Source organism: Rhizobium sp. BK456, from assembly GCF_014194045.1.
In the GTDB taxonomy this organism is placed as follows: Bacteria; Pseudomonadota; Alphaproteobacteria; order Rhizobiales; family Rhizobiaceae; genus Rhizobium; species Rhizobium redzepovicii.
The window spans coordinates 1-55971 of sequence record NZ_JACIAO010000007.1; the positions used below are offsets into that span (position 1 = coordinate 1).

58 protein-coding genes (1 of these 58 only partly in view) are annotated in these 55971 nt (G+C 62.0%); 19 read left to right on the forward strand and 39 right to left on the reverse strand.

Annotated features, from left to right (window positions below):
* From FHX03_RS19680 to FHX03_RS19695, 4 genes are all read right to left on the reverse strand, one after another.
* Positions 1–401 (reverse strand): porin (locus FHX03_RS19680; protein ID WP_183855063.1); only part of this gene is annotated, 401 nt, incomplete at its 3' end.
* A 670-nt stretch (positions 402–1071) separates the two neighbouring features.
* Positions 1072–1560 carry an Lrp/AsnC family transcriptional regulator gene (locus FHX03_RS19685; protein ID WP_003540387.1) on the reverse strand — a complete coding sequence of 163 codons (489 nt, stop codon included), beginning with the start codon at positions 1558–1560 and terminating at the stop codon, positions 1072–1074.
* A 69-nt stretch (positions 1561–1629) separates the two neighbouring features.
* The gene (locus FHX03_RS19690; protein ID WP_097625764.1) at positions 1630–2262 is read right to left on the reverse strand and encodes a uracil-DNA glycosylase family protein; all 633 of its coding nucleotides are present in this window, start codon (positions 2260–2262) and stop codon (positions 1630–1632) included.
* A 4-nt stretch (positions 2263–2266) separates the two neighbouring features.
* Positions 2267–2824, reverse strand: coding sequence for a thermonuclease family protein (locus FHX03_RS19695; protein ID WP_097625765.1), 558 nt, complete (start codon positions 2822–2824; stop codon positions 2267–2269).
* A gap of 106 nt (positions 2825–2930) precedes the next feature.
* Here FHX03_RS19695 and FHX03_RS19700 point away from each other — a divergent pair, with 106 nt between their 5' ends.
* Positions 2931–4466: a sensor histidine kinase gene (locus FHX03_RS19700; RefSeq protein WP_097625766.1), complete on the forward strand. Its 1536-nt coding sequence runs from the start codon at positions 2931–2933 to the stop codon at positions 4464–4466.
* 48 nt (positions 4467–4514) lie between these two features.
* Here FHX03_RS19700 and FHX03_RS19705 read toward each other — a convergent pair whose 3' ends face one another.
* Positions 4515–4904, reverse strand: a complete 390-nt coding sequence (locus FHX03_RS19705; protein WP_097626049.1) for a diacylglycerol kinase — start codon at positions 4902–4904, stop codon at positions 4515–4517.
* 233 nt (positions 4905–5137) lie between these two features.
* On the reverse strand, positions 5138–6154 hold the full coding sequence (cobT, locus tag FHX03_RS19710; RefSeq protein WP_097625767.1) for a nicotinate-nucleotide--dimethylbenzimidazole phosphoribosyltransferase: 1017 nt from the start codon (positions 6152–6154) through the stop codon (positions 5138–5140).
* Positions 6155–6342: 188 nt separating this feature from the next.
* Between cobT and FHX03_RS19715 the strand changes: the two genes are divergently transcribed.
* The 5 genes from FHX03_RS19715 (at position 6343) to FHX03_RS19735 (ending at position 9724) form a co-directional block, all read left to right on the forward strand.
* A complete protein-coding gene (locus tag FHX03_RS19715; protein ID WP_183855065.1) occupies positions 6343–7125 on the forward strand; it encodes an adenosylcobinamide-GDP ribazoletransferase in 783 nt (260 codons plus the stop codon).
* An 18-nt stretch (positions 7126–7143) separates the two neighbouring features.
* Positions 7144–7362 (forward strand): DUF1289 domain-containing protein, encoded by a 219-nt coding sequence (locus FHX03_RS19720; RefSeq protein ID WP_097626050.1) that lies wholly within the window; start codon positions 7144–7146, stop codon positions 7360–7362.
* Positions 7359–8060 carry a TIGR02281 family clan AA aspartic protease gene (locus FHX03_RS19725; RefSeq protein WP_097625769.1) on the forward strand — a complete coding sequence of 234 codons (702 nt, stop codon included), beginning with the start codon at positions 7359–7361 and terminating at the stop codon, positions 8058–8060. The genes FHX03_RS19720 and FHX03_RS19725 overlap by 4 nt, the downstream gene beginning before the upstream one ends.
* 185 nt (positions 8061–8245) lie before the next feature.
* Positions 8246–8683 (forward strand): EamA family transporter, encoded by a 438-nt coding sequence (locus FHX03_RS19730; RefSeq protein WP_097625770.1) that lies wholly within the window; start codon positions 8246–8248, stop codon positions 8681–8683.
* Positions 8684–8800: 117 nt separating this feature from the next.
* Complete coding sequence (locus tag FHX03_RS19735) at positions 8801–9724, forward strand: LysR family transcriptional regulator (protein ID WP_097625771.1); 924 nt, start codon at positions 8801–8803, stop codon at positions 9722–9724.
* Here FHX03_RS19735 and FHX03_RS19740 read toward each other — a convergent pair.
* The 12 genes from FHX03_RS19740 to FHX03_RS19795 all read right to left on the reverse strand — a co-directional run bounded on the left by FHX03_RS19740 (position 9687) and on the right by FHX03_RS19795 (position 24794).
* The gene (locus FHX03_RS19740) at positions 9687–10424 is read right to left on the reverse strand and encodes an SDR family oxidoreductase (RefSeq protein ID WP_097625772.1); all 738 of its coding nucleotides are present in this window, start codon (positions 10422–10424) and stop codon (positions 9687–9689) included. The genes FHX03_RS19735 and FHX03_RS19740 overlap by 38 nt on opposite strands.
* 110 nt (positions 10425–10534) lie before the next feature.
* Positions 10535–11296, reverse strand: coding sequence for an ABC transporter permease (locus FHX03_RS19745; RefSeq protein ID WP_012557935.1), 762 nt, complete (start codon positions 11294–11296; stop codon positions 10535–10537).
* Positions 11293–12219 carry an ABC transporter ATP-binding protein gene (locus FHX03_RS19750; protein ID WP_097625773.1) on the reverse strand — a complete coding sequence of 309 codons (927 nt, stop codon included), beginning with the start codon at positions 12217–12219 and terminating at the stop codon, positions 11293–11295. Before FHX03_RS19750 ends, FHX03_RS19745 begins: the two co-directional genes overlap by 4 nt.
* Positions 12220–12678: 459 nt before the next feature.
* Positions 12679–14292: a glycoside hydrolase family 43 protein gene (locus FHX03_RS19755; RefSeq protein ID WP_097625775.1), complete on the reverse strand. Its 1614-nt coding sequence runs from the start codon at positions 14290–14292 to the stop codon at positions 12679–12681.
* Between the two features lie 200 nt (positions 14293–14492).
* Positions 14493–15524 carry an L-glyceraldehyde 3-phosphate reductase gene (mgrA, locus tag FHX03_RS19760; RefSeq protein WP_183855067.1) on the reverse strand — a complete coding sequence of 344 codons (1032 nt, stop codon included), beginning with the start codon at positions 15522–15524 and terminating at the stop codon, positions 14493–14495.
* A 209-nt stretch (positions 15525–15733) separates the two neighbouring features.
* Positions 15734–16867, reverse strand: a complete 1134-nt coding sequence (locus FHX03_RS19765) for a Gfo/Idh/MocA family protein (protein ID WP_183855068.1) — start codon at positions 16865–16867, stop codon at positions 15734–15736.
* 8 nt (positions 16868–16875) lie between these two features.
* Positions 16876–17637 (reverse strand): sugar phosphate isomerase/epimerase family protein, encoded by a 762-nt coding sequence (locus FHX03_RS19770; protein WP_183855070.1) that lies wholly within the window; start codon positions 17635–17637, stop codon positions 16876–16878.
* A gap of 39 nt (positions 17638–17676) precedes the next feature.
* Positions 17677–20136, reverse strand: a complete 2460-nt coding sequence (locus tag FHX03_RS19775) for a beta-mannosidase (RefSeq protein WP_183855072.1) — start codon at positions 20134–20136, stop codon at positions 17677–17679.
* A gap of 295 nt (positions 20137–20431) precedes the next feature.
* Positions 20432–21538, reverse strand: coding sequence for an ABC transporter ATP-binding protein (locus FHX03_RS19780; RefSeq protein ID WP_097625780.1), 1107 nt, complete (start codon positions 21536–21538; stop codon positions 20432–20434).
* 4 nt (positions 21539–21542) lie between these two features.
* Positions 21543–22487 carry a carbohydrate ABC transporter permease gene (locus FHX03_RS19785; RefSeq protein WP_003594053.1) on the reverse strand — a complete coding sequence of 315 codons (945 nt, stop codon included), beginning with the start codon at positions 22485–22487 and terminating at the stop codon, positions 21543–21545.
* The gene (locus FHX03_RS19790; protein ID WP_097625781.1) at positions 22480–23385 is read right to left on the reverse strand and encodes a carbohydrate ABC transporter permease; all 906 of its coding nucleotides are present in this window, start codon (positions 23383–23385) and stop codon (positions 22480–22482) included. The genes FHX03_RS19785 and FHX03_RS19790 overlap by 8 nt, the downstream gene beginning before the upstream one ends.
* A 173-nt stretch (positions 23386–23558) precedes the next feature.
* Positions 23559–24794: an ABC transporter substrate-binding protein gene (locus FHX03_RS19795; RefSeq protein ID WP_097625782.1), complete on the reverse strand. Its 1236-nt coding sequence runs from the start codon at positions 24792–24794 to the stop codon at positions 23559–23561.
* 455 nt (positions 24795–25249) lie between these two features.
* Between FHX03_RS19795 and FHX03_RS19800 the strand changes: the two genes are divergently transcribed.
* The 5 genes from FHX03_RS19800 (at position 25250) to FHX03_RS19820 (ending at position 29497) form a co-directional block, all read left to right on the forward strand.
* Positions 25250–26290 carry a LacI family transcriptional regulator gene (locus FHX03_RS19800; RefSeq protein ID WP_183855074.1) on the forward strand — a complete coding sequence of 347 codons (1041 nt, stop codon included), beginning with the start codon at positions 25250–25252 and terminating at the stop codon, positions 26288–26290.
* A 147-nt stretch (positions 26291–26437) separates the two neighbouring features.
* Positions 26438–27061, forward strand: coding sequence for an RNA ligase family protein (locus FHX03_RS19805; protein ID WP_183855371.1), 624 nt, complete (start codon positions 26438–26440; stop codon positions 27059–27061).
* Between the two features lie 174 nt (positions 27062–27235).
* The gene (locus FHX03_RS19810; RefSeq protein ID WP_183855076.1) at positions 27236–27850 is read left to right on the forward strand and encodes a C39 family peptidase; all 615 of its coding nucleotides are present in this window, start codon (positions 27236–27238) and stop codon (positions 27848–27850) included.
* 33 nt (positions 27851–27883) lie between these two features.
* Complete coding sequence (locus FHX03_RS19815; protein ID WP_183855078.1) at positions 27884–28960, forward strand: D-alanine--D-alanine ligase family protein; 1077 nt, start codon at positions 27884–27886, stop codon at positions 28958–28960.
* Positions 28961–28963: 3 nt separating this feature from the next.
* A complete protein-coding gene (locus tag FHX03_RS19820) occupies positions 28964–29497 on the forward strand; it encodes an AAA family ATPase (RefSeq protein ID WP_183855080.1) in 534 nt (177 codons plus the stop codon).
* A 17-nt stretch (positions 29498–29514) separates the two neighbouring features.
* Here FHX03_RS19820 and FHX03_RS19825 read toward each other — a convergent pair whose 3' ends face one another.
* The 3 genes from FHX03_RS19825 to FHX03_RS19835 form a co-directional block, all read right to left on the reverse strand.
* Positions 29515–30132: a class I SAM-dependent methyltransferase gene (locus tag FHX03_RS19825; protein ID WP_183779361.1), complete on the reverse strand. Its 618-nt coding sequence runs from the start codon at positions 30130–30132 to the stop codon at positions 29515–29517.
* A 93-nt stretch (positions 30133–30225) separates the two neighbouring features.
* Positions 30226–30717, reverse strand: coding sequence for a GNAT family N-acetyltransferase (locus tag FHX03_RS19830; RefSeq protein ID WP_183779363.1), 492 nt, complete (start codon positions 30715–30717; stop codon positions 30226–30228).
* Between the two features lie 22 nt (positions 30718–30739).
* Positions 30740–31234 carry a GNAT family N-acetyltransferase gene (locus tag FHX03_RS19835; protein WP_183779365.1) on the reverse strand — a complete coding sequence of 165 codons (495 nt, stop codon included), beginning with the start codon at positions 31232–31234 and terminating at the stop codon, positions 30740–30742.
* Between the two features lie 236 nt (positions 31235–31470).
* On the opposite strand from FHX03_RS19835, the gene FHX03_RS19840 reads away from it, so the two are divergent.
* Positions 31471–31848 carry a VOC family protein gene (locus FHX03_RS19840; protein ID WP_183779367.1) on the forward strand — a complete coding sequence of 126 codons (378 nt, stop codon included), beginning with the start codon at positions 31471–31473 and terminating at the stop codon, positions 31846–31848.
* Between the two features lie 169 nt (positions 31849–32017).
* Here FHX03_RS19840 and gndA read toward each other — a convergent pair whose 3' ends face one another.
* The gene (gene gndA, locus FHX03_RS19845) at positions 32018–33469 is read right to left on the reverse strand and encodes an NADP-dependent phosphogluconate dehydrogenase (protein WP_179610373.1); all 1452 of its coding nucleotides are present in this window, start codon (positions 33467–33469) and stop codon (positions 32018–32020) included.
* A gap of 204 nt (positions 33470–33673) precedes the next feature.
* On the opposite strand from gndA, the gene FHX03_RS19850 reads away from it, so the two are divergent.
* From FHX03_RS19850 to FHX03_RS19860, 3 genes are all read left to right on the forward strand, one after another.
* On the forward strand, positions 33674–34465 hold the full coding sequence (locus tag FHX03_RS19850; RefSeq protein ID WP_183779369.1) for a helix-turn-helix domain-containing protein: 792 nt from the start codon (positions 33674–33676) through the stop codon (positions 34463–34465).
* Between the two features lie 70 nt (positions 34466–34535).
* A complete protein-coding gene (locus FHX03_RS19855) occupies positions 34536–34934 on the forward strand; it encodes a polyketide cyclase (RefSeq protein WP_097625791.1) in 399 nt (132 codons plus the stop codon).
* Entirely contained in the window at positions 34935–35294 is a 360-nt protein-coding gene (locus FHX03_RS19860; protein ID WP_003594033.1) for a VOC family protein, read from the forward strand. It begins immediately after the preceding gene.
* A gap of 31 nt (positions 35295–35325) precedes the next feature.
* Here FHX03_RS19860 and FHX03_RS19865 read toward each other — a convergent pair whose 3' ends face one another.
* The 7 genes from FHX03_RS19865 to FHX03_RS19895 all read right to left on the reverse strand — a co-directional run bounded on the left by FHX03_RS19865 (position 35326) and on the right by FHX03_RS19895 (position 41838).
* On the reverse strand, positions 35326–36042 hold the full coding sequence (locus FHX03_RS19865) for a PAS domain-containing protein (RefSeq protein ID WP_183855082.1): 717 nt from the start codon (positions 36040–36042) through the stop codon (positions 35326–35328).
* 287 nt (positions 36043–36329) lie between these two features.
* Positions 36330–37265, reverse strand: coding sequence for a lipid A biosynthesis lauroyl acyltransferase (locus tag FHX03_RS19870; RefSeq protein WP_097625792.1), 936 nt, complete (start codon positions 37263–37265; stop codon positions 36330–36332).
* 7 nt (positions 37266–37272) lie between these two features.
* On the reverse strand, positions 37273–38301 hold the full coding sequence (locus tag FHX03_RS19875) for a zinc-binding dehydrogenase (protein WP_097625793.1): 1029 nt from the start codon (positions 38299–38301) through the stop codon (positions 37273–37275).
* A 158-nt stretch (positions 38302–38459) separates the two neighbouring features.
* Positions 38460–39746 carry a beta-ketoacyl-ACP synthase gene (locus FHX03_RS19880; protein ID WP_012557954.1) on the reverse strand — a complete coding sequence of 429 codons (1287 nt, stop codon included), beginning with the start codon at positions 39744–39746 and terminating at the stop codon, positions 38460–38462.
* Positions 39747–39758: 12 nt separating this feature from the next.
* On the reverse strand, positions 39759–40964 hold the full coding sequence (locus tag FHX03_RS19885) for a beta-ketoacyl-ACP synthase (protein ID WP_183779374.1): 1206 nt from the start codon (positions 40962–40964) through the stop codon (positions 39759–39761).
* Complete coding sequence (locus tag FHX03_RS19890) at positions 40961–41443, reverse strand: 3-hydroxyacyl-ACP dehydratase FabZ family protein (RefSeq protein ID WP_097625795.1); 483 nt, start codon at positions 41441–41443, stop codon at positions 40961–40963. Before FHX03_RS19890 ends, FHX03_RS19885 begins: the two co-directional genes overlap by 4 nt.
* Before the next feature lie 116 nt (positions 41444–41559).
* Positions 41560–41838, reverse strand: coding sequence for an acyl carrier protein (locus FHX03_RS19895; protein WP_003540486.1), 279 nt, complete (start codon positions 41836–41838; stop codon positions 41560–41562).
* 426 nt (positions 41839–42264) lie between these two features.
* Between FHX03_RS19895 and FHX03_RS19900 the strand changes: the two genes are divergently transcribed.
* Positions 42265–42987: a Crp/Fnr family transcriptional regulator gene (locus FHX03_RS19900; protein WP_183779376.1), complete on the forward strand. Its 723-nt coding sequence runs from the start codon at positions 42265–42267 to the stop codon at positions 42985–42987.
* Here the strand turns inward: FHX03_RS19900 and FHX03_RS19905 are convergent.
* The 8 genes from FHX03_RS19905 to FHX03_RS19940 form a co-directional block, all read right to left on the reverse strand.
* A complete protein-coding gene (locus FHX03_RS19905; RefSeq protein ID WP_097625797.1) occupies positions 42977–43405 on the reverse strand; it encodes a L,D-transpeptidase in 429 nt (142 codons plus the stop codon). The two genes, FHX03_RS19900 and FHX03_RS19905, sit on opposite strands and share 11 nt — an antisense overlap.
* Positions 43406–43535: 130 nt before the next feature.
* A complete protein-coding gene (locus tag FHX03_RS19910; RefSeq protein WP_183855084.1) occupies positions 43536–43736 on the reverse strand; it encodes a hypothetical protein in 201 nt (66 codons plus the stop codon).
* 93 nt (positions 43737–43829) lie between these two features.
* Positions 43830–44810, reverse strand: coding sequence for an adenosylcobinamide-phosphate synthase CbiB (cbiB, locus tag FHX03_RS19915; protein WP_183779378.1), 981 nt, complete (start codon positions 44808–44810; stop codon positions 43830–43832).
* Complete coding sequence (gene cobD, locus FHX03_RS19920) at positions 44807–45850, reverse strand: threonine-phosphate decarboxylase CobD (protein ID WP_183855086.1); 1044 nt, start codon at positions 45848–45850, stop codon at positions 44807–44809. The genes cbiB and cobD overlap by 4 nt, the downstream gene beginning before the upstream one ends.
* On the reverse strand, positions 45847–47154 hold the full coding sequence (locus tag FHX03_RS19925) for a cobyrinate a,c-diamide synthase (protein WP_183855088.1): 1308 nt from the start codon (positions 47152–47154) through the stop codon (positions 45847–45849). Before FHX03_RS19925 ends, cobD begins: the two co-directional genes overlap by 4 nt.
* Positions 47151–47990, reverse strand: a complete 840-nt coding sequence (gene cobA, locus FHX03_RS19930; protein ID WP_183855090.1) for a uroporphyrinogen-III C-methyltransferase — start codon at positions 47988–47990, stop codon at positions 47151–47153. Before cobA ends, FHX03_RS19925 begins: the two co-directional genes overlap by 4 nt.
* 190 nt (positions 47991–48180) lie before the next feature.
* Positions 48181–49131, reverse strand: a complete 951-nt coding sequence (locus FHX03_RS19935; protein ID WP_183855092.1) for a nucleoside hydrolase — start codon at positions 49129–49131, stop codon at positions 48181–48183.
* A 69-nt stretch (positions 49132–49200) separates the two neighbouring features.
* Positions 49201–49620, reverse strand: coding sequence for a cobalamin biosynthesis protein (locus FHX03_RS19940; RefSeq protein ID WP_183779388.1), 420 nt, complete (start codon positions 49618–49620; stop codon positions 49201–49203).
* 147 nt (positions 49621–49767) lie between these two features.
* Between FHX03_RS19940 and FHX03_RS19945 the strand changes: the two genes are divergently transcribed.
* The 3 genes from FHX03_RS19945 (at position 49768) to FHX03_RS19955 (ending at position 51823) form a co-directional block, all read left to right on the forward strand.
* Entirely contained in the window at positions 49768–50553 is a 786-nt protein-coding gene (locus FHX03_RS19945) for a TSUP family transporter (protein WP_097625804.1), read from the forward strand.
* A gap of 110 nt (positions 50554–50663) precedes the next feature.
* Positions 50664–51029, forward strand: coding sequence for a nuclear transport factor 2 family protein (locus FHX03_RS19950; protein WP_246699269.1), 366 nt, complete (start codon positions 50664–50666; stop codon positions 51027–51029).
* Entirely contained in the window at positions 51029–51823 is a 795-nt protein-coding gene (locus tag FHX03_RS19955; RefSeq protein WP_097625806.1) for a helix-turn-helix domain-containing protein, read from the forward strand. Before FHX03_RS19950 ends, FHX03_RS19955 begins: the two co-directional genes overlap by 1 nt.
* A gap of 3 nt (positions 51824–51826) precedes the next feature.
* Here FHX03_RS19955 and cobO read toward each other — a convergent pair whose 3' ends face one another.
* Together cobO and cobN are read right to left on the reverse strand one after the other, a co-directional pair.
* Complete coding sequence (gene cobO, locus FHX03_RS19960) at positions 51827–52462, reverse strand: cob(I)yrinic acid a,c-diamide adenosyltransferase (RefSeq protein WP_183779394.1); 636 nt, start codon at positions 52460–52462, stop codon at positions 51827–51829.
* Positions 52459–55971, reverse strand: partial view of a cobaltochelatase subunit CobN gene (cobN, locus tag FHX03_RS19965; RefSeq protein WP_183855093.1) — the 3' portion only. 402 nt of this gene lie beyond the right edge of the window; only the last 3513 of its 3915 coding nucleotides appear in the window; its start codon lies beyond the right edge, outside the window — the gene reads right to left on this strand; it ends in the stop codon at positions 52459–52461. Before cobN ends, cobO begins: the two co-directional genes overlap by 4 nt.

Sequence of the window (55971 nt, forward strand, 5' to 3'; positions counted from 1 at the left end):
CCCGCGACGTCGAGGTAAGCGGAGTCGAGGATGGCGTCCTGATCCGAGGCGTTGTCAGCATTGAACTGCATGACGATGACGCCGGTCAGCGGACCATACTCGGTGTCGCTCTTGGCCGTGAACTGAACCTGACCGCGGGTCTTGGCATCCCAATCCGAATCGTTGCTGACCGAGCCATTGAGCGGCTGATCACCAACGTCGACCTGGAAACGGATGTAGCCTTCGATCTTGAGGCAGGTTTCGGTGCCCGGGATGTAGAAATAGCCGGTGCCGTAAGCGTCGCAGACGCGAACATATTCAACCGGTTCCGGCTCAGCAGCAACGATAGCGTCAGCTGCAAGAACCGGCGTCGATGCAGCAAACGCTGCTGCTGATGCAAGCAAAACCATTCTGATGTTCATTTACCAATCCATTCCTTTGTCGATCGGGGCTGGCTTCCAATCGGGTAGTCGATTTGAAGCCGGCCCAGTTTGAACAGCCATCTCGGCGTGCGGATCGATCGAACCGCCAAACCGTCATCACATACCAAGCTTTATCAAGCAATTCTTGATACACGCCGGATGGCTGCCGCAAAGCAACTTTCCCCAACAGCGTGATTTTTATACAACAATTTCAATTATATAGAGAGAAAAACACACCAAGCGGCTCCGCGACGGAAATCCTCCATCGCAAGCCGCAAATGCTATACCCCATTTGTCAAATCTTCACCGTTCGACCCCCGTCGAACATTATTGGTGAAGTGCATAAACTCTACCGCCGGCTAATCAACACATACAAGGCAGCGGTTTGGAACATGGTGTCCTGAATTCGATACCAATGAGACGAAATAATGACATAGCGCTCGTTGGCTGTGTTCAACATAGCGCCGTATTCCTTACCAGGCTATGTATTTTTTCGGAATCTTGGTGGGATTCGAGCGTTTTTTCGCTATTTCCTGGGCTTTTTTGCAGTCAGGATGACATTCCGCTGCTACCCTTGCCGGATCCGTGAAATCAGAATGTGGCGGAATCGACCGAGACAGCACACTCTTCGCGTCTCTGGACCGTGCGGCTGCAAGGCCGCACGGCGATTTCAATCCTCGTTGGATTTGGCATTGTCGAGAATCATGTAGTCGAGCGGCAGTTGCGTCGAATACTTGATCTGCTCCATCGCAAAGGCGGAGGAGACGTCGCGAATCTCGATCTTGGCGATCATCCGCTTATAAAAGGCATCATAAGCGGCAATATCGGGCACGACGACTCGCAAGAGATAGTCGACATCTCCGCTCATCCGATAGAATTCCACCACTTCGGGGAATTCGGCGACCACTTCGGAAAAGCGCCGCAGCCACTCGATCGAATGGGTGGCCGTGCGAATCGACACGAACACGGTGACCTTGGTGTTGACCTTCTCCGGATCGAGGATGGCGACCCGGCGCTTGATGACGCCGTCTTCTTCCATTTTCTGGATGCGCCGCCAGCATGGCGTCGTCGAAAGCCCGACTTTTTTGGCGAGATCGGCCACGGCAAGGGTCGAATCTTCTTGCAGCAGACGCAGTATTTTTCGGTCGAGGCGGTCCATTCGCGCAACAGTCCTTTCGAATTATTTTCTTTGTATAACGCGATTCCGCACGACGAAAAGAATTTTGTTTCAGGAAAGCAGCATTTTCGTTCGATCCTGCAGGACTGGGAGCAATTCCTTCTCGAACCATGGATTGCGCTTCAGCCACCCGCTGTTGCGCCAACTCGGATGCGGCAGCGGCAGCACCGCCGGTGACCGGTTAGACAGAAGAGCGTCCCGCCATGCCCGCACCGTTTCGGTCATATTGCCCCGCCTTTCGCCCTCCATGTGCCAGGCCTGCGCATATTGGCCGATGACCAGCACCAGTTCGATCTGCGGCATGGCCGCAATCACCTTTTCCCGCCACAACGGCGCGCATTCGCGACGCGGCGGCAGATCTGCACCCTTGTCGTCATAGCCGGGAAAGCAGAAACCCATCGGCACGATGGCGAATCGATCGCGGTCGTAAAAGCTTGCCCTGTCAACGCCGAGCCATGTCCGCAGCCGGTCGCCCGAAGCATCGTCGAACGGCAGGCCGCTCTCATGCACTCGGAGCCCGGGCGCCTGCCCGGCGATCAGGATGCGTGCGTTCGACGAAATCACAGCCACAGGCCGTGGCTCGTGCGGCAGCCGATATGCAAGGCCTTTTGCCGGCGCGTCACGACAGATGCGGCAGGAGGCGATCTCCAGCCGCAGCATCTCCAGCCTGGCTTCGTCGCTCATCGCTTCACTCCCATCCGACGATCCGCCTGATGAAGCGTAGCGGGCCGTGGAAATCGGAACTCTGGCGCGCATGGTCGCGCACATCGCGCGGCCGCTCGAAAGTTCCGGCCCAGAGGCCCGCCTTGGCAGCCCTCGCCTCGGCCTCCTCCCTGCCATAACCGCCATAGGCGATGGCCATGCCCCGGCGCACCATAGCCGCGTTGATGTCGCCGCCCGTCCCGCTCCGGCAGATGACGAGCAGCCTGTCGTAGCGGTCGCGCCGGCTCCCCTGGCAAAGCGTTCCCGATGCCACGACCATGCCTTGCAGCGCCTCGCGCGCCGCCCGCCCGCAGGCCCAGGCATGTCCCGCCCGCTCGCAGCTTTGGTTGAGCTCCGGTGCATCGATGCCTTCAAGGCGCAAACGTACATCTCCCAAGCTTAGACTGTCGCCATCGGCAGCATGGAAAGCGCCCGCATGCTCAATTTTTGCTGCATCGTTGAACTTGGCAGCGATCAGCGCCAGGAGCGCCAGCAGAGCAAAAGCGGTCACGCCGTCGCGAATCAGGCGCAGGCTCCGTGTCACGCTTTCGCCTCCTTAAAAAACAAATCCTTGGCAAAGATGGCAAACATCTTCTTAAGAATTGCCGGTTAAGCTCTTATCCACCCTGGGATGAAGTTTCAACGTGCACATGAGTACCGGCGTCAGCACATCGACCGACAAGATTATCGTCGACAGGTCGCGCAGCCACCGCAACAAGGCCGTTTCCAAGGCCGTGCGGCAAACGCGCGAACGTCTTCAGTCCGGCCATGCGTCCAATTCTTCCTTCGATCGTGACGTGCTCAAGATGTATGTAGCGTCGATGCTGCAGGGCGCGACGATCATGCCGCTCTTCATCGTCCTCATCACCGCGCTTGGCGTCTATATCACTGAAGATACGCAGTTGCTCTTCTGGGCGCTGCTGACGCTCACCTGTCAAACCGGCAATATCCTGCTTGCCCGGCGCGCGCGCCGGCAGGAAATCACCCCGGAGAGCGCCCGCAAATGGCGCCGCCTGCTGCTGCTCGGCCAGTTCCTGCTCGGCTGCTGCTGGGCGGTCTTCGCGCTGCAGGGCTGCGACACCTGCGAGCCGTCCAGCTTCATCCTTTATAAGGGCGCGACGCTGCTGATCGCGCTCTCCGTCACGGCGATGTCCAATTTCATGCTGACGCCCGCCGTGCTTGTCGCCTTCTCGCCGGCGATCCTGGCGCTTGCCGCCAAGAGCGGCCTGTCGCGCGATCTCCTCGAAATCAGCCTGACGGGGCTCTTCACCAGTACCCTCGTCTTCTTCAACTATATCAGCGATCGGCTGTTCAAGTCGAACCTCAGGATCCTTTCCTACCAGTCGGAGAAGGACGACCTGATCGCCGAACTTGAAGTGGCGAAATCGATGTCGGACGAGGCGCGTCGCCGCGCCGAAGAGGCAAACCTCGCCAAGTCCCGCTTCCTTGCCTCCATGTCGCACGAGCTCAGGACCCCGCTCAACGCCATCCTCGGCTTCTCCGAGGTGATGTCGGCGGAAGTCATGGGGCCGCTCGCCAATCCGACCTACAAGGAATATGCCGGCGATATCCACCGCTCCGGCCAGCATCTACTCGATCTCATCAACGAGATCCTCGACCTCTCCCGCATCGAGGCCGGCAAATACGAGCTCAGCGAGGAGGCGATCTCGCTTCTCGATATCACCGAAGATTGCATCGGCATGGTCCAGCTGCGGGCCCGCGCCAAGAACATCGCCATTTCGGATCAATTCGAACGTCAGTTGCCGGCCATCTGGGCGGATGAAAAGTCTATGCGCCAGGTGGTGCTCAACCTTCTCTCTAATGCGGTCAAGTTCACGCCGCAGGGCGGCGAAATTCACGTCAAGGTCGGCTGGACCGCCGGCGGCGGACAGTACATCTCCATCAAGGACAACGGCCCCGGTATTCCGGAAGAGGAAATTCCCGTCGTCCTGTCGGCCTTCGGCCAAGGCTCGATCGCCATCAAGAGCGCCGAACAGGGCACCGGCCTCGGCCTGCCGATCGTCCAGGCGATCCTTGCCAAGCATGACGGACAATTCCTGCTGAAGTCGAAGCTGCGCGAAGGCACCGAGGTCATCGCCATCCTGCCGGCCAAGCGCGTGCTGCAGAGCCTGCCGGCCGTGGAAGAGGCTCAGGCGGTCGCGCGCAAGCGCAAGAGTTTTGCCTGATTCAGCTAAAGCATGATGCCGAAAAGTGTGAGCGGTTTTCGGACGACATCATGCGGATCCAAAGAAGATATGTTTGCCGAGGACGAAGCCGAGATAGAGGCAGCAGGCGGCAATCATGCAGCTCACCGCGAAGGAGCCGAGATCCTTGGCATGTTTGCCGACGATCGAAATCTCCGGCGAAATCCGGTCGATCACCTCCTCGACAGCGGTATTCATTGCCTCCATCGAAAACAGCCCGAGAAACAGAACCACCGCTACGACGATCTCGCCGGCGGTCGCCCCGACCAGCGCCAGCGCCGCGATCGAAACGACGAAGAAACCGAGTTCCTGGCGGAAGGCTGCTTCTCTCAGAACGCGCAGGAAGCCTGCCCAGGAATAGCTGGCGGCGGCGGTGAAATGCCGAAATCCGGTCTCTTTCGTCACCGCACGCTTCGTCAAGGCGCCCCTCTCCTCTTGCAGACCGGGAAAGGCTTTGCCGCCCCGCTTGATGACCGAATACGCAGATACCGAATCCATCTGGGCGGCGCAAGCGAAGCCGCGTGCGGATAAAGCATGTCGCGCAAAAGCGTGCAGCGGTTTTGCGGCAACGACATGCGTAAAAACAAAGAGCTAAAGCAGGTCGCATGCATCGAGTTTGACGCGACGCGCTTTAGGCGGCGCCGACCGCGGCGTCAGTCTTTGTTGGTCACGCCGGCCTGGGCAAAGGTCGCCATGCCGGAATGGCAGGCAGCGGCTGCTTTGACGATGCCGGCGGCGAGTGCCGCCCCGGTACCTTCGCCGAGCCGCATGCCAAGCGCCAGAAGCGGCGTCTTGCCGAGCATCTCGATCGCGCGCAGATGTCCGGGCTCGGCGGAGACGTGGCCGATCAGGCAATGGTCGAGCGCAGATGGATTGGCGGCTTTGAGGATCGCCGCAGCGGCGGTTGCGACGTAACCGTCGATCAGCACCGGGATGCGCTCCATGCGGGCGGCAAGGATGGCGCCGGCCATCGCCGCAATCTCACGGCCGCCGAGCCGGCGCATGATTTCCAGGGGATCGTCGAGATGATCGCCGTGGAGTTCCACGGCCTTTTCCACCGCCGCGACCTTGCGCTCCAGCATCTCGCCTTGCGAACCGGTGCCGGGTCCGACCCAGTCCCGTGCCGAACCGCCATAGAGCGCATAGTTGATCGCCGCGGCAATCGTCGTATTGCCGATGCCCATTTCGCCGATGCAGAGCAGGTCGGTGCCGCCGGCGATTGCCTCCATGCCGAAGGCCATAGTCGCGGCGCAATCGCGCTCGGAAAGAGCTGCCTCCTCGGTGATGTCGCCGGTGGGATAATCGAGCGCCAGATCGAAAACCTTCAGCCCGAGATCGTAAGCGACGCAGATCTGATTGATCGCAGCGCCGCCGGCTGCAAAGTTCTCGACCATCTGCTGTGTCACGGCCGGCGGAAAGGGTGTGATTCCCTGCCTGGTGACGCCGTGATTGCCGGCGAAGATCGCCACCAGCGGCCGGTTGACGGCAGGGGGGCGGCCAGTCCAGGCGGCAAGCCAGAATGCGATTTCTTCAAGCCGTCCGAGCGCGCCCGGAGGCTTGGTCAGTTGCGCGTCGCGTTCGCGTGCGGCCACCAGCGCACGGGCATCCGGCCCCGGCAGGTCGCGGAGCAGGGTACGGAAATCGTCGAACGGCAGGCCTGAAACGCTCATCTGTGCGGCTTTCCTATGAATCCGGGTATTCTTGTTTTCACGCAAACCACTTGTTTGCGTCGGGCAAATCAGCTTCTTTGCGGGTCGCAACCCTCTTAAAGCGGCCAGCCGGGGCGAACAACAGCAAAAGCGCCGCCGCGACCATAAGCCGGGGCCAAAAGCCGAAACCTTGGACAGAACGAAGCAGAATGAAGATCAAGGACCATGCGGTCGATACCGCCCGCGCCGTCGCCTTCCTCAGCCGCATTCCCGTGCCGCCATCGCTGTTCAAAACCTACGACGGCAGGCTCGGCCGGCTGGTGCGCGCCTTTCCCTTCGCCGGCATCGTCATCGGCCTTGTTCCCGCACTCGCCCTGCTCCTCCTTCTGGGGCTGCGCGCCGATCCGCTGATGGCTGCCCTGATCGCGCTGTCCACCCAGGTTGTCGTCACCGGCGCACTGCACGAGGACGGCCTGGCCGATACTGCCGACGGCATCGGCGGTGGCAAGAGCCGCGAGCAAAGCCTCGAGATCATGAAGGACAGCCGGATCGGCAGCTACGGCGCGATCGCGCTGGTCCTCTCCTTCGCGATCCGCGCGGCAGCACTTGCCGCCATCGCCCGCCACGCCTCGCCGCTCACTTCAGCCCTTGCCATTCCCGCCGTCGCAGCACTCAGCCGCGGCGCCATCGCCTGGCACTGGCAGCGGCTGCCGCCGGCTAAGGCCGATGGCGTCGCCGCCTCTACCGGCCAGCCGGATGAGGCGGCAATGCAGTTTGCCCTCGCCTCGGCCGGCCTTGTCGCAGCGCTTCTGATCTGGCCTGCCCTCGGCCTGCGTCCGCTGGTCGCTAGCCTGCTTGCCACCGGCATCGCTGCGCTTGCCTTTACCGCTTTCATCCGCCGCAAGCTTGCCGGCCACACCGGCGACACGCTGGGCGCGACGCAGCAAATTTGCGAGATCGCCACGCTTTGCGCCCTTGCCACGGCTCTTTGAAACTCCGATATGTCCTTCATGCAAACACCCTGCATTCACGTCTGCTCCATGGTTTCCGCCACCGGATTTTGCGCCGGATGCGGCCGGACTCTTCAGGAAATCGGCAGCTGGATGAGCTACTCCGACATCGAGCGGAGACGGATCATGGCCTTGCTGCCGGCAAGGCTTGCGGGCGCCGCTGCGCTATCGAACGACATGAAAACAGGCCACGCCAGCGGGCCGGAGCGACCTTCATGATCCGTTTGACCGTCTTCCTCGTCGTGATAGGCATCGGCCTTGCGGTGCTGATCGTCAACAATGACAGCAGCCGGATCCTCGGCCTGCAGAGCGATGACTTCGTCCGCGTCGTCTATCTGCTGCCGATCGCGCTGATGCTGTCGGCCGGCATCTGGGCGCGCCGGAACAGCGTTAGTGAGACGATGCGCCAGATGATAATCTGGCTGGTGATCATCCTGGCGCTCGTGACCGTCTATCTCTATCGTCAGGAAGCGCTCGGCGTCGGCAACCGGCTGCTCGCCGGCCTCGTTCCCGGCCGCGCCGTCGTCGCCACCACAAGCGAAGGCGGCCAGGAGATCATCCTGCACAAGCTGCTGAATGGCCATTTCGAAGCCGATGTCGCCGTCAACGGCCAAACGATCGAGATGCTCGTCGACACCGGCGCCAGCATGGTGGCGCTGTCCCACGAAGATGCCGAGCGGATCGGCATCGACCTCTCCGGCCTCAGCTATTCGATGACTGTCATGACCGCCAACGGCCGCGGCCGCGCAGCACCCGTCACGCTCGACCAGGTGGCAATCGGCCCGATCGTCCGCAACAATGTCGCAGCCAGCGTCGCCGAGGACGGCCGGCTCGACCAGAGCCTGCTCGGCATGAGCTTCCTGGAAACGCTCGGCTCCCTGCAGATGCAGACCGACGAATTGCGCATGCGCGACTGAGCCGCAGCGCTCGCGATCCGCAGTCGGCACGGCTTTACGGCAGCGTTCGCATCTGTCACCTTCAGGCGCAACAACAAGACCACAAAGAGCAAAAAGAAACTCCTAGTCTGGTGGCACCCCGCATGCTCGACCGGCCTTGGCCTGCGGCAAAGGCCCTGACCCATGGGTGCGACAGGAGTTTCGCGATGAATTCACTCTGGCCGATCATCATCGGCGGTATTCTGCCCGCCATTTTCTGGGGCATCACCGCTATCTTCCAGAAGCAGAGCGCCACCGCCGCGACCGGATCCGCCGTCTATCTGATCGCCTTCGGCGCCGCCTGCGCGCTTGCCGGCCTGATTGCCGCGCTGATCTGGCGCCCTGCCCCCTGGACCGCCGAAGGCCTCGGTTTTGCCGCCACCGCCGGCGCCTGCTTCGCCGTCGGCACCGGCCTCATCAGCTTCGCGCTCTTCGCTTATGGCGTCCCGGTGTCGAAACTCGCGCCCATCTGGAGCTGCAACGTGCTGGTGACGCTGGCAATCGGCGCTGCGTTTCTCGGCGAAGCTGCCGAACTCGACATTGTGAGGCTCGTCGCCGGCACCCTCCTCATCCTGTCGGGTGCTTTGCTGGTCAGCAGCGCCTGAGCGGAAAGGGCACAACACAGGCGGGCCCTTCGTCGCCAAAAATGCTCCCGCGTTGCAGCAGGTTCCGCTTTGTTGATATCCTGCGTCAAGGCGCCTGCGCGACCAGCGGAGCTTGAGATGAATCCACGACAATTAAAGACATTCCTCGCAGTGATACGGCATCAAAATCTCACCCGCGCCGCCGCCGAGGTCAACCTCGCCCAATCGAGCCTCAGCGACCAGATACAGGCGCTGGAGGAAGAGCTTGGCGTGGAACTCTTTCTCCGCTCCCGCCAGGGTGTCGCCCCGACGCCGGCAGGTGCGGCGCTAAAAGCCTATGCGGAGGAGATCCTGGCGCTGAATGACGAGGCAAAGGCCGCCGTCTATGCTGCAGCCGGCAGAAGCGAGCAGTCCATCTTCCTGGGCACGCTCGAAACCATCGCCGCCGAAAGGTTGGCACCCTGGCTCTCTCTCTTCCGCAGGCAAAACCCCGGCCTCGTTCTCAAACTCAAGATTGGCGGCAGCGGCGAGCTGCTTGCCCAATTGCGGCACGGCTCGATTGACGTCGCCTTCACCTTCGATCGCGGTGAGCAGGACGAACGCTTTGCGACGCGCCGCATCTCCATCGAACCGCTGGTGTTGATCACGGGCCGCGATTCGCAGGTCCCGTCATTTGAAAGCCTTGCGGCGCTGAGCATGGCGCCCTTTGTCGCGACCGAAACCGGTTGCGTCTATCGCCACCTGTTCGATACAGCCTTTGCAGAGGCGGGCGTGACTGCGCCGCCCATCGTAACGGAAGCTGACAGTATCGCGACGATCATCCGGCTCGTTGCATCGGGCGCCGGTTACGGCCTCGTCCCGCGTATTGCAGTCGGCCCGGACGCTGGGCGCAGCGATGTCGTCGAATTGCCGTGGCCGGGCGAACCGCCCACCGCTTCGCTGGTGATGATGTGGCGGCGCCGGCGCGTGCAGCCGCCGACGCTCGCTCTCCTCCTGCAATCGGCCAGCGAAGAACTTTTGCCCCTCAGACCAGCCGATGCCCGCCTTCGACATGCAGGATAGTGCCTGTGGTGAAACCGTTGCCGATCAGGAAGCGGATCGCATCGGCGATATCCTCCGGCTGGCCGACACGTCCGGTGGGCAGGCGCTGCGCCATCGCATCCAGCGTTGCCTGCTTGGCGTCCCCAGCAACGAAGCTCCAGATCGGCGTATCCACCCATCCCGGTGACACGGCATTGATACGGATTGGCGCCAATTCGACGGCGAGCGCCCTGACCAGACCTTCAAGCGCCGCATTGACGGCGGCGACCACCGATCCGCGCGCTGCCGGTCGATAGGCAGCGACTCCAGAGGTAAAGGTGATCGATCCCGACGGCGGCAGGTGGTCGGCGCCGTATTTCGCCAGCAGCAGCGGCCCGTAAAATTTGCTCGCGACCACGCGCTGCGCCGCGGCAAGCTCGATCGACGGCAGCAATTGATAGGCGCCTTCAATATCGGCGGCCGTGCTGACGATATGGTCGACCGCCCCGGTGATGCGAAAGAGTGCCGCGACTTCCTCCTCCTGCGATATGTCGAAAGCGTGGGTTCCAAGTTTCGGGTTGTCGCCGAGCTGGCGGCAAGCTGCCGCAAGCCTCTCTTGACTGCGCCCCGCGATCGTCACCGAGGCGCCCTCATCGAGCAGGCGCCTGGCAAGCGCGAACCCCATGCCCGAGCTGCCGCCGACGATCAACACCTTCGCACCTTCGATCTTGATTGTAGTCATCTCGCATCTCCATTTGAATGGGAGAGCAGATGCCTCGACTCGAAGCAGAAGAAAAACGGAAGAAACCGATAGCATCATCGGCTTTCCCGATGATGCTGTTCAGGAAACGATCAATTGCGCAGCCGGTAGCCGGTCTTGAAGATCCAGCCGAGCGTGCCAAGGCATATCGCCAGGAACACCGTGATCATCGCCAGGCTAATCGCCGGGTTGACGTCGGCGATCCCGTAAAAACTCCAGCGGAAGCCGCTGACGAGATAGAGCACCGGGTTGAGATGGCTGACCGCCTGCCAGAAGGGCGGCAGCATATTGACAGAATAGAAGCTGCCGCCGAGGAAGGTCAGCGGCGGCACGACCAGCATGGGAATGAGGTTCAGCTGCTCGAAATTGCCGGCCCAGATGCCGATCATAAAGCCGAACAGACTGAAGGTGACGGCCGTTAGCAAGAAGAACAGGATCATCATGAAGGGATGCTCGATCCTGACGTCGACGAAGAGATTGGCCGTAAGCAGGATGATGAAGCCGATGATCATGCCCTTGGTGGCGGCGGCCCCGACGTAACCGAGCAGGATCTCGGTCATCGCCACCGGCGCGGAGAGCACTTCGTAGATCGTGCCGGTGAATTTCGGAAAATAAATGCCGAAGGAACCGTTGCTGATGCACTGGCCAAGCAGCGTCAGCATGATCAGGCCCGGCGTGATAAAGGCGCCGTAGGACACGCCCTCCACCTCCTGGATACGCGATCCCACAGCCGCACCGAAGACGATGAAATAGAGCGAGGTCGAGATGACGGGCGAGATGACGCTCTGTAGCAGCGTGCGGCGCGTGCGCGCCATCTCGAAGAAATAGATCGATTTGATCGCCTCGACGTTCATTTGTCCGCTCCTACCAGCGCCACGAAGATGTCTTCGAGCGAACTCTGCCGCGTCGAGAGATCTTTGAAATGGATATTGTTTTCACCCAGCCGGGTCAGCAGCGCCGCAATGCTTTCCTGCTCGTTGTCGGCGTCAAAATCGTAAGTCAGCCGGCCGCCGCCGGCTTCCAGCGTCAACCCGTTGCCGGTAAAACAATCCGGAAGCCGTTCGAGCGGTTCGGTGAGATCGAGGATGAGCTGCTTGCGGCCGAGCTTTGCCATCAAAGCCGCCTTGTCTTCGACGAGCAGCAATTGCCCGCCGTTGATCACGCCGACGCGGTCGGCAATTTCCTCGGCCTCCTCGATATAATGGGTGGTCAGGATGATGGTAACGCCCGAGGCCCGAAGCTCCTGAACGACATTCCACATGTCCTTGCGCAGCGTCACATCGACACCGGCTGTGGGTTCGTCGAGGAAAAGGATATCCGGCTCATGTGAGAGCGCCTTGGCGATCAGCACACGCCGTTTCATGCCGCCGGAGAGCTGGCGCAGCATATTGTCCTTCTTGTCCCAGAGAGAAAGCGCGCGCAGCACTTTCTCGATATGGGCGGGATTGGCCTTCTTGCCGTGCAGCCCGCGCGAAAAGCTCACCGTATTGAACACCGTCTCGAACTGATCGGTGGTCAGTTCCTGCGGCACCAGCCCGATCATCCCGCGTGTGGCGCGGAAATCCTTGACGACATCGTGGCCGGCGACCAGCACCTTGCCGCCGCTCGGATTAGCAATGCCGCAGATGATCGAAATCAACGTCGTCTTGCCCGCGCCGTTCGGCCCGAGCAGCGCCAGGATCTCACCCTTTTCGACGTCGAGGTTGATGCCTTTCAGCGCCTCGAACCCATTGGCGTAGGTCTTGGTAAGATTCTGAACGGAAATGATGGGGGCCATGCGTTACTCTTGAGGATTATCGAAGTATTTCGGCCCGCTATATAATGCCTTCATGACGCTTTGACATCCTTGGGAACGTGAACACTGCATTCGCGCCTTGCCAACACACGGCTGCGCACTGGCGTCGGATCTTTTGCGAGAGCCGCCCCGTTCCGGTGAAAAGAAAGATAGCCGCCGTCGATGTCATCATCCGGTGATCTTCGTGCCCGATAAAGGAACCGAGGCCAGCACCGGCATCCGCCCCGCCGCCCATTCCTCGCGGAGCCGTCTTCGGGTGTTCTCGTTGCACCCATTTTCCGCTGCCTCGGCATGTAGTGAAAGTTATTGTTCAGTCACGAAGTGCTTGGAACCGGCCAGAATCCCCTGTTCAGCCGCGTTCGTCTTAGCCGGCCCTGCGCCGGCTTTCTTTTTGGCAGGTCGAAACTTCAAAGGCGTGGGCGGGCGGTGAGCAGTGCTCCCTCACAATTCGTCATAGTTGAACCAGTCGAAATCCGCGATCTTCCCGCGTCCCGACGTATCGAAGGCAAACACACCGGTGAAGGAGCCGGTGAAGGAGCCATGTTCGCCGCGTCCGCCCTCGTCGGAAATCATGCCGGCGTCGAGGATCGGGCCGATCGGCTGCCAAGCGCCCTTGCCCTCGGTCTGCCAGAAGAATTGCAGATCGTTCTCGCGAATTTCCATGGCGAGCTGGACACGGCCCTCAGCAGCGATCGCCACACCGCTTTCGGCGGGGAAGCTGAGGCGTCCGTTCGGATAATCGCCATTGCAGGAGAGGATCGTCACGCAGCGGCCGAGTGTTTCGTGCAGCGTCACGGCAACGGCGTGGAATTTATGGCGGTTGTAATAATGCGTCAGCCCCGCGACCTGCTGATAGGTGTCGGGCGCGAACTCGACAACGGTCTCGGCGCGGAAGCTGTGATGCTCCTGCCGACGGGCGACCAGCGACTGCTCGAACCAGGAGCCGATACTTTCGCGGGCAATCAGCCTGAGATGGCCGGGGCGGTCCGTCAGGTTGAAAATGCGCTCGGGCTCGGGCGTGCGCAGCCATTGGAAATCGGCCGGCAGCGTGCCGCCGTCGAAGCTGTATTCGCTGCGCATCGGCTTTTCCGCAGGCACGGCGCCGAAGAGGCCGGGCACATCGACATCGGGCACCGAGGTGCCATTTTCGAGATAGAGCCAGTCGTCATCGCCCCAGACGCATTTCTGCAGGCTCGTCTCCCGCCCCAGCGTGCAGCGCCGCTTCGGCGGCAGCGGTCGGCCGCAGAGATGGGTGTGATAGGCCTCACCCTCCGGCGTCTCGACATATTGGCCGTGCCCTGCCCGTTGCAGCACCGCGCCGGGATGATCCTTGGAGGTGATGAGATGCATGTTCGGATGCATCTCATAAGGCCCTTCGATGCGGCGCGAGCGCGCCATGGTGACGGCGTGGTCGTAGCCCGTACCACCCTCGGCGGTCGTCAGATAATACCAGCCGTTCTTCTTGAAGAGATGCGGGCCTTCGACGAGGCCGAGCGGACTGCCGGCAAAGATATTCTTGATCGGGCCTTTCAGCGCCTTGGTCGCCGGGTCCCATTCCTGCAGCAGGATGCCGTCGAAGGCCGGCGACTTCGGCGAGCCGCCATAGCTTTCGGTGCGGTGGTTCCATTGCATGTTGACGAACCACTTGCGGCCGTCTTCGTCATGGAACAGCGAGGGATCGAAGCCGGAGGAATTGACATAGACGGGATCGGACCATTCGGCCTCGATCGAGGGCGCGGTGACGATATAGTTCGGTGCATCCTTGAAACTGCCATCGAAGCGCTTGACGTCGGTATAGACGAGCCAGAATTGCCCGTCGGCATAGGAAAGGCACGGCGCCCAGATGCCGCAGCTGTCGGGATTGCCGCGCATGTCGAGCTGCGATCGGCGCTCCAGCGGCCGCCGCACCAGCGTCCAGTTCACCAGGTCGCGCGAATGGTGGATCTGCACGCCGGGATACCATTCGAAGGTCGAGGTGGCGATGTAATAATCCGCGCCGACGCGGCAGATTGACGGATCGGGGTTGAACCCGGGCAGGATGGGATTGCGGATCATGAAGGCCTCCTCCTAGCTATTATTGTGGTACGTACGTCAGATACGGGGCCGAGATATCTCACGTCTCGCCCACATTCCTGTGCTTGTCACAGGAATCCAGCCGCCGCGCGTCTGCGCGGCGAAAGAATCCTTTCACCCCATGGACTTGGGCTGGCTGGATCTCTGTGCCGAACTCCGGGTCTTAATTGCCCCGACCTTCCCTACTCCCGCTCCGCCGACTTCGCCCACAGATTGATATCAGCCTCCCGGGCATAAACATCAATCTCCGCAAGCTCCTCGGCCGTGAATTCCAAATTATCCAGCGCCTTGACGCAATCGACGATCTGCGATGAGCGGCTGGCGCCGATCAGCGCCGAGGTCACGCGTCCGCCGCGCAGCACCCAGGCGATTGCCATCTGCGCCAGCGTCTGACCGCGCTTCTCGGCGATGTCGTTGAGCTTCTTTATATTGTCGATGATCGAGGGACGGATGAAGTCGCGCTTTAGAAAATGGTTTTGCGCCGCGCGGCTGTCGACCGGGATACCGCCGAGATACTTCGTCGTCAGCATGCCCTGGGCAAGCGGCGAGAACACGATCGAGCCCATGCCGACCTCGTCGAGCGCGTCGAGCAGACTGTCATCCTCGACCCAGCGGTTGAGCATCGAATAACTCGGCTGGTGGATCAGACAGGGTGTGCCGAGTTCCTTGAGGATGGCGGCCGCTTCGCGCGTACGCTGCGAATTGTAGGAGGAGATGCCGACATAGAGCGCTCGGCCGGAGCGGACGATATGATCGAGCGCGCCGCAGGTCTCTTCCAGCGGCGTGTCAGGATCGAAACGGTGGGAATAGAAGATGTCGACATAGTCGAGGCCCATGCGCTTCAGGCTCTGGTCGCAGGAAGCGATCACGTATTTTCGGCTGCCCCATTCGCCATAAGGCCCCGGCCACATGTCGTAACCGGCCTTGGAGGAAATGATCAGCTCGTCGCGAAGTCCGGAAAATTCGGTGCGCAGGATCTCGCCGAAGGCAGTCTCGGCGCTGCCGGGCGGCGGGCCGTAATTGTTGGCGAGATCGAAATGGGTGATGCCGAGGTCGAAGGCCGTGCGGCACATGTCGATCTTGCGGTCATGCGGTGTGTCGCCGCCGAAATTATGCCAGAGGCCAAGGGAAACGGCCGGCAGCTTCAGGCCGGAACGACCCGTGCGGTTATATTTCATTTTCGAATAGCGGTCTGCGGCTGGTTGCCAGCTCATCTGAAGGTCTCCTGAACCTATCTAAAGGCGCCTCTCCTTCTTACCCGCGCTTAACGGCGGCCGAAGGCTTAAACATCTCCGCCGTCAATCCTCGGCCTTTGTGCCGAGGATCTGCCAACAGAACGTTGTAGATGCTCGGGACAAGCCCGAGCATGACGAAACTATTGAAACAACCGCGCCGATACGGCAAGCGTACGACGCGAGCTCCGCTATCTCAACAGCGCCTGCGCCTCCTCGATGCCGAGAGCGGCCGGCTGCGTGCAGGTCGTGGTGAGGTCGATGAAACGCCCATCCTCGCCCGATTTCAGGATCGAGGTCATGACGTCGACCCCGTGCAGCGTGCGGTCGAGCGAGCAGCGCGCGTCGCGGCCTTCGATCAGCGCCATCGCCATGTCGGCAAGGCCGGCGGTGCGGTAGTTGGCGCGCGCTCCGTTCGGGTTTTCCTGATTGATCTTGCCGAATGGATGCTCCCAGTCATCGAGCGGCTTGATGTTCTTGTCGCGGCCGCTTGCCTCGACCGTGCCGCCGAAGAAGTTCGGATCCGGCACGTAGAGCGAGCCGTCGGTGCCGTAGAGCTCCATATTGGCATGGCGATGCGACCAGACGTCCCAACTCGCCGACAGCGTCACGGTGGCGCCGCTGACGAATTCGAGCAGCGCCTGGACCGTCGTCGGTGTCTTCACAGGGATGATCTCGCCGTTGCGCGGCTCACTGGTGATGGTGCGGGTCGGCGACGCCATCGAGGTCATGGCGCCGACGCGTTTCACCGGACCGATCAGGTTGATCAGATTGGCGATGTAATAGGGGCCGAGATCGAGGATCGGGCCGCCGCCCGGCAGGAAGAAGAAATCCGGGTTCGGATGCCACATCTCCATGCCGGGGCTCATCACGTAGCAGGCGCCCGACGTCACCCGGCCGATGCCGCCGTCGTCGATGAACTTGCGGGCGAGCTGATGGGCGCCGCCGAGGAAGGTGTCCGGCGCGCAGCCGACGGCAAGGTTCTTTTCCCTAGCGATGCGGCGAAGCTCTTCACCCTCCTCAAGCGAAAGCACCAGCGGCTTTTCGGAATAGACGTGTTTTCCAGCCTCGAGGATCGACTTCGACACCCGGAAATGCGCATCCGGGATCGTCAGGTTGACGACGACGTCGATCTCGTCATTGGCGAGAAGCGCGTCGATCGTCTGCGCCTTGACGCCATATTCCTTGGCGCGCGCCTCGGCCGCCTGCACGTTGATATCGGCGCAGGCCAGCACCTTCAGCCCCTTGAAGAGCGGTGCCAGCGAAAAGTAGGTGGTGGAGATGTTGCCGCATCCGATGATGCCGACGCCAAGTTCCCTGGTCATGATGTGCCTCAATAAGTCTGGAAGGATGCAATCGAGCGGCTGATGTTGCGGTCGATATCTTTGGGATTGTCATGTTCGACGACGAAGTGCTTCGCCTTGGTGGCGCGCAGGGCCGTCATCAGCTTGCCCCATTCCACCTTGCCGTGGCCGACATCGGCCCAGCCGTCTTCGTCCTTGGCCTCGCCAGCCGGCGCGATGTCCTTGACATGCACGGCAGTGATACGCGAGCCAAGCTTTTCGATCCAGGCGAAAGGATCGGCATTGCCGCGAATGACCCAGGCGATATCGGCTTCCCAGGAAATATCAGGCGCCCCCTCGAAGAGGCGCTCGATCGCCAGCGAGCCGTCGGCCAGCTTGACGAATTCGAAATCGTGATTGTGCCAGCCGAATTCGTAGCCGGCTTCCTTGTACGGCTTGCTCATCTGCTGCAGGCGTTTGCCGAAGGCGACCCAGCCGGCAGCGTCGGTAGGGCGCTGCTCAGCGGCCAGATGCGGCGCATAGATGGAATCCATGCCGAGAATCTTGGCAATGTTCAGCGACTTCTGCACGTCCTTTTCCAGGAAATCAGGGCTGAAATGGCCGGTCGCCATCACCAGGCCGTTCTTGTCGAGATCGGCGCGAAGGCTCTTCAGCCCCGCATCGTCGAGATCGGCATAAATGCCGCCGAAGCCCTCGACTTCGGCATAACCCGCCTTGCCGAGCTTTTCGAAAATCGCCGAATAAGGCTGGAAGTTGCGCGCGCTGTACAGTTGGTAGCTGAGTTTCGTCATCATATTCTCCTCGGGCCTCGTGCCCATGCTTGGGAAGGATCAATCCGCCGATTGGCAGGAATGCAGGTCGTAGAACCGGAACTCCGGAAGCGCGCCGCGATCAAGCGGCCGTGCCGGAGTAAAGGTGATGCGGCGGCTCTCGCCGGCTGCAAGGTCGAAGGCATTGTCGGAATATTTGCCGTCCGTACCGGTCTCGATCATCACAAAGAGCGCAAGTCCCCTCGCGGTGACGTTGACATCGATCGCGCCACTCTCCTCGACATATTCGTGAGTGGCGGTCAGGCCCGAAGGCTGCAATTCCAGCGCCTTATAGGTGCCGTTGACATAATGCCCCTCGCCGCCCATGCCGTTCGACGCGGTGAAATGCCAGGCAAGCAGCGTGTCGGCGGGAATTTCGGAGACGTCGATGCTCGCAGCCGTCACCGCCGCATCCGGCGAGCACACGGCTTGCACGTCCTTCAGGTGCAGGCGCTCGCCCTTCATGGTCAGAGCCGAGATCGAAAGATCGATGCTGATATCTTCAAGCGTGTCGTTGACCAGCGAGAGGCGGATCGTCTTGCCGTCCTCGGAAGGAATGGCTGCGACCGCGACCGGCTGGAAGAAGCGCTTGACGAGATAATGCATCGCCTTCCAGCGGCCGCCATAGTCGAGGCTGGACCAGGAGGCGACCGGCCAGGTGTCGTTGAGCTGCCAGTAGATCGTGCCCATGCAATGGGGTTTGAGCGACCGCCAATATTCCACCGCCGTCTTGATGGCGAGGCCCTGCTGGATCTGGGAGAGATAGACGAAATTCGGAAAATCCTTGGGGAAACGGAAATAACGGAACATCGTGCCGGCGATACGCTCGTTGCCGCCGGCATTCTTCTGGTGCAGTTCCATAACGGGTGAAGCGACGTTCATGTCCTTCTCCTCGGCATAGGTCTTGATGACGGGCAGCGAGGTATAGGACTGGAAGCCGAATTCCGAGCAGAAGCGCGGCCGCACCGAGCGGTAATTGTCGAACGACTTGTTCTCGTGCCAGACCGACCAGTAGTGCATGTCGCCTGAGCCGTCGGCATGCCACGCATCGCCGAAATCAAGATAACCCGATGCCGGGCTCGACGGCCACCAGAGCGCGCCGGGCAGCGCCTTCTTCACCGCCTGCTCGATCGTCCGGTTGAGGCGGTCGTAGGAGACGAGATAGCGGTCGCGGTCTTTCCGTGATTCCTCGAACCAGGTGAGCGCTCCCACAAGCTCGTTGTCGCCGCACCAGAGCGCGATCGAGGGATGTGAGGAAAGCCGGCGCACTTGGTAGTCGACCTCAACAGCCACATTGTCGAGGAAGTCCTCGGTCGAGGGATAGAGGTTGCAGGCGAACATGAAGTCCTGCCAGACCATCAGGCCCAGCCGGTCGCACAAATCGTAAAAATGATCCTGCTCGTAAAAGCCGCCGCCCCAGACGCGGATCATGTTCATGTTGGCGGCTACGGCCGATTGCAGCAGATCTTCGGTCTTTTCAGGCGAAGACAGCGAAAACAGCGCGTCGGCCGGGATCCAGTTGGCGCCGCGGCAGAAGATCTCGCGGCCGTTGACCTTGAAGGCGAAGCGGCTGCCTGATGCATCCGGCGTGGTAATCAGCTCGATGGTGCGAAGACCGATCTGCTTCGTCACCTCATCCGTCGGCAATTCGACGGACAGGCTATAGAGCGCCTGCTCGCCGCTGCCGGAAGGCCACCATAGCCGCGGATTGTCGATATGGAAGAGATGGTTGACATGGGTCTCGCCATGGACGCCGACATCGAGGCGCACGCGCTCGCCATCGAGATCGAAATAGACCTGCGCAATACTCGGCCCCTTGGAATAGAGCGTCGCCGTCACCGTCAGATCGACCGAACCGTCAAAATTATGCGTCTGGCGGGTGACGACATGTTCGATGCGCGCGGTCTCGAGCTTTTTCAGCGCGATCGTGCCGTAAAGCCCGAACGGCGCAATGGCGATATTCCAGTCCCAGCCGAAATGGCATTGCGGCTTGCGCAGCATGTTGCCATCCGGGATCGGCGAATTGCCCGTGCTGTAGGGGATATAGAAGGGCTGCTTCTTCTGCCGCTCGGCCCCGACGGCGGGGTTGGAGGCGAAGACAATGCGGATGAGATTGTCGCCAGATTTCAGCATGCTGGACACATCGGGCCGGTAGCGGCGGAAGCTGTTGTCGGCTTCGAGCGCCAGGAAGCCGTTGACGTGGACGCTGGCGACCGTATCGAGGTAGTCGATATCCAGATACCAGTCGCCGTCGACCTCCTGCAGCGTGAAGCTGCGCTCCACCGCCCATTCACGCTCGGCGACCCACTGCACCTTTTCCTCGTTGCGGCCGAAATAGGGATCGGGGATCAGCCCTGCCCGGTGGAGCGCCGTATGTATGTCGCCCGGCAGCATGATCGCGGTTCGAATCTCGCCATCGACGGAGGCGAGCTGCCACGAACCGGAAAGGTCGATATTGGGGTTGGTCGATGAATGCGTCACGATGTCGTTTCCGAATTACGGTTTTGAAATGGACGGCGCATGATCGCCGTCCGGCCATTGTCGTTCGTTGTGACCCTTCTTCCCCGTCATGCTCGGGCTTGACCCGAGCATCCACTCGGCATCAATCGGCAGCCTCGGCATGGGTCCTCGGGTCAAGCCCGAGGATGACGGAGAGCGAAGTTAGCCTCTTGCCAAGCTGGCGCCGGCCTCAGGGAGGGTGGAGCGTTGGTAGAATTCATACAAACAGCCCTACAGCAGGCAGGCGGCCCGATCTCCGGCCCGCCCGCAAATTTCCTTAGAGACGCAGCTCACTCTCGGCGTCGAACACCGAAGCCACCGTCATGTCGAAGCTCAGCTTTACCTTGGCTCCGACGTTGAAGCGGCGCGCACCGTTGACGCGTACCGACATCGTGTGACCGGCGTGTTTCAACCACAGGAGATTGTCCGCACCCATCGGCTCCTCGATATCGACGGTCGCGTCATGCTCTTCGCCGCCGACATTCTCGTTGACCTTGATATGCTCTGGGCGAACGCCGAGCACCACCTTGCGGCCGGGCTGCAGCACCTCATTGGCGTCGTAGGCAGCGAGCGAGAAAATGACGCCGTTGGCGGAAAAGGCAATGCCGTCGCCTGATTTGACCAGTTCGCCGCGCAGGAAATTCATCGACGGCGAGCCGATGAAGCCGGCGACGAAGAGATTGCGCGGCCTGTTGTAGATCGTCGTCGGATCATCGAGCTGCTGAATGATGCCGCTCTTCATGATGGCGATGCGGTCGGCAAGCGTCAGCGCCTCGATCTGGTCATGGGTGACGTAGATCATCGTGTTCTTCAGCGACTGGTGCAGGCGCTTGATTTCGACGCGCAACTCCGAGCGCAGCTTAGCGTCGAGGTTGGACAGCGGCTCGTCGAACAGGAAGACGTCGACATCGCGCACCAGTGCCCGGCCGATCGCCACGCGCTGGCGCTGGCCGCCGGAAAGCTCAGCCGGCTTGCGCTTCAGCAGTGGCTGAATCTGCAGGATTTCGGAGGCACGTGCCACCCGCTTGTCGATCTCGGCCTGCGGCACCTTGGCAACGCGAAGGCCGAAGGACAGATTCTTCTCGACCGTCATCTGCGGATAAAGCGCATAGGACTGGAACACCATGCCGATGCCGCGGTCCTTCGGCTCCTCCCAGGTGACGTTCTTGCCCTTGATGAAGATTTGCCCTTCAGAGGCATCGAGCAGGCCGGCGATGCAATTCAGCAAGGTCGACTTGCCGCAGCCGGACGAGCCGAGCAGCACCAGGAACTCGCCGTCGTTGATGTCGAGGTTGAGATCTTTCAGCACGCTCACCGCGCCGAAATTCAGCGACAGATCCTTGATGGAAACGCTTGAGTTGGAGACACTTGAATTCACGTTCATGGGATCAACCCTTCACTGCGCCAGCGGCGATGCCGCGGACGAAAAGCCGTCCCGACACGAAGTAGACGATGAGCGGCACGAGACCGGTGAGGATCGTTGCCGCCATGTTGACGTTGTATTCCTTCACGCCCTGGACGGAATTGACGATGTTATTGAGCTGCACGGTCATCGGATAGGTATCCGGCCGGGTGAAGACCACGCCGAACAGGAAGTCGTTCCAGATGCCGGTCACCTGCAGGATCATCGCGACGACGAAGATCGGCAGCGACATGGGCAGCATGATCTTAAGGAAGATCTGCCAGAAGCCCGCGCCGTCGACACGCGCTGCCTTGAACAGTTCTTCCGGCAGCGACACGAAATAATTGCGGAACAGCAGTGTCAGGATCGGCATGCCGAAGATCGAATGCACGATAACAAGGCCGGTCAGCGTGCCGTAAATGCCGATTTCGCGCAGGATGATGACGATTGGATAGATCATCACCTGATAGGGAATGAACGCCCCGATGATGAGGATCGAGAAGAACAGCTCTGACCCCTTGAAGCGCCAGTTTGCCAGCGCATAACCGTTCACCGAGGCAATGGCGATCGAGATGATGACCGACGGCACGGTGATGCGCACCGAGTTCCAGAAACCGCGTGACAGGCCATCACAGTTCAAGCCTGTGCAGGCCTCCGCCCAGGCCTTCACCCAGGGCTCGAAGGTGATTTCCATCGGTGGCGAGAAGATATTGCCGAGGCGGATTTCCGGCATGCCCTTCAGCGACGTCACGACCATCACGTAGAGCGGCAGCAGATAATAGAGCGCCGCGATGGTCAGCGTTCCGTAGAGCATGATGTTGCGCGACGACAGCGCCGGGCGCGGCTTCGCGCCGCTCGGGCCTTCGCCGAGTCTCGGTGCGACGGCATCGATACCGGCAACGGTGGTGTTGAGAGTTCCTACATCAGCCACGCTTGCGCCCTCCGCCGAATTCGAGATAGGCCCACGGAACGATGATGATCGCGACGGTGACGAGCATCATGGTCGAGGCAGCAAAGCCCTGCCCCAGGTTCTGCGCCTGGAACATGTAGTCGTAGACGTATTTCGCCGGCACTTCCGAGGAAATGCCCGGCCCACCCGATGTCTGCGCCACCACGAGGTCGTAGACCTTGACGATGCCGGAGGCGATGATGACGATTGTGGTGATGAACACCGGCCGCATCATCGGGATCACGATGAATAGATAGGTCTTCCACATCGGGATACCGTCGACGCGCGCCGCTTTCCAGATGTCCTCGTCGATGCCGCGCAGGCCGGCAAGCATCAGGCACATGACGAGGCCCGTTCCCTGCCAGAGCGCGGCGATCAGAATGCCGTAGATGACGATTTCAGGCGTATAGAGCGGATTGAAGGTGAAGCTCGTCCAGCCCATCGAACGCACGACCGACTGAATGCCGAAATCGGGGTTCAGAACCCATTGCCAGACAAGGCCCGTCACGATGAAGGACAGCGCGAAGGGATAGAGGAAGATGGTGCGGAAGGTGTTTTCGAAACGGATCTTCTGGTCCATCAGCGCGGCGAGCATGAAACCGATGACCAGGCTGAAGATCAGCGAGAGCACGCCGTAGAGAGCCAGGTTCTCGATCGCCGTCACCCAGCGGGGTGCCGCCCAGAGGCGCTCGTACTGATCGATGCCGACAAAGCTCAACCGCGGAAGGAGCTTGGAATTGGTGAAGGAATAAAAGACCGTCCAGAACGTGCCGCCGACAAAGATCACCAGCGCTGTCAGGATCATCGGAATGGACGCAATCTTGGCATTCAGATTGCGCAGTAACTTGATTGGCCGGCCTGCTTGCGCTTGACCCGTCATGAACACTTCTCCTCAATTCGCAGCTGCGACCCGTAGCAGAACGGGTTGGCAGCGTTTGCCATCCTGTCCCGGGATTCGCCGGAATGCCGGAGACACGCCGCCGGCCGGACCATTGGTCCGGGGGACGATCCGGCTCCTCAAGAGCCGGATCGCAAAGGCAGCGAATCTACCGATCAGTCAGCCGAAGCGATGATTTTGGCGAAACGCTTCTGAGCGTCCTCCGGCGTCATCGACGGGTTGGCGAAGAATTCGGAGAAGAGGTCTTCCTTCTGCTTCTGGCTGTCGGCCGAAAGCAGCTGGTCGGTACCTTGGATCACGTTGCCCTTGGCGAGGATGTCGAGACCCTTCTTCATGCAGTCGTTTGCGGCGGCGAGATCGACATCGCCGCGAACCGGCAGCGAGCCCTTTTTCAGATTGAAGGCAACCTGGGTCTTGGGATCGAGCAGGGTCTTGGCAAGCACGGCCTGCGCCTTGGACTTTTCCTCGTCCTTCAGCAGCGGGAAGTAGAAGGCATCGCCGCCGGTCGAGATGATCTCGTTCACGCCGAGGCCCGGCAGGCATGTGTAGTCGGTTCCGGCCTTCTGACCGGCGAGCGCGAATTCACCCTGCGCCCAGTCGCCCATGATCTGACCGCCGGCCTTGCCTGTGATGACGAGGTTAGTGGCCTGGTTCCAGTCCTGGACGTTGCTGCCTTTGGCCATACGCCGCGCATCGTCGGCGGCCTTGAACACCTTGGCGATTTCAGGACCGGCGGCAACTTCCGCATCCTTGTCCTTGAAAACCTTGTTGAAGGTATCCTTGCCGGCGACGGCGACCATCAGCACGTCGAAGGCGCCTGTCGCCTGCCACGGCTGGCCGCCGACTGCGAGCGGAATGATGCCGGCCTTTTCGAGGGCCGGAGCGGCGGCGACGAACTCGTCCCAGTTCTTCGGAACCTCGACGCCGGCCTTCTTGAAGGCGGCATTCGACAGCCACAGCCACTGCCAGGAGTGGATGTTGACCGGAGCGCAATAGATCTTGCCGTCGATCGTGCAGGAATCGAGCAGGCTCGCCGGGCGGATGATGTCTTTCCAGTGCTCGGCAGTCGCTACGTCGGTCAGGTCGCGCATCAGGCCAGCCTGAACGAGCTCCTCAGCCTGGCGGCCATGGTTGAACTGGGTGGCGCCCATCGGGTCGCCGCCGGTGATGCGGCTGATCATGATCGGACGGGCGGTGCCGCCGGAACCGGCGATCGCGCCGTCGACCCAGTGATTGCCGGTCGCGTCGAACGCCTTCGCCAGCTCGGCCACAGCAGCCGATTCGCCGCCTGATGTCCACCAATGCGTGACTTCGAGATCGGTAGCATTGGCGGCGCCGAGCGGAAGCGCGACCGAAGCGGCAAGCAGAGCCGCCATAATACGAATTTTCATGAGTTTTCCTCCCTCACTGAAACGTTGCCGGAAAAACTTAGATCAATCGATTTCAGCACGCAACCGCCCGCCTTCAAATTTTTCCGCAACAATGGGAATTACTACTTGTGCATGTTTCCTGGCGGCCCGACCATCCCCACCGAACGGGCATTCAGGCGAACGATCTCGCACATGCACTTTCAATTTAAAAAATTGAAAATACACAGTAAATTCTGAATAGTTGTATTAAATTCCGCCGCATCCATTTCGCAAGTGCAAAAAATCAGGGCATGAGCCGTGGGTTCAACCTATGCACACAATGCCGCAATGCACACAGGAAAAAATCCTCGACATTTCAACTGTATCGTTACAGATTGCGCTTCTTAGGGAGGCGCGATTTCGGCAGGCGGCGGGCTTACGGCGCCTGAAAAAGCCTCTATAAGCGACACCAATTCGCGCGAGGCAGGCCTGCAGGGATGGAAAACAAGGGAAATTTCGGGCAAGCAGCATCGCCAGCGGCGCGCGAACGCCCGACGTTGAAGACGATCGCCTTCATGACCGGGCTCGGCGTGACGACAGTGTCACGCGCCCTGAAGGATGCGCCCGACATCGGGGCGGAAACCAAAGAGCGGGTGCGCATGGTCGCCCGCCAGCTCGGTTACCAGCCAAACAGGGCCGGCGTACGCCTGCGCACCGGCAAGACCAACGTCATTGCCCTGGTCCTCAGCATCGACGAGGAGATCATGGGCTTTTCGAGCCAGATGGTCTTCGGCATCTCCGAGGTCCTGTCCGGCACGCCCTATCATATCGTCGTTACGCCGCACTCCCACAGCAAGGATCCGATGCTGCCGGTGCGCTATATCCTCGATACCGGCTCGGCCGATGGCGTGATCATCTCGCGCATCGAGCCGGACGATCCGCGCGTGCGGCTGCTGACCGAGCGCGGCATGCCCTTCGCCACCCATGGGCGCACCGACGCCGGTCTCACACATCCTTTCCATGACTTCAACAACGAAGCCTTCGCCCACCAGGCGGTGGAACGGCTCGTCAAACGCGGCCGGCGGCGCATCGCCCTGCTGCAGCCGCCGAGCAAGCTCACCTATTACGCCCATATCCGCATCGGCTTTCAGACCGGCCTGCATGATTACGGCGCCGAGGAAGTGCCGCTGCGCATCAACAGCGATGCGCCACTCGCCGACATCCGCGACGTCGTCGAGGTGATGATGCGCTCACCCCATGCCCCTGACGGCATCGTCTGTTCGGCCGGCAGCGCGGCGATCGCCGTCAACGCCGGCATCGAGGCCGCCGGCAAGGCGCTCGGCCGCGATCTCGACATGGTATCGAAGCAATCGGTGCCGATCCTCAACTGGATCCGCCCCGAGATCATCACCGTCCAGGAAGACGTGCGTCAGGCCGGCCGCGAAATGGCCAAAGCCGTCATCGCCCGCATCGACGGCGTCGAACCGGAACTGCTGCAGAGCATCAGCCAGCCGATCTGGCCGGAGGGCGGGAAGTAAGCGGTCGGCCGGTCGGAATCCTAGCGAGTGACAGCCGCCGGCCTCGGCATGTTTCACCCGTTATTTCCCGGTAGGATCTGCCGGCAACGGCTGGCGCCAAAAGCGATCTTGCATTGTGCGATCGCCAACCGCTATGTCCTCATCACCATGAAGAAATACGGACGAACCTATCACCTACCGATTTCACCGGGAGCGACAAGCGACGACAAGGTCATGGCGACGCTTGACGGGCTGATGATCGGTGATCTCATCATCACCGAGAAGATGGATGGCGAGAACACGACCATTCATCGTGGCGGGTCTCATGCCCGCAGTCCCGATAGCCGTTACCATCCGTCGCGCGATTGGCTAAAGGCTTTTTCCGCCGGGATACAGCCGCAACTGGCTGATGGCGAGCGCGTGATCGGCGAAAATCTCTACGCCCGGCACTCCGTCGGTTATGATGATCTGCCGTCCTTCTTTCTCGGCTTCGCATGGATTGTCCATGACGAAGTACAGTCCTGGGATCTGACGCTGGCCCGGTTCGAAGAATTGGGCATCGTTCCTGTGCCGACCCTGTATCGCGGACCATATGAAGCCGGCCTGTTTGAGCAGACTGCGGCCTCCCTGAATAGAACCAGGCAGGAGGGATTTGTCGTCCGGACCGCTGATGCGTTCCCAGAAGCCGACATGTCGGTTCGCATGGGCAAATATGTGCGGGCAAATCACGTTCAAAGTGAAACGCACTGGATGCAGTCGGAACTCATCCCCAATCGGCTGGCAAATTCGTGACGCCCACAAATGGCGCAAGCCGCCATGAAATCCATACCAATCCTCCGTCAAATCCGGCCGCGCAGTCCTTGCCGGTTGCCCCAGCACCGCCGCGATCTTCGGGTTGCGTCCCTCGCCTCGAAAAAAGCCAAGATTGCCAGCCATCTCGCAACCAGCCACGGGGAGATCGACGGAATGCAAGAAAGCAGCGTGCCCTATTTCAGCCAATGGGAAACACCCGGCATGACGCTGCAGGTGCTTGCCCACGGGTCGCAGGCCTTGCGCGGCGATCCGCTCTGGCGCCATTCCGGCGCCGCGACGATCGAGGAATATGCGCGCTGGGCGGTCAATGTCTGCGGCATGGCCTGTTTGAAGATGATTCTGGCCGCCCGCGGTGAGATCCATCCGACCCTCGAGCTTGCCCGGGCCTGCACTAGATATGGCGGTTATGTCGTCAACGAGATCGATGCCTCGATCAAGGGGCTGATCTACGCCCCCTTCGTCCGCTTCGCCGCCGACCGATTCGCACTGAATGCGGAGACGATGACAGGCGTCGAGACATCGGCCATTCCAGAGCTTCAATCGAAACGGCGCTTCTTCATCGCCTCTGTGCATTCGGGCATCCGCTGGCCGGAGCGCCAGCCGCCATCGAAGGGCGGCCATCTGGTGCTGGTGACGGCGGCGAGCGACGAGGCGATCCGCTTCCACAACCCGTCCGGCCATGACGAGGCAAGCCAGGCTGATGTGACGCTGCCGCTTGCCGTCTTCGACCGTTTCTTCGCCAATCGCGGCATATCTGTCGACGCCTGACCCTTTCAAAACCTGACCCTTCCGGAGGCTTACATGACCCCTTCCCCCAACAGGCTGCGCATCGCCGTGCTTTTCGGCGGCCGCTCGGCCGAGCACGAGGTGTCCGTGCTCTCAGCAGCCAACGTCATGGGTGCGCTCAAGCCGGAGAAGTATGACGCCTTTCCTATTTTCATCACCCGCGAGGGGCGGTGGCTCACGAGCAGCTTCGTGGACGGCGCCTTGGCGACACCTTCATCGGGCACGGAAATCTGCCTCGTGCCGGGCGGCTGCGGCCGGGTAATGGCGATCCCTGCTAATGGCGCACCGCATGAGTTGGCGGCGATCGACATGCTGTTTCCCGTGCTGCACGGCCTCCATGGCGAAGACGGATCGGTACAGGGGGTGGCGCAGGTGGCGCGTGTGCCGCTTGCAGGCTGCGGCATCCTCGGCTCGGCCGCAGCGCTCGATAAAGAGATCGCCAAGCGGCTGCTCAGGGCGGCCGGCCTACCGGTCGCCCGCGCCGTGACGATCCATGAAGGGACGACCCCGTCGCTCGCAGCGCTCGAGGACGAACTCGGCCTGCCGCTGTTCATCAAGCCGGCGCGCCAGGGATCGTCGATCGGCGTCGCCAAGGTTCATGCCAGCCAGGAATTCGCAGGCGCTCTTGCCGAAGCCTTCCGCCACGATCGCACCCTGCTCGCCGAGGAGTTTATTACCGGCCGCGAGATCGAATTCAGCGTGCTGGAGGATGCGGCTGGAAAGCTTTTCGTTTCACGCCCCGGCGAGATCGTCCCGGCGGAAAGCCACGGCTTCTACAATTACGATGCCAAATATATCGACGAGAACGGCGCGGCGCTGAAGGTGCCGGCCGAGCTGCCGGCCGAGGTCGAAGCCGCCATGCGCGACGCAGCGGCAGAAGCCTTCCGGGCCGTTGGCTGCGATGGGATGGCGCGCGTCGATTTCTTCCTGACCTCGGACATGCGCTTCGTCATCAATGAGCTCAACACCATCCCCGGCTTCACCGATATCAGCATGTATTCCAAGGCGATGGCGGCAAGCGGCATCAGCTATGCCGAAGTCATCGACCGGCTGGTGGAACATGGCATGGCGCGCGCGGGCCGGGCCGGCTAAATCATGAACAGGTTGGTGCTCATTTCCGGATGTTCCGGCGGCGGAAAGTCGACCCTGCTTGCTGAACTCGGCCGTCGCGGTCATGCGATCGTCGAAGAGCCTGGCCGACGGATCGTCAAGCAGGAGCTCGAAGGCGACGGCGCGGCCCTGCCCTGGATCGACATCGCGGCCTTCGCCCGCCGCGCGATCGAGATGGCGGCGGCCGACCACGCGGCGGCGCGCGGGCAGGCCGGCTGGACCTTTTTCGATCGTGGGCTGATCGATGCCGCGTCGGCGCTTCAGCACCTGACCGGAGAACCGATCCTGGAAAAATTGAGCGCTTTCCACCGCCATAACACCAGGGTCTTTATCACCCCGCCATGGCCGGAAATCTATCTCACCGACCCCGAGCGCCGCCACGGCTTTGACGAGGCGGTCGCAGAATATAGCCGGCTTGCCGCGATTTACCCAACGCTTGGCTACGACGTCGTCACGCTGCCGAAAATCGCGGTTGCTGAACGGGCGGATTTCATCCTCGATCGCTTTGAAGCAAAGTAACCGCTCCGTCCGCTTTCTCAGCGCCGGCGAAAGACACACCACTGAAACGACTGCCGGCCGCCGCCGGGTGTCGTGTGCTCCTCACGCCACTCGCGTTCGAGCGCGAAGGCGGACGAAAATTCGGTCGCAAGCGCTGCCGCGTCGTAACGCTGGACCGGCAGACCGCTGCACCGCTCCGGCCCGTCCGGCGCGAAGGTCGCGATGATCATGATGCTTCCCAGCTCCGTACCGGTTTCGAGCGCATGGCGATAGGCCAGCCGCCGCCCGGGATCGGTCAGGAAGTGAAAAACGGCCCGGTCGTGCCATACATCGTACCGGCGGTCAGGTTTCCATGCGGTGACGTCGGCAACCAACCAGGTGATTCGAACGGCTTCGTCCCCGAGCCGCGCCTTGGCGACGTCGAGCGCCGGCGCGGCTATATCGAGCACGGTGAGATCGGACCAGCCGCGCTCGACGAGACGGTCGACAAGGCTCGATGCCCCGCCCCCCACATCGATCAGCGAAGCCGAGGCCGGCAGTTGCAGCTCATCGAGCACATGCAACGAAGGCCCGGGCGTCTGCTGATACCAGCTGACGCTGTCGGCCGCTTTCGTGCGATAGACCTCGTCCCAATGTTCACGCTTCGCGTCCGTCATCCGGCAGCCCATCTCTTGCAGAGCCCGATCCTGACCTATCAAGATGTAAGGATTGAGACGTCCGTCAACCGCCTTACGCCTGCGAACTTGATCTCACGAGGCCGAGTGACGATAGACAAGATCGGCAGGAACGGTTCGGGGCGCTGCGGGATCGAGACGCGCCCCAAGCCGCTCCGCAACGGCAACGGATGCGGCATTGCCGGGAGCGATATAGCTTACCAGCGAAAAGGCCCAGTCCCGCAGCGCCAGGGCCGCCTCGGTCGCATAACCCCTGCCCTCATGGCCCTCATAGACGAACCACCCCAGTTCCTTTTCCGGAAAGAGCGGCCCATGATTGATCCCCACCTGACCGACGCATTCGCCGCTCTCGGCAAGCGCGATCATCAAAGCCCCATGCCCGAAAAGCTGCCAGAGCGCCACGTCGTGGCAGAACATCCCCCACGCGGCCCTGAGATCGAACGGGCCGCCCATTCCGGCCGACCGCGGCGAAGCCATCAGCCGCGCATAGGCTTCGAAATCATCGATCTCGGGTTTCCGGAGAATTGGCCGCTCGGTTCGGAGAGTGATCGCGCCGGTTCCGGACATGTCATCGCCTTCTGTTGAACATCTAGCTTTCGAACGCCGGAGCGAACCGAAGCGTACCGCTCGGCGCCGGCCCGTGGAGGACAATGTGTTGGACGAGCCGCGTATCGAGATCGTGATAGCTGAGTCTCCCGTCGCTGCTGAAGCCCGCGCCGCGATAGACGTCGGGATTGCCGATCAGCGCGCATCCGCTGGCACCCATCTGCTCCAGCAATTCCAGCCCGCTGGCGATCAGCGCCTTGCCGATGCCCTGCCGCTGCCTGTCCGGCTTGACCGAGATCGGGCCGAGCCCGAACCAACCCGCATCGATGCCGTCGATCGTTACCGGCGAAAACGCGACATGCCCGAGAATCTCGCCGTCCTCTTCGGCAACCAGCGACACCGTCAGATCGCCGCTGGCGCGAAGCCTCCCAATGATCGCCGCTTCCGTGCCGTCGCTGTAAGCCATCGGCTCAAAAGCAATCGATGTCAGATCATGGATCGCGTCGATATCATCAGGCGTCTCGATTCGGATGAGCATCTTTGTCAATTCCCAGGCGTGTTGTCTCGCGCAAGCAGTGTCTTACCCCATTGAAACGAAATGTCGTAGATCCGAGAGAATCCTGCGGGAATCCGTTGCCCTCTTCCGCCGGAGATTATCCGAGGATATAAACTAAGGCCCGTGGGCACCGTCCTGCTGATCGAAACATCGGAGCGTAACATCTCTGCCGGCACCGTCCGGAGGCTGTGTGCGTCTTCGCAATCAGAGGTTCTGCGATGAATGATATCGCCGATCACGGTGTTCGTTTCGGACGAATTGCCGCCATGCTGCCAGTCAAGGACATGACCAAGGCCTACGACTTTTACGCCAATGTCCTCGGCTTCAAGAAAATATTCGAGAACGGAAATCCTGTCGGCTTTATGATCCTGAAGCGCGATCAGGGCGAGCTGCATCTCACCTTGCAGCCGAACCACAAGGCTGCGGACTTCAATGTCGCGCATTTGATCGTGGACGATGTCGACGCACTGCATGCGCTTTGCCGACAATATGGGCTGAGGATCATCAAAAGCCTTCAGGACAAGGACTACGGATTGCGGGCCTTTGTGTTCGAAGATCCCGACGGCAACCGCATCGACGTCGGTCAACCGATCTAGCCGGGCCGATGGGCACTGGATGGGGAATGCGGATACAGCCCCATCCAGCGCTGGAAAACACCGGAATTCCGCGGCGAACGCCGGATCAAGACTGGTGCCGGGCGGCTGTGGGCTGTGAAAAAGCCCGACGCAACGGCCGGACTCTTCCTCGATCTCTTCTCGGCAAACCTTAGAAGCTCGCCGCACCGCTGCCCCAGGGGCCGTGGTGGAAATCCTTGCCGTCCAGGCGATCGAAGCCGTGGGCGCCGAAGAAATCGCGCTGCGCCTGGATGAGGTTTGCCGTGCCCCTGCCCTGGCGGTAGGCGTCGAAATAGGTGAGCGCCGAGGTCAGCGCCGGCACCGGCAGGCCGGCCGAGATGGCGGCCGCGACGACGCGGCGCAGCGCCGGGATCGATTCCTTGACCATGTCTGAGAAGGCCGGCGTGACGATCAGGTTCGCAGCGTCCGGGGCCTTGGTGAAGGCCGAGGTGATCTCATCGAGGAACTGCGAGCGGATGATGCAGCCGGCGCGCCAGATCCTGGCAATGGTCGGCATCGGCAGCGACCAGTTGAACTCACGCGAGGCTTCCGCCATCACCGCGAAGCCCTGCGCATAGGCGCCGATCTTGGCGGCAAAGAGCGCCAGTTCCAGATCCTTGTTCAGCTCGGGACCGTAAGCGATCGGGAAAGAAACGGCCTGCGTGCCGAAGATCTTTTCCGCCGCTTCGCGCTGCGACTTCATCGAGGAGAGGCTGCGGGCGGCGACCGCGGCTTCGATTGCCGTTGCCGGAATGCCCATGTTCTGCGCTTCGATCGCCGACCATTTGCCGGTGCCCTTCTGGCCGGCCTTGTCGAGGATCATGTCGACCATCGGGCCGCCGGAAACCGGATCGGTCGCCGCAAGCACCTTCTCGGAAATCTCGATCAGGTAGGAGTTCAGCCGGCCCTTGTTCCATTCCCCGAAGATGCCGGAGATGTCGGAGGCACTCTTGCCGAGGCCGTCGCGCAGGATGCCGTAGATTTCGGCGATCATCTGCATGTCGGCATATTCGATGCCGTTATGGATGGTCTTGACGAAATGACCGGCGCCGTCATTGCCAAGCCAGGCGACGCAGGGTTCGTCATTGTAGCGGGCGGCAATCGAGGTCAGCACCTTCTCGACGCGCTTCCAGGAGTCTTCCGTGCCGCCGACCATGATCGACGGGCCATGGCGCGCACCTTCTTCGCCACCGGAAACACCCATGCCGATGAAGGTGAGATCAGTGTCCTTGAGGCGGTCGAAGCGCGCGACGGTATCGCGGAAATTGGCGTTGCCGGCATCGATCATGATGTCGCCCTTGGACAGATGCGGGCGCAACGCCTCCATCTGCTGATCGACGGCATCCCCCGCCTTGATCATGATGATGATCGGGCGCGGCGGCCGGATTGCATCGACGAACTCTTCGATCGTCTTGCAGGGAATAATCTGCTTTTTCAGATCGCCGGCGCTTTCGTAGAATTCGTCGGTTTTCTCAGGCGTACGGTTGAAGACCGCAATTTTATTGCCTTTCTCCGCGATGTTGAGCGCCAGGTTGGAGCCCATGACCGCAAGACCGATCAGTCCGATTTCTGCCTTTTCCACGACAAACCTCCGATGTGTCATTTGGACCGGTGTTGTGGCACTGTCTCGGTCAAACGGCAAGTCTCGCAAGGGTCTAATCGGTTCGCAAAAGCAATGAAATGACGCTTGCAATATCCCGACTTGTCCGACAACCACTTGCGCCGGCTCATCGGCAACCAAGTTTTCGCACGACCTGCCCTTGATGCCCTATCTGATGGTATCATCGGCGTTTCGGGAGATACTGTCTTGGCACCGGAAAGACGAAAAGATACGGCGCTGCTCGCTGCCCGTGCCGGCCGCTACCGCGAATATGCGCCGCCGCCGGCGCTGCGACGCCATTTCAACCGGTTCTGGTCGCATGCGCTCCATGACGGACCGCCGGCAAAGGTGGCGATCGTGCCGGACGGCTATTGCGACCTCCTCTGGATCGATGGCCGGCTGGCAGTCGCCGGGCCCGACAGGACGGCGGCCTTTCCCACTCTCCGGCCGGGCACCACGGTCATCGGCGCACGTTTTGCGCCGGGCGCCGCGGCACCCTGGCTGAAGACGCCGCTCTCGGCGCTGGTCGGCTGTTCGGTGCCGCTTGCCGACATCGGCTGGGAGCACGCGGCCGAATTCGAGGCACGGCTTGGCGATTGCCCCGATCCAGCCGATGCCATGGCGCTATTCGGCCGCCTGCTCGAAGAGGCCGTGCGCGATGCGGACGAACCCGCTGAGGATGCCGCCGTGATCTTCGCCGCTGCCGACGGCCGCCGCCCGGCGTCCGGGCTGCTCGGCCGGCTCGACATGAGCGAAAGGCAGCTGCGCCGCCGCTGTCACCACCATTTCGGCTATGGCGCCAAGACGCTGGAACGGATCCGTCGGTTCCAGCGTTTCCTCGACCTCTGCCGCAGGACAGGCACGATACCGCTTGCCCATCTTGCACTCGAAGCGGGCTTTGCCGACCAGGCTCACATGACGCGCGAGGTCGGCGAGCTCTCGGGCCTGACACCTAGCGCCATTCTTGGCCAACTCAGCATGCCGAAAAGGCCGGGCTGACCGTTTTGTTCAAGACGCCGCGGATCGGCCTGTTATGACAGCAAGACCCAATATCGAGGACCTGCAAGCCATGTCGACGATGCCCGCGAAAATCATCCACCAATCAATCGAGCGCGACTGGCGCGACGTCTATGATTTCGCCGGCAAGCCGGAGAACATGCCGCTCTGGGCCTCTGGCCTTGCGAGCGGCCTCGAGCCGAACGGCGCTGACTGGATTGCCCATGGCGCGCTTGGCACCGTTAAAGTGAGCTTCGTGCAGACCAATGAATTCGGCGTGATCGACCACACGGTGACGATCGAATCTGGTCTCCGGGTCTATAATGCGCTGCGCATCGTGCCGAACGGCGACGGCTGCGAGGTCATGTTCACGCTGTTGCGCCTGCCCGGCATGACCGATGCGCAGTTCTCAGCCGATGCCGCCCATGTCGAGAAGGATCTCGCCATGCTGAAAGCCCTGATGGAGAGATAGATGTCCGAGAAGTCAGAAAACCACGATCGCCGCATCGATTATGTCGAATTCAACGTTGCCGACATCGCCGCCGCCAAAGCCTTTTACGGCTCGGCCTTCGGCTGGCGTTTCACCGATTACGGCCCCAATTACTGCGAATTCGACGATGGCCGGCTGAAGGGCGGCTTCACCGATTTCGGCCCCGTTCGACCGGGTGGCCCGCTGGTTGTCGTCTACGCCAGGGATCTCGAAGAGGTGCTGACGTCGGTCGAGAGAGCCGGCGGCACCATCGTCCGGCCGATCACCGATTTTCCCGGAGGCCGCCGCTTCCATTTCCTCGACCGCGACGGATATGAACTCGCCGTCTGGGCGACTGCCTGAAGGTGCCTGGCTAGTCGCGGCCAGCTATTGATCAGCCAGTTGGCTGCTGTGGCTCGATATCCTCCATGACGAGCAGCGCGCCAATCACCGTACCGCCGACATCGCGTAGCGGCGACATGCGACAGCGCACTTGCCCCGGTCCGCCGCTACCGTTCGGACACTCATAGGCGTAGTCGATCTGCTCACCGGCAAAGCAGTCGTCGAGCTTGTATTTGGCGCACGCGGCAAACAGCTCCTCTCCGATGAATTCGGAAAGATGGCGGCCGATGAGTTCCATCGGCTTCTTGTTGAGATAGGCGCAGTTGGCTGGATTGGAATAGAGGAAGCGATAGTCCCTGGTCAGCACCACCACCCGGTCCGGTAGGCTTTCGAGGATTGCCGAATTGAGAAACTGACCATTGTCGGTATCAGGCACATAGGCCGGCGGTGGCTCGATGCGCACGTCCTGCGGCGACGGCACGCGCCAGTCCGGGCCATGCGTGCCGAAATAGCGGTCAAGCAGGTAGGAAAGCACCGTCGTGTGCTCGGTGACGCTGGCGCTGTCGTCGGCGTCTTGGCCGATGAGATGAGTCACAAACTGCAGCTGCATGTAGACTTCGAGCAGATTGACCGCTTGATGGGCGAGGATTGCCTCGACCAGCGGCTCGACATGGCCGTCGAGCGCCGTGACGCGCTGATCATCACCCAGGCGTATGGCTTCCTCTATCTGCGTGCAACGCAAGGAAAAAGCTCGAAAAAGCTCCAGCAAGACGCCCAACTCCCATTGGCCCAAGAGACGGTCCGAGACCTATTATGGCTGCACATTTCGAAAAATGCGCCCTTCGGTAGACATTATTCGCGTCTTGGTAGTGACGGGTAACATAAAAATGCACTCAGTTTCAATCCGAGACCATTGCCGCTTTTCACCGCTGATAATTGGGGGTGGATATTCTGAAAGCATGTCGCGCAAAAGCGTGTCGCGGTTTTGCAGATAACGACATGCACCAAAACAAAGAACTGACGCGCGAGAGCGAATCCGATAGATCGCGTCGCGCTTTAGGAGCTGAGCGTCTGCTTGATCTGCCAGCGGTCGTGATACCAGAGCCACTGTTCCGGATATTCCCGAACCCAGCTTTCCACCTTGTCGTTGAGCAGCTGCGCGGCAGCCGGCAGGTCGAGATTGCCTTTGGCGTCGCGGGGCATTTCCAGCCGCGGCTCGATTTCCAGCCGATAGCGGTTGCCTGGCAGCCGGATGCAGCGCGCCGGATAGACCTCGCAGTCGAACTGGCGCACCAGCTTCGGCAGCAGCGGATTGGTCTTGACGTCGCGCCCGAAGAAGGTGCCCTTCAGCCCCTTGCCAAATTTCTGGTCGACGAGCACGCCCACGCCTTGGCCGACTTCCAGCTGACGGGCGAGCGCGAAGGAGGAGCCGGCATGCGACGGCACCAGCTTGCCCATCCGCGCGCTCCTGAAATCGAAGACCTTCTTGGCGACATAGGGATTGTTCGGCGGCCGAAACAACACGGTCACATGAAGCCCGAAGGCGGCACCGGCCACCGGCAGCAGCTCGAAATTGGCGGTATGGCCGGTAAAGACGATGAAGGGGCGCGGATTGTCGCGCAGATCGAGAAAGATCGGGATGCCCGACACCTCCACCCTGCCCGGCTCGGCATTTGCGGGATCATAGTCGAACAGCTGGTCGAGGAAGACGTATTCGGCCGCCAGCCGGCCCATATTGCCCCAGCTTGCGAGCGCGATCTCTTCGATCTCAGCTTGGCTTTTCTCAGGGAAGGCGTTGCGCAGATTGACGAGCATCAGCTTGTGGCGGCGCGTCCGCTGGCCGAGTCGGCGCGTCATCCTGTCGGCGAAGCGAATCGCGCCATCAGCCGGAAACAGCTTCAGCACATTCAGAAAGCCGAACATCACCTGCGCCACCAGCCATTGCTGGAAGTGCCTGAGCGCCAGAACGATCCGGGTGATGAGGAGCTTCACTTGGGGCTCAATCCATTTTCAGAATGATCTTGCCGAAGATCTGGCGCGATTCCATCCGCTCCAGCGCCCGATCGATATCGCTGAAGCTGACCTCGGTATCGATGACGGGATGGACGAGTCCACGGCCCATCTTCTGCATCGCATCCGCCATGTTCTCCATGCGGCAGCCGAAGGAGCCGAAAAGCTTCAGCTGCTGCTGGAACAGCATCATCAGGTTCATATCCGTGGAAACACCCGAGGTAGAGCCGCAGGTGACGAGCCGCCCGCCGCGCTTCATGCAGAGCATCGAACCCGCCCAGGTATCCTTGCCGACATGTTCGAAGACGACGTCGACGCCCTTCTTCTTGGTGAGCTTGCGCACCACGCCCTCGAAGCGGTCCGTGCGGTAGTTGATGACATGATCGGCACCGAGCGCCTTGGCCTTTTCGATCTTGTCGTCCGAACCGACCGTGGTGATGACGGTGCAGCCGATTTTCTTGGCAAGCTGGATCGCTGCCGTGCCGATGCCGGAGCCGCCGGCATGGACGAGGATCGTTTCGCCAGGTTCAAGCTTGGCATTGTCGAACAGCATGTGCTCGACCGTGCCGAAGGTGACGGGAGCGAGTGCCGCGCCGATCGCGTCGACGCCGGGAGGAGCCGGCACCAGCAGCCGCGCGGGAAGGTTGACCTTCTCCTGCGCAAAGCCGTCGAGATGGAAGCCGTGCACGCCGGAGACATGTTCGCAGAGATTGTCGCGGCCTTCGCGGCAGGGGCGGCAGAGGCCGCAGGTGCGCGCACCGTAGATGGAAACGAGCTGTCCCGGCAGCACGTTGGCGACACCCGGGCCGATCGCTTCCACGACGCCGGAAGCCTCCGCACCGATGACCAGCGGCATCTTGCGCTTGGCGAATGCCATGCCGCGCCAGCCCCAGACGTCGATATGGTTGAGCGCCACCGCCTTGACGCGCAGCGTCACCTCACCGGCGGCAGGCGCATCCGGTTCCGGCAGGTCGGTGATCTCAAGCTTGCGGTCATCGATCAGTTGCAAAGCGCGCATGGCAAAATCCCTCGCCGTTAGAACGCCGTGCGTCCGTTCGGACGCACAAAGGACGCTCTAACTCTTTAAATCTACGCATCAGGCTTTCCGAAAATCGCCCGATTTTCGGGCCGATGCTGTAGGCTTCATCTCATCTCAAAAAATGTGTCGGGAACCGCTTAAGCCGGTTCGAGCGCCATGACAAGGCTGGCATTCTGCCCGCCGAAGCCGAAGGAGTTGGAAAGCACGGCGGAAACCTGCGCTTCCCGCTTTTTGTTCGGCACGACATCGAGAACGATCGACGGATCGGGATTGGTGTAGTTGATCGTCGGCGGCAGCGTCCCTGTCAGCATCGTCTGCAGCGAGAACACCGCCTCGACGGCGCCCGCCGCCGTCAACGTATGGCCGATCATCGACTTGTTCGAGGAAACCGGAATGCCGACGAGCCGCTCGCCGAAGACGGCCGACATCGCCCCATATTCCATCTTGTCGTTCTCCGGCGTCGAGGTGCCGTGCGCGTTGATGTAGCCGATGCCGCTTTCGTCGATGCCGGCATCGGCAAGGGCCGCGCGGATCGTCGCGATCGCCGGGCCGCCGTCCGGCGAGGAGCGGGTGCGGTGGAAGCTGTCGGCCTTGTCGCCGGCGCCCTTCATGATGCCGAGCACCTTGGCGCCGCGGGCAACCGCCGCTTCCAGCGATTCCAGCACCAGCGTCGCCGCACCTTCGGCGATGACGAAACCGTCGCGATCCTTGCTGAACGGCTTGGATGCCTTGGTCGGCGGATCGTTCTGCGTCGAAAGGGCCGACAGCAGCGAGAAGCGGATCAGCGCTTCGGCGCTGAGAGAGCCGTCGGTTGCAACCGTCAGGGCGCGATCGGTGCGGCCCTGGCGGATCGCCTCGATGCCGAGCTGGATCGCCGTGACGCCGGAGGCGCAGGCCGTCGACAGCGTGACCGGAAGGCCGCGCGTGCCGAAGCGGTCGGCAAGCCGCTCCGAAATGGCGCCAAACAGGGCCGCCTCATGGAAGGCCGGATCTGGCCGTTGACGCAACGCCGTCAGGAAACGTTCATAAGCATCACCAGGATGCTCGGAGGCCGGCGAACGGTCGGCAAGCTCGAAACGGGCGCTCCATTCCGGCTCGATCGGCGGAGCGGCGAGGAAAAGCGGGCCATTGAAATCGCCGGAAAGGCCGGCATCGGCAAGCGCCTCGATCGTCGTTTCGCGGGCGAAGGCGTAGGAGCGCTCGACGGCATTCGGGGCCGGGATGCCGATGAAATCGACGGTGCCGGCGATCCGCGTCGACAATCCTTCGGTCGGGAAACGGTTGATCTCGTGGATGCCCGAGGTGCCTGACGAAAGCGCTGCCCAGTTGTCGCTGAGGCCTTGACCGAGCGAGGTGATGATACCCATGCCGGTCACGGCCACGATCGGACGGCCGAGGTGATCCCTGTAAGCGGAAGCTGTCATATCTTTCACTCCTCACGCATTTGCGGAAAGGACGGCAACGCCCTCGCCGCGCTGGTGTCCGACCGCGGTCACGACGGCGGCGGTGGCGCCTGCCCGCATCGGCGCCTCATGGCCAGCATCGAAGGCCGGAACCTTGGCCTTGCCGTCGACGGCAAGCGCTGCAAGCGCCAGACCCAGCGTGAACTGCGTCTCGATCGTATGGCCGGTGACGCCGCCAAAGCCACGGATCGCAACACCGGGCAATTGATGTTCGAGCACTGCCCGCTCGCGAGCGGCAAGATCGTGCATGCCGGTCGAGCCGGAAAAGATCGCCGTGCTTTCGGCGGCAAGCCCGGTGGCGGGTGCTAAAAGCCGCTCCAGCCGGACCTCGAGATTGCCGGCATTGCGGTTGCCGCGGTCGCCCTCGACCGCATCGATGACAGCATAGATATGCGCGCCGCGCGCTTCCGCATGCTGGCGCGATTCCAGCACCAGGAAGGCGCCGGCCGAACCAGTGATCATGCCGCCGCCGTCGCTTGATTTGCGCGACCAGAGCGGCACCCAGTCGCCGCGCGCATGGGCGCCGATCGCTTCGGTGAGCAGGATCATATCCGGCCGCTCCGCTGCGAAGGCGCCGCCGACCAGCGCATGCGAGGATTCGCCTGATTTGATGCGATAGAAGGCGGTCTCGACGGCTGAAATCCCTGCCGCTTCCTCGCCCATGAAGGTACGCGACGAGCCGGTGACCTTATGCACGATCGAGATGTTGCCGGCGAGCAGGTTGGAAAGCTGGGCGAGGAACAGCGTCGGCCTGAGCTCTGTCGTCAGCTTCTCGTTCAGCAGCAATTCGCGGTCGTTGCGCTTCAGCGCCTCGTCGACAATCAGCGTATCGACATTGATGTCGCGCTCGCCGCCGCCGGCCGCTACGATCATGTCCATCGTGCCACAGGCCTCGAGATTGTCTTTGAAGCCGGCATCGTCGAGTGCCAAGCCTGCGGCGAAGACGCCGATGCGCTGCCAGTTCTCCATCTGGCGCTGGTCGCCACGCTTGGCGATCTGCTGCGACCAGTCGATTTCGGGCAGCGGATGCACCGGATAGGGCTTGAACTTCTCAGTCTCGACGATCGCCTTCGGCGCGCTTGCCGCCGAAAGCAGCGCGATATGCGCATCCTTACCGACGCCCTGACAGGTGACGATGCCGATGCCTGAGATGACGACGTCGTTTGCAGCCTTGCTCATCCAACCACTCCCTGCGCCGCGATCGCTTCGAGAAGCCCGATCTCGCCGGCACGTTTTTTGACGATATCGCCGAGCGGCACTTCGGAAAACGGCATGGTGCGAAGCTTCAGCTGCGCATCACAGACCTTCTTGCCGGCGCTGGTGATTTTAGCCTTGGTAACCGCGAAACCCGAACCGTCGTGCTCAAGCACCGCCTCGATGTCGAGCACGGCTTCCGGCTCGACGAACGTGCGCATCTTGGCGCCGTCGACTGACATCAGGAAAGGCATGGCGGCGAAGTTGGTGACGGCAAGCACCAGCATGCCGGAGGCCTGCGCCATGGTCTCGATCAACAGCACACCGGGAACGAGCGGCATGCCGGGAAAATGACCCTCGAAGACAGGGCTCTTGGCCGGCACGACGGATCGCGCGTTCAGCGTGCCCTTTTTCAGGTCCACCGCTTCGACGCGGTCAATCATCTGGAAATATTCCAGCAGCATTCGGATCCTCCGGCCCGACAGGCCAGATCCGCCCGCCGGTGACGCCTAGTTAGGAACGAAACCGCCCAGCCGCCATAGTCAGGCGGCAGGACGCTCAAAAAAAGACGGTTATGTCCTCAGGCCTTGGCTGCTTTGAGCTCGTCGATTTTGGCGCAGAGGTTCTTCAGCACGAAATATTCTTCGGTGGAAACCTTGCCCTCGTTGACTTCCTGCGTCCACTTTTCGAGCGGAATCTTGATGCCGAATTCCTTGTCGATCGCAAAGACGATGTCGAGGAAATCGAGGCTGTCGATACCGAGGTCGTCGATCGTATGGCTCTCCGGCGTGATCGTCGCGCGGTCGATCTCGCTGGTTTCTGCAATAATGTCGGCAACTTTATCGAATGTAGCGGTCACGCGCTGTACCTCATGAAATGACGATTTAAACCTCCTCATAGGCAAATCCATTTCAAAAGCCAATGCTTTCGTCCCGGCGTTGCGGCAATTTGCCGGCCGGGTGTTGCCTAAACAGCAATGGAATGCAGGCCGTTCCCGTCACCCGAGGCGGGGCGATGCCGCTGCAGCCCCTGCGCCGACGGCGCAACAAGCATCCGAATCAAAGCCGCGTACGGCCTCGCCTCGAAGCAAGCGCCCCCGGCCGGAGCCGCAAGCCCGGACACTTGATCTGGATCAAATCGCAAGCCCGAAAATTTGATAATCATCAAGCGACGCGGGAAGAAATCGGGCTAGCCGAACCAACTCGCAATCGCGGCGTAATCGTCTCGGAAGAGCCAGCCATGCCCGGGCATGCCGGGTGCATCCGGATTTCGAAGGGATCAGGAAATGGACGTCGCACGCAGTAAGGTTTCCGAGGCCGGCACGCCCGTCGCTTGCCGTTCCTGCCAGGCCCGGCACGGCGTCGTCTGTGGCGCCTTGTCGAGCAGCCAGTTGCGAGAGCTCGGCCGCCATTCGCTGCGCCGCAAGGTCGATGCGGGCTCTGAGATCGTCGCTCAAGGGTCGGAAAGCTCTTTCTATTCGAACATCATGCGCGGGGTGGTGAAGCTCTGCAAGGTGATGCCGGACGGTCGCCAGCAGATCGTCGGCCTGCAATTCGCCCCAGATTTCGTCGGCAGGCCTTTCGTGCGCGAGAGCACGCTGTCGGCCGAGGCTGCGACCGATGCCGAAATCTGCGTCTTCCCCCGCAACTTGCTCGACCGCATGATATCAGAGACTAGGGAATTGCAGCGCAGCCTCCACGATCAGGCACTGAAGGAGCTGGATGCCGCGCGCGAATGGATGCTGACGCTCGGCCGGCGCACCGCCGAGGAGAAGGTCGCAAGCCTGCTCCACCTCATCGCCACGCATGCCGAGCCGCAAACGGCCACCAGCACCGCCTTCGATCTGCCGCTATCGCGCGCCGAGATCGCCGATTTTCTCGGGCTGACGATCGAAACCGTCAGCCGCCAGTTGACCCGGCTGCGCAAAGAGGGAGTCATCCGCATCGAGAACATCCGGCATATCGTCGTCCCCGGCATGGATGAGCTGGAAAAGAAAATCAGCGCGTAATCACCACACGGGTATTGGCAAGGCCGGCCTGACGCGCCAGCGAGAAGAACTCGGCCGCATTGTCGGGATGCAGGCGGACGCAGCCATGCGAGGCCGGCCGGCCCAGGCGCTTCAGGTCGAAAGTGGCGTGAACGGCGTAACCGCCGTTGAAGAACACAGCGTAGGGCATCGGCGCATTGTCGTATTTCCGGGAACGATGATCGCGCGACAGCCACTTGGCGCTCCACGAACCGGTGGGCGTGACGTAGCCGTTGCGTGCGGTCGAAACCTTCCAGCGATACTTGACGAAGCCGTTCTCGGTGACGGTCATCGTCTGCTTGCCGATGCTGATATTGGCAACCAGCATTGCTGCCTCGGCGGCAACGGGAAAAAACTGCAGCAATAAACTTGCGGCCGCAGCCGCCAAGATCGTCTTCATGATAGCCCCTCTTCGCACCCGCGCAGTTTATTGCGCCCTCACGACAGAGAGACTAAGCCAATACTTTCTATATTGCTTTAATCCGAATGGTAATCACAATTTTAACACGCTTAAGCCGTGAGCAACTCACCTACTGGAGCTTGCGCCCGGCCGCAGGCCGGCTGACGCGCTGATAGGCCTTGTTCATCTTCTCGCGGATAGAGGCCATCGCGCCGAGATTGTGACCGCAGGCGGCACAGGTAATGATATCGGTCTCCCGGATTTCGGGCCGCTCGAACTTCATCTTGGTGCTCTTGCACTTCGGGCACGGTAATTCAACCTGAACTGTCATCGCTCTGCTTCCGGTCTGATGAGATATGAGGCGCTTCGCATAAACCTTTGCGGCGGAGCTGTCCACCGGGGCGTGGACGCGCTGCGTGGCGCCCTACAGAAAACACAGAAACAACCCGAAGATCAGACCGGTGAGCACCATGCAGCTGGCATAGAACACCGACACGCCGTCTTCAATGTCCGCGGCGGTGGCGACGTCCCGCCCCGGGTTGTTGATCATCGGCTCCGTCACGACGACACCGCCATAGATGCGCGGTCCGGCGAGCTGGACATTCAGGGCGCCGGCCATGGCCGCCTCCGGCCTGCCGGAATTCGGCGAGCGGTGCAGGCCGCCGTCGCGCATCGCCACGCGGATCGCCTCGCGGCAGGGGTTCATGCCGCGCCTGATCCAGGCCCCGGCGGCGATCAGCAGGATGGAGAGCCGCGCGGCCGGCCAGTTGACGATATCGTCGAGCCGGGCAGCGGCCCAGCCGAAATCGATGTATTTTTCCGATCTGTGGCCGATCATCGAATCGGCCGTGTTCAGCATCTTATAGGCAAGCAGGCCCGGGAGGCCGAAGATGGCATAGCATAGGGCCGGCGCCACGACGCCGTCGGAGAAATTTTCCGCAAGGCTTTCGATCGCCGCGCGGCAGACGGCCGGCTCGTCGAGCGTTTCGGGATCGCGGCCGACGATGCGGGAGACAGCGTTCCGGCCGCCGGCGAGCCCTTCGCCGCGCAAGGCGGTCGCGACGGCCGCGACATGATCGGCAAGGCTCTTCTGCGCCAGGAAAATCGCCACCAGACCGGCCTCCAGCACGAGGCCGGCAAGGCCGAAGAGCGCGAAGAACCGATCGAACACGAAGCCCGCGGCGATCGACAGCAGCAGCAGCGCCAGGATTGCCGCGACGCCGTTCATCCGGCGCTGGGAGCCCGTAAGGCTTGAGGGATTGAGCTGCTGGTCGGCATAGGAAATCGCCGCGCCGAACATGACGACGGGATGCGGCACGCGTGACCACAGCCACTGCGGATCGCCGGCGATCCGGTCGAGCAGCAGCGCCAGAAGCAGCACAAGAAGGTTTTCGTCGATCGTCATCGCTCAAATCCCTGAAGGGCTTCGCCAAGCCGCCTGTCCGCCGCCGGATCGGGCGTCAAGCCGAACCGCAGCCAATCCGGCGCATAATCGAACTTGCGGACGAGAATATGATGCCGGCAAAGATGCGTGTAAATGTCGCTCGCCCTGCTATCGGCGGCAAGGGTGAACAATGCCGTTCCTCCCCTGATCCTCAACCCGGCCGAAGTCAGCGTCGCCTGCAGCGCGGCGCTACGTTTATCGAGAGAGTGGCGGATCGCGGAGACGTCGGAGCGAAACAGCGAGGCGGCCAGCGACAGCGCCGGGCCGGAGACCGCCCAAGGGCCAAGCCAGTCCTCGATACGAGCCAGAATATCCTCGCGCGCGATTGCAAAACCGAGCCGCAGGCCGGCAAGCCCGAAAAACTTCCCGAAGGAGCGGAAAATGATCAGGTTGGAGAGCTCTTGCGCGTGGGCTGCAAGGCTCCGCGCCGGATCGGCATCACCGAAGGCCTCGTCGACGACGAGAATCCCGCCTGCCGCCTTCATCCTGTCGTGCAGGGCAATCAGCGTTTCGGCCGACCAGACCCTGCCGTCCGGATTGTTCGGATTGACGACGACCGCAAGGCTGTGTTCACCGCCGATCGCAGCAATATCATCGACCGCATCGACGACAAAACCGGCCGAGCCGAAGGCGCGCGCATATTCGCCGTAAGTCGGCGACACCACGGCAATCCTATTGTCCGTCACGGCGACCCTGTCGTCCGTCGCGGCGCCCCGGCCTCCCTGTCGAAGCAAGCGCGGCAGGAGCTGGATCACGGATTGCGTCCCGGGCACCGGCAGCGGCAGAATCGCTCCGCTGCCATAATGATCGCGCGCCGCAAATCTTGCCTCGTCGACGAGATGCCTGTCCGGCAGACGGTGCCAGGCCATTGCCGGGATGTCAGGCAGGGCGACGGGACAGGGGTTGATGCCGGTGGAAAGGTCGAGCCAGTCTTCCGGCCTGCCGCCGAAAGCAGCGGCTGCGGCGGTAATGCCGCCGCCGTGGGCGATCGGCGCGCTCACGCGGCCGCTCTCGCAAGATCGATCAGATGCATGTAGGAGCCAGCTACCTGGCCGCGCCGGAGCCCGACAGCACCAAGATCGGTTCCCAAAGCGTCCTGTGCGGCAAACAGCCGCTTTCCCTCGCCCTCGGAAACAACGCTGGAATAGTGGAATTCATGCGCCGTCATCGTCCGCGCGAAGAAGGCGCCGTCGAGCGGCGTCACACGGCGATAGCCGAGATGACGACGGCGCTCGGCATAGCTGGTGACAACAGGCAGCAGGCCGAGCATTTCATGGCGTTTGCCCTCGGCATCGATCAGCCCATCGCCGAGCACCATGTAGCCGCCGCACTCGCCGTAGATCCTGATGCCGCGCGCCGCCGCATCGAGCATGCCGGCGCGGAAATTCTGCGCTTGGGAGAGCCGTCCCGCATGCAGCTCGGGATAACCGCCCGGCAGATAGATCGCATCGGCGTTGCCGGCCGGCGCCTCGTCGGCGAGCGGCGAGAAGAAGGAAATATCGGCCCCGCGGCGGCGCCACCCCAGCAGCATATGCTCGTAAGAAAAGGCGAAGGCGACATCGCGCGCCACGGCGATGCGGGCGCCGATCGGCATCAGCCGATCGATATTGGCGGCAGACGGCCGATTGAGCCCCTGCCTTGCGATGCGCAGCAGGAATTCGAAATTGCATTCCTCGGAAACGGCGTCCGCCGCATGGTCGATGAAATTCTCAAGCGTCGCATGTTCACCGGCCTGGACGAGGCCGAGATGGCGCTCCGGCAAGGCAAGCGTCTTGTCGCTGGCGATCACGGCGACAACAGGCATGCGGATCGCTTCGAGCGCGTGGCGCAGCATCGCCTCATGCCGTTCGCTGCCGACCTTGTTGAGGATGACGCCGGCAACGCGGACATCGGCGCGAAAGCCGGCGAATCCTGATACCAGCGGCGCCACCGATTGCGACATGCGCGAGGCATCGACGACCAGCACCACGGAGAGGCCGAGCTGGGCGGCAAGATCGGCCGCCGTCCCCTTTCCGTCGGCCGCTCCGTCGAAAAGTCCCATCATCGCCTCGATGACGAGGATGCGGCCGCCGGAGCGGTGAAGGGCTGAATTGGCCGAGATCAGTTCCGGGCGCATCGCCCAGGGATCGAAATTCAGGCAAGGCGTGCCGTTTGCCGCCGCATGGAAAGCGGGATCGATGTAATCCGGCCCGGCCTTGCCGGGTGCCACCGCAACGCCGCGTCGGCGCAGCGCCCTCAGCAGCCCGAGCGTCACCGTCGTCTTGCCGGCGCCGGAGGAAGGGGCTGCGATCAGGAGGCCGCTCATGTCAGCACCTTGCCGGACCGGCGAAATGGATCGGATTGCAGGCGCCGGCCCGCCAGGGCGCCGAGCCAGTCGAGCGAGGCTCTGAGCCGCACCACCTCGCCGACGACGACCACCGCCGGCGGCTCGAGCCCGGAGGCGGCGACTGTCTCGTGCGCGTCGCCAAGCGTCGTTTCCAGCACCTGCTGCCGGCCGGTGGCGGCGTTGCAGACGAAGGCAACGGGTTCGGACGGCGGCCGGCCGGCGGCGATCAACCGGGCGCTGATCTCGGCAATATGTTTCATCGCCATATACATGACGATGACAGGTGAACCCCGGCCGATCGCCTCCCAGTTGATCCTGTCGGGCACGATGCCGGAGGAATCATGGCCGGTGAGGAAGGTGACGGCATGGTTGATGTCGCGATGTGTCACCGGAATGCCGGCATAGGCAAGCCCACCGATGCCGGCGGTGATGCCGGGCACGATGCGGAAGGGGATGTTGTGCTCGACCAGCGTCAGCGCCTCCTCGCCGCCACGGCCGAAGACGAAGGGGTCCCCGCCTTTTAGCCGCAGCACTCGCTTGCCGGCCCGCGCCAGCTCAACCAGCCGTAGCGAGATGTCGCGCTGTTTCGCCGAAGGCTTGCCGCCGCGTTTTCCCGCAAATTCCACCACCGCCTGCTGCCGCGCCAGCGCCAGGCATTCCTCGTTGACGAGCGCGTCGTGCACGATGACATCAGCCTCGGAAAGTCCCTTGGCAGCCAGCAGCGTCAACAGCCCGGGATCACCGGGGCCGGCCCCGACGAGCCAGACGCTGCCCGGCTCCAGCGCCGGAAGATGAGAGAGTTGGCTATTCAACATTTTGTTGATCTAGGCCCAGCGAGGAGCAAGGTCAACGCCGCCTGCCCCGCCTCACTTGAAGTTGCTGAGATGACCATGACTCACTTTACGAGAAAGCGGATTCGAATTCTCCGAAAATCCGAATAACAATATGAATATATTATCATATGATCGCAAAAGCCGGCCGCGATGCAGCCGGCCTCCCAGTCGCTCAAACGCGAAGCAGCGCCTTGCGGATAAGGTCGATGACTTTCTCCGATTCGATACCGGTGCAGACGATCTGGCTCGGCAGGCCATCCCAGTCGCCCGGCGGGAAACGGCGACCGTCCGGCTTGATGATTGTCTGGCCGTCGGCAATGCCGCCGCACACGACGCGCACCGCACCCGATATCGACGAGAACAATTCCGGCGCCACGACATAGACCGCAGCGCAGCTGTCATGCACCATCATGCCGTCTTCGACCGCATGCTTGTAGAAATCGATATAGGACTGCGACAGTGTGTCGAGCAGCTTTACAGCCTCGTCGCCCTTGGCAGCCATCTCGCCGAGATAGCTCCGGCTCATCGTGGTGATCGAGGTGACGTCGAGGCCGATGACAGCGACCTTCCAGGGCGCGGTCATGACGATGTCGGCCGCTTCGGGATCGCCGTGGATATTGGCCTCGGCGACCGGCGAGACATTGCCCGGCACATAGAAATTGCCGCCCATGATGACGACGTCCTTGACCAAGCCCGCAATCTCCGGGTCTTCCTTCAGCGCCCGCGCCAGATTGGTCATCCGGCCGACAGCGACGAGGCGCACTTCCCCTGGGTTGGCGCGGACGGTGTCGATGATGAAGCGATGCGCCGGACGCGGATCGAGTGCCACATCAATCTTTTCCGGCACCTCGATATCGCCGAGGCCGTTGTCGCCATGCACCATCGCCGGCCATTCCCGCTCGGCGCGCGAGGGATCGATGGTGACGCTGGCGCCCTTGGCAACCGGCGCTGCGATATTCCATTCGCGCTTGAGGAAAAGCGCATTGCGCGTTGTCGTCTCGACCGAGGCATTGCCGAAAACGGTGGTGATACCGATCAGATCGATTTCGGGATGGCGGTGCAGGAAAAGAAGCGCCATGGCGTCGTCGACGCCCGGATCCGTGTCATAAATGACCTTGTGCATGGAATATCCTTTATGTGCAAACCGCGAGCTGCCGGACGGCGCTGCGAATTGTCGCCAACATAACGCCCGTCAGTCTTTCTGCAACCCGATGCGGGCAATCGCCGCCGTCGCATGCGCGGATTTGATTTTGCCGAGCAAGAGCTCCGCATCCGGGCCAATGGCCGCAAGTGCCGCCGATTCCGCCACGCCGTGACAGCCGACGCGGGCAAAGACGATCTCGGAGGGATTTTTGAGCCGCGGCGTTTCCGCTTCCAGCCGCGGCGCATCGAAGAACAACGCCGGCACGGAAAAATGCTCGGCAACGGCTAGGATTGCCGCCTCCTGCCTGCGGCTGTCGATGGAAGCGATAGCAGCAAGCTCCGGCCCGCCGATACCGGCCGCATCCAGCGCCGTAATGGCCAGCGCCAGAACTTCCGCATAGGGCGTCCCGCGCTCGCAGCCGAGCCCGAGCACGTGGCGCCGTGCCGTATCGAAGAAAATATCACTCATGGAAGCCGTCGAATGCGCTCTGCCGTGTCTCAGAAGATGATGCCGTTGGAAAACCGCTCCTGCTTGTCGCATCATGCTCTGGCAGCCATTGCAGCTTGGGATCGGAAATGCAACAAAGCCACCCGAAAGCTCTTCCGGAATACCGTCTTGCCTGACATTGCTCCTCATCTGCTTCTGCTGCTCTGCGCGGCTGCCTTCTTTGCCGGTTTCGTCGATTCGATCGCCGGCGGCGGCGGTCTCATCAGCGTTCCCGCCATGCTGATTGCCGGCATTCCGCCGCTGCAGACGCTCGGCACCAACAAGGTGCAGTCGATCTTCGGCGCCGCCTCGGCAACGCTCGCTTATGCCCGCAAGGGCCACGTGCAGCTTCGCGAACAATTGCCGATGGCGCTGATGGCGGTCATGGGCGGGGCGCTCGGCGCCGCTCTTGCCACGATCGTGCCCGGACAAGTGCTGCAGGCGATCATGCCGGTGTTGCTGCTGTCGATCGCGATCTTCTTTGCCGTCAAACCGAACCTCAACGACGTCGATACCCATCGCCGCATCACGCCCTTCGCCTTCGGCCTCACACTGGTCCCGGCTATCGGCTTCTATGACGGTGTCTTCGGCCCCGGCACCGGTTCCTTCTTCATGCTCGCCTTCGTCACCCTCGCCGGCTTCGGCGTGTTGAAGGCGACGGCGCACACCAAGCTTCTCAATCTCGGCTCGAATTTCGGCGCGCTGATCGTCTTCGCAAGTTTCGGCGCAATACTGTGGAAGATCGGCCTGTTGATGGGCGTCTGCCAATTCCTCGGCGCGCAGCTCGGTTCGCGGCTCGCCATGCGTATCGGCGCAAAGCTCATCAAGCCGCTGCTCGTCATCGTCTGCGTCGCCCTTGCAGTCAAACTGCTCGCCGATCCGGCAAATCCGCTGCGCGTCTGGCTCGGCGTTTAGCCTAAATATTTGACCGCCTCCATTACCTCTGACGTAATTGATAGGCCGCATCGCCTTCCCGCATGATCGCGCTGCCTGGAGTGAACGGGCGATCAAAAGGAGATGACCCGATGAACGACGCAAACAGCAATGCCGAGCGCTACCTCGCCGTCTGGAACGAGACGGATGCGGCTCACCGCCGCGCTCTCATCGCCGAGAGCTGGGTGGAAGCCGCAACCTACGTCGATCCGCTGATGTGCGGCGAAGGCCACGAGCAGATCAATTCGCTGGTGGAGGCCGTGCAGAACCGCTTTCCCGGTTTTCGTTTCGAACTGATCGGCACGGCTGACGGCTATGGCGACAATCTGCGTTTCTCCTGGGGCCTCGGGCCTGCCAATGGCGAAGCACTGATCAAGGGCACGGATTTTGTCGAGCTTGAGGGTGGCAAGCTGAAATCCGTCCGCGGCTTCATCGACCAATTGCCGGAAGCCGCCTGATGGCGCCGACCGCCCGCTCTCTTGGCGATCATTTGCGCGAATGGCGCCAGCGCCGCCGGATGAGCCAGCTCGACCTGGCGCTGGAGGCCGATATCTCGCAGCGGCATCTGAGCTTCATCGAGAGCGGGCGCTCGACGCCGAGCCGCGACATGCTGCTGCATCTTGCCGAACGCCTCGGCGTGCCGCTCCGCGACCGGAACCCGCTGCTGCTGGCGGCGGGTTTCGCTCCCGTCTTTACCGAGCGTGCGCTCGACGATCCCGCCTTGGAACCAGCGCGCCGCGCCATCGACATGGTGTTGAAGGCTCATCAGCCTTTCCCGGCGCTCGCGATCGACCGCCACTGGACCCTCGTTGCCTCCAACGCGGCGCTGGCGCCGCTCATCTCAGGCATTGCCGATCCGTCCCTGCTGGAACCCCCGGTCAATGTGCTGCGCCTCAGCCTGCACCCGCAAGGACTGGCGCCCCGCATTGCAAACCTCCCGGAATGGCGCGCCCACCTTATCGACCGGCTGCGCCAGCAAATATCGGCCTCGGGCGATCCGGTATTGGAAAGGCTGCTGAAAGAACTGCTGTCCTATCCGGTGCCCGAAGCGGCGAACGACGCGCATAGCGACCACGCCGGCATCGCCGTTCCGCTGAAGCTTTCGACCAAGGCCGGCCCGCTATCCCTGATCTCGACGACCACAGTCTTCGGCACGCCCGTCGACATCACTCTGTCGGAACTGGCCGTGGAATCCTTCTTCCCGGCGGATGAGGAAACAGCCGCGATCCTGCGCGGCCTTTCCCTCAACTGATGCCTAGAATTCTACCCCCGGCTGCCCCTTGATGCCGGAGCGGAAGGGATGTTTGACAAGCTCCATCTCGGTCACCAGATCCGCGATCTCGATCAGTTCTTCTTTGGCGTTGCGCCCCGTCATCACCACATGCGTCATGGCGGGCTTCTCGGTCGTAAGGAAGGCGACGACTTCGTTGATGTCGAGATAATCGTAGCGCAGCGCGATGTTGATCTCGTCGAGCAGCACCATGGAATTGCGCTCGTCGCGGATCAGTTCCTTGGCCTTTTCCCAGGCAGCCGAGGCGGCGGCAACGTCGCGGGCGCGGTCCTGCGTTTCCCAGGTGAACCCCTCACCCATGGTGTGGAACTGGCAGAGATCGGAGAAATGCTTCTCGATCAGATCGCGCTCGCCGGTCCACATCGCGCCCTTGATGAACTGCACGACGGCCGAGGGTTTACCATGGGCGATGTGGCGAAAGATCATGCCGAAGGCGGCGGATGATTTGCCCTTGCCCTTGCCGGTATGGACGATGATCAGCCCCTTGCCGTCGGTCTTGGTCGCCATGATCTTGTCGCGCGCGGCCTTCTTCTTCGCCATCTTCTCGGCGTGGCGCGCATCATCCTTGCCCGTTTCGTTGTCCGGGATTTCGTCACTCATCGGTTCACCTCATTCTGTGGTTTGGCCAGGTCGAACCGGGCCGAATTGCTGCGCGGCGTCCAGAGGCTGCGGTCGATCGCCTCGCGCAGCCGCGCTGTCATCTCGTCGAATGCCGCCGGGTTCTTTTCCGTCATGAAGCTACGCACACCCGGATCGGTGACGAAAGCCTGGTAGACCGCCTCGAAATGATGCGCACCGACCGCGCCCGTCGTCGCCGCGAAGGCGAAGAGATAGTCGACGGTGGCGGCAATTTCGGCCGCACCCTTGTAGCCGTGGCGCATGACGCCGGATATCCATTTGGGATTGACGACGCGTCCGCGCACGACGCGACCGATCTCTTCCTCCAGCGAACGGATCACCGGCCGCTCCGGCCTCGAATGATCATTGTGGTAGATCGAGGGGCGCGCGCCGCTGAGCGCCTCGGCCGCCGCCGCCATGCCGCCCTCGAACTGGTAGTAGTCATCGCTGTCGAGCAGGTCGTGCTCGCGATTGTCCTGGTTCTGAACGACGGCCTGCACCGAGCGCAGCCGCTCCTCGAACAGGCCGCGTTCGGCCTTGCCCTCCTCACCGGCGCCATAGGCATAACTGCCCCAGACGAGATAGGCCTCGGCGAGATCGGCGCGTCGCTCCCAACCCTTTTCGTCGATCAGCGCCTGCAATCCGGCGCCGTAGGCGCCGGGCTTCGAGCCGAAAATCCGGTAGCCCGCCCGACGTTTCGCCGCGGCGGCGTCGAGGCCGGCAGCCGCAAGCCTTGCCGCCTCGCCGCGCATGCGCGTTGCGATCGGATTGTCGGCCTCGTCCTCTTCAAGCGCGCCGACGGCGCGGACCGCCTTGTCGAACAGAGCGATCTGCTCGGGAAAAGCGTCGCGGAAGAAGCCGGAGATGCGGAGTGTCACGTCGACACGCGGCCGCCCGAGCATGGCTTGCGGTATGATTTCATAGCCGGTAACGCGGCGAGAACTCATGTCCCAGAGCGGCTTGACGCCAATCAGCGCCAGCGCCTGGGCGATATCGTCGCCGCCGGTGCGCATATTCGACGTTCCCCATGCCGTCAGCCCCAGGGAAACAGGCCATTCGCCGTGATCCTGCACATAGCGGCGCACCAGCAGCTCGGCGGATTTCTTGCCGAGTTCGTAAGCGGCCGGTGTCGGCACTGCGCGGCTGTCGACCGAATAGAAATTTCGGCCCGTGGGCAGCACGTCGGGCCGCCCGCGTGTTGGCGCGCCGGATGGGCCAGGTGCGACGAAGCGACCGTCGAGCCCGTTGAGTAGACCGTGAATTTCGGCGGGGCCGCAGGCGAGGATGGAGGGCTTGAGGCGGGTTTCGATCTCGGAGAGTACAGCCTGCGTAGCCTTCCACTCTGCTGGGCACTCCATTTCGCCGGAAACGAACTTCGCTGCCAGCAGTTCGACGCGCTCGACGGCGTCGCCATTGGTGCGCCAGGGTGCATCGAGAACGTCGGCCAGGATGGCGGGACGTGTTCTGGTCCAGGGGGTGGCCATGTCGCAGTCGAGAGGGTCGAACGTGGAGTTACCCCTCTCTGTCCTGCCGGACATCTTCCCCACAAGGGGGGAGATCGGCAAGGAGTAAGACAATCGCTCTATATCGATTGTTTGGGGAGGCCGGCGCTCCGATTCAATCTCCCCCCTTGTCGGGGAGATGTCCGGCAGGACAGAGGGGGGTGCCCCAGGCACATTGCCCATCCCCGCATCCGCCGCGATCACCCGCTGCAAGCTCGCATCACCGCCCTCGCCCAGCCCGCGCGGCACCCGCGCCAGCGCCACGGTGAGATCTGTCAGCAACCGCCCCTCCGGCGACACGCCGAACACATGCAGCCCATCCCGAATCTGCATTTCCTTGAGGTCGCAGAGATAGGCGTCGAGCTTCTTCAGCGCTTCGCCTTCGCTTTCGCCGCTCTTTATACCGGCATCCCGGTCGAGGCCGATATCGGTCACCAGATCGAGGATCTGCCGGCTGAGCAGGCGAATGCGGCGGGGATCACTGCCGGAGGCCTCGTAATATTCGTCGACCAGCGCTTCCAGATCCTTGAGTGGCCCATAGCTCTCGGCCCGCGTCAAAGGCGGCGTCAGATGATCGATGATGACGGCGGCAGTCCGGCGCTTGGCCTGCGTGCCCTCGCCCGGGTCGTTGACGATGAAGGGATAGAGATGCGGCAGCGGCCCGAGGATCGCCTCGGGATAACACTCCTCCGATAGCGCCAGCGCCTTGCCCGGCAGCCATTCGAGATTGCCGTGTTTGCCCATGTGGATGACGGCATCGGCGCCGAACGCGCGCCGCAGGAAAGCATAGAAGGCAAGATAACCGTGCGGCGGCACGAGATCCGGCGAATGATAGCTCTCCTTCGGATCGATATTATAACCGCGCGCCGGCTGAATGCCGACGAGGACGCTACCGAAGCGGGCGAAAGGCAGGGCGAAGACGCCGTCGAGAAAATACGGATCGTTCTCGGGATCGCCCCAGCGGGCCCTCACCTCATCCTGAATCTTATTAGGAAGAGTATCCAGGAAGCCGTTGTAGAGACTCAGGGAAAGGGTCTCGCGAATGACCCTGCCGTCATGACCTGAATTGGTCGGCCCTTGCATCAGATGCCGGATCAGCGCGTCGCCATCGGCCGGAATATCGGCGAGCGGATAACCCGCTGCCGCCATCGCCCGAAGCACCTCGATGCTGCCGGCCGGCGTATCCAGGCCAACCCCGTTGCCGAGCCGGCCGTCGCGATTCGGATAGTTCGCCATCACGAGCGCGATGCGCCGGTCGCGAGCCGGAGTAGCGCGCAGCCGCGCCCAATTGGCGGCCAGTTCCGCCATATAGCGCACCCGGCCGGCATCCGGTTCGCTGGCGACAATGTTGGTCTCGACGGCTGCATCGTAACGCGCCGCCGTCTTGAAGGAGACCGCCCGCGCCAGCACCCGGCCGTCGACTTCGGGCAGCGCCACGTTCATGCCGAGATCGCGCGCCGACAGGCCTTGCGAGGAGGCCGCCCACGCTTCCTTGGAGGACGCAGACAAGATCGCCTGCAGCACCACCGCCCCATTCGCCTCCAGCACCGTCGGCTGCCGGTCGGCACCAGGCGCGGAGACGGCAAAGCCGGTCGTGTTGATCACGACATCGGGTTTCACTACTGAGAACACGCTCTCGATAATGCCGGTCGAAACGGGATCCTTGAGGCTATAGGCAAAGACCGGCAGCGGCCGGAGACCCTGCGCCTGCAAGGCTTCGATCAGCGCTTCGATCGGCTTGGTCTCGCCGCTCTGCACGAGCGCTCGGTAGAAGCTGATGGCGACGATTGGCTCCACCGCCACCTTCTCTGTCACCCGCCGCCACTCCTCGACCCCGATCAGCCCTCGCCCCGGCCACCAGATCCCCGCCTTCATCAACGGTACCGCCGGCGCGGGCTTCTCCGCGCCCGACAGCATCGCCGCGGCATAATCGAGAAAGGCGCGCCCATTGGCCTCGCCGCCCTCGATGAGATAGGCCCAGAGCGCATC

Coding starts and splice junctions, on each gene's coding strand:
- FHX03_RS19730 (WP_097625770.1), top strand. CDS start 8,246: ATGAATTCACTCTGGCCGATCATCATCGGCGGTATTCTGCCCGCCATT.
- FHX03_RS19780 (WP_097625780.1), bottom strand. CDS start 21,538: ATGAACGTGAATTCAAGTGTCTCCAACTCAAGCGTTTCCATCAAGGAT.
- FHX03_RS19795 (WP_097625782.1), bottom strand. CDS start 24,794: ATGAAAATTCGTATTATGGCGGCTCTGCTTGCCGCTTCGGTCGCGCTT.
- FHX03_RS19905 (WP_097625797.1), bottom strand. CDS start 43,405: ATGAAGACGATCTTGGCGGCTGCGGCCGCAAGTTTATTGCTGCAGTTT.
- FHX03_RS19725 (WP_097625769.1), top strand. CDS start 7,359: ATGATCCGTTTGACCGTCTTCCTCGTCGTGATAGGCATCGGCCTTGCG.
- FHX03_RS19770 (WP_183855070.1), bottom strand. CDS start 17,637: ATGACGAAACTCAGCTACCAACTGTACAGCGCGCGCAACTTCCAGCCT.
- FHX03_RS19855 (WP_097625791.1), top strand. CDS start 34,536: ATGTCGACGATGCCCGCGAAAATCATCCACCAATCAATCGAGCGCGAC.
- mgrA (WP_183855067.1), bottom strand. CDS start 15,524: ATGAGCTGGCAACCAGCCGCAGACCGCTATTCGAAAATGAAATATAAC.
- FHX03_RS19925 (WP_183855088.1), bottom strand. CDS start 47,154: ATGAGCGGCCTCCTGATCGCAGCCCCTTCCTCCGGCGCCGGCAAGACG.
- FHX03_RS19825 (WP_183779361.1), bottom strand. CDS start 30,132: ATGACGGACGCGAAGCGTGAACATTGGGACGAGGTCTATCGCACGAAA.
- FHX03_RS19740 (WP_097625772.1), bottom strand. CDS start 10,424: ATGACTACAATCAAGATCGAAGGTGCGAAGGTGTTGATCGTCGGCGGC.
- cobT (WP_097625767.1), bottom strand. CDS start 6,154: ATGAGCGTTTCAGGCCTGCCGTTCGACGATTTCCGTACCCTGCTCCGC.
- FHX03_RS19830 (WP_183779363.1), bottom strand. CDS start 30,717: ATGTCCGGAACCGGCGCGATCACTCTCCGAACCGAGCGGCCAATTCTC.
- FHX03_RS19690 (WP_097625764.1), bottom strand. CDS start 2,262: ATGAGCGACGAAGCCAGGCTGGAGATGCTGCGGCTGGAGATCGCCTCC.
- FHX03_RS19910 (WP_183855084.1), bottom strand. CDS start 43,736: ATGACAGTTCAGGTTGAATTACCGTGCCCGAAGTGCAAGAGCACCAAG.
- cobO (WP_183779394.1), bottom strand. CDS start 52,462: ATGAGTGACGAAATCCCGGACAACGAAACGGGCAAGGATGATGCGCGC.
- FHX03_RS19875 (WP_097625793.1), bottom strand. CDS start 38,301: ATGCGCGCTTTGCAACTGATCGATGACCGCAAGCTTGAGATCACCGAC.
- FHX03_RS19840 (WP_183779367.1), top strand. CDS start 31,471: ATGAATGATATCGCCGATCACGGTGTTCGTTTCGGACGAATTGCCGCC.
- FHX03_RS19940 (WP_183779388.1), bottom strand. CDS start 49,620: ATGAGTGATATTTTCTTCGATACGGCACGGCGCCACGTGCTCGGGCTC.
- FHX03_RS19835 (WP_183779365.1), bottom strand. CDS start 31,234: ATGCTCATCCGAATCGAGACGCCTGATGATATCGACGCGATCCATGAT.
- FHX03_RS19880 (WP_012557954.1), bottom strand. CDS start 39,746: ATGACAGCTTCCGCTTACAGGGATCACCTCGGCCGTCCGATCGTGGCC.
- FHX03_RS19820 (WP_183855080.1), top strand. CDS start 28,964: ATGAACAGGTTGGTGCTCATTTCCGGATGTTCCGGCGGCGGAAAGTCG.
- FHX03_RS19790 (WP_097625781.1), bottom strand. CDS start 23,385: ATGACGGGTCAAGCGCAAGCAGGCCGGCCAATCAAGTTACTGCGCAAT.
- cobA (WP_183855090.1), bottom strand. CDS start 47,990: ATGTTGAATAGCCAACTCTCTCATCTTCCGGCGCTGGAGCCGGGCAGC.
- FHX03_RS19800 (WP_183855074.1), top strand. CDS start 25,250: ATGGAAAACAAGGGAAATTTCGGGCAAGCAGCATCGCCAGCGGCGCGC.
- FHX03_RS19955 (WP_097625806.1), top strand. CDS start 51,029: ATGGCGCCGACCGCCCGCTCTCTTGGCGATCATTTGCGCGAATGGCGC.
- FHX03_RS19720 (WP_097626050.1), top strand. CDS start 7,144: ATGCAAACACCCTGCATTCACGTCTGCTCCATGGTTTCCGCCACCGGA.
- FHX03_RS19885 (WP_183779374.1), bottom strand. CDS start 40,964: ATGAGCAAGGCTGCAAACGACGTCGTCATCTCAGGCATCGGCATCGTC.
- cbiB (WP_183779378.1), bottom strand. CDS start 44,810: ATGACGATCGACGAAAACCTTCTTGTGCTGCTTCTGGCGCTGCTGCTC.
- FHX03_RS19805 (WP_183855371.1), top strand. CDS start 26,438: ATGAAGAAATACGGACGAACCTATCACCTACCGATTTCACCGGGAGCG.
- FHX03_RS19900 (WP_183779376.1), top strand. CDS start 42,265: ATGGACGTCGCACGCAGTAAGGTTTCCGAGGCCGGCACGCCCGTCGCT.
- FHX03_RS19750 (WP_097625773.1), bottom strand. CDS start 12,219: ATGGCCCCCATCATTTCCGTTCAGAATCTTACCAAGACCTACGCCAAT.
- FHX03_RS19745 (WP_012557935.1), bottom strand. CDS start 11,296: ATGAACGTCGAGGCGATCAAATCGATCTATTTCTTCGAGATGGCGCGC.
- FHX03_RS19815 (WP_183855078.1), top strand. CDS start 27,884: ATGACCCCTTCCCCCAACAGGCTGCGCATCGCCGTGCTTTTCGGCGGC.
- FHX03_RS19935 (WP_183855092.1), bottom strand. CDS start 49,131: ATGCACAAGGTCATTTATGACACGGATCCGGGCGTCGACGACGCCATG.
- FHX03_RS19765 (WP_183855068.1), bottom strand. CDS start 16,867: ATGACCAGGGAACTTGGCGTCGGCATCATCGGATGCGGCAACATCTCC.
- FHX03_RS19755 (WP_097625775.1), bottom strand. CDS start 14,292: ATGATCCGCAATCCCATCCTGCCCGGGTTCAACCCCGATCCGTCAATC.
- FHX03_RS19890 (WP_097625795.1), bottom strand. CDS start 41,443: ATGCTGCTGGAATATTTCCAGATGATTGACCGCGTCGAAGCGGTGGAC.
- FHX03_RS19700 (WP_097625766.1), top strand. CDS start 2,931: ATGAGTACCGGCGTCAGCACATCGACCGACAAGATTATCGTCGACAGG.
- FHX03_RS19950 (WP_246699269.1), top strand. CDS start 50,664: ATGAACGACGCAAACAGCAATGCCGAGCGCTACCTCGCCGTCTGGAAC.
- gndA (WP_179610373.1), bottom strand. CDS start 33,469: ATGACACATCGGAGGTTTGTCGTGGAAAAGGCAGAAATCGGACTGATC.
- FHX03_RS19860 (WP_003594033.1), top strand. CDS start 34,935: ATGTCCGAGAAGTCAGAAAACCACGATCGCCGCATCGATTATGTCGAA.
- FHX03_RS19810 (WP_183855076.1), top strand. CDS start 27,236: ATGCAAGAAAGCAGCGTGCCCTATTTCAGCCAATGGGAAACACCCGGC.
- FHX03_RS19735 (WP_097625771.1), top strand. CDS start 8,801: ATGAATCCACGACAATTAAAGACATTCCTCGCAGTGATACGGCATCAA.
- FHX03_RS19685 (WP_003540387.1), bottom strand. CDS start 1,560: ATGGACCGCCTCGACCGAAAAATACTGCGTCTGCTGCAAGAAGATTCG.
- FHX03_RS19715 (WP_183855065.1), top strand. CDS start 6,343: ATGAAGATCAAGGACCATGCGGTCGATACCGCCCGCGCCGTCGCCTTC.